The 57,671-nt window shown below is 37.3% G+C and carries 53 protein-coding genes (1 of these 53 cut by a window edge); 28 read left to right on the top strand and 25 right to left on the bottom strand.

Annotation, left to right across the window (positions count from 1 at the left end):
* Positions 1-229, top strand: the 3' portion of a protein-coding gene (locus ACZZZW_RS05560) for a hypothetical protein (protein WP_463492522.1). Its footprint begins 221 nt before the window's first position; 229 of the gene's 450 nt are visible here — the last part of the coding sequence; its start codon lies beyond the left edge, outside the window; it ends in the stop codon at positions 227-229.
* Between the two features lie 280 nt (positions 230-509).
* The gene (locus ACZZZW_RS05555) at positions 510-938 is read left to right on the top strand and encodes a CBS domain-containing protein (RefSeq protein WP_463492521.1); all 429 of its coding nucleotides are present in this window, start codon (positions 510-512) and stop codon (positions 936-938) included.
* A 259-nt stretch (positions 939-1,197) separates the two neighbouring features.
* Here the strand turns inward: ACZZZW_RS05555 and ACZZZW_RS05550 are convergent, their stop codons facing one another.
* From ACZZZW_RS05550 to ACZZZW_RS05540, 3 genes are all read right to left on the bottom strand, one after another.
* Entirely contained in the window at positions 1,198-2,646 is a 1,449-nt protein-coding gene (locus tag ACZZZW_RS05550) for a M20/M25/M40 family metallo-hydrolase (RefSeq protein WP_463492520.1), read from the bottom strand.
* Between the two features lie 204 nt (positions 2,647-2,850).
* On the bottom strand, positions 2,851-3,906 hold the full coding sequence (locus ACZZZW_RS05545) for a TerC family protein (RefSeq protein WP_055908074.1): 1,056 nt from the start codon (positions 3,904-3,906) through the stop codon (positions 2,851-2,853).
* Positions 3,906-4,877 (bottom strand): polyprenyl synthetase family protein, encoded by a 972-nt coding sequence (locus tag ACZZZW_RS05540; RefSeq protein ID WP_463492519.1) that lies wholly within the window; start codon positions 4,875-4,877, stop codon positions 3,906-3,908. The genes ACZZZW_RS05545 and ACZZZW_RS05540 overlap by 1 nt, the downstream gene beginning before the upstream one ends.
* A gap of 293 nt (positions 4,878-5,170) precedes the next feature.
* Between ACZZZW_RS05540 and ACZZZW_RS05535 the strand changes: the two genes are divergently transcribed.
* The 3 genes from ACZZZW_RS05535 to ACZZZW_RS05525 all read left to right on the top strand — a co-directional run bounded on the left by ACZZZW_RS05535 (position 5,171) and on the right by ACZZZW_RS05525 (position 7,603).
* A complete protein-coding gene (locus ACZZZW_RS05535) occupies positions 5,171-6,163 on the top strand; it encodes an alpha/beta hydrolase (RefSeq protein ID WP_463492518.1) in 993 nt (330 codons plus the stop codon).
* A gap of 130 nt (positions 6,164-6,293) precedes the next feature.
* Entirely contained in the window at positions 6,294-6,788 is a 495-nt protein-coding gene (locus ACZZZW_RS05530) for a hypothetical protein (protein ID WP_463492517.1), read from the top strand.
* Complete coding sequence (locus ACZZZW_RS05525; protein WP_463492516.1) at positions 6,785-7,603, top strand: alpha/beta hydrolase; 819 nt, start codon at positions 6,785-6,787, stop codon at positions 7,601-7,603. The genes ACZZZW_RS05530 and ACZZZW_RS05525 overlap by 4 nt, the downstream gene beginning before the upstream one ends.
* 42 nt (positions 7,604-7,645) lie before the next feature.
* Here ACZZZW_RS05525 and ACZZZW_RS05520 read toward each other — a convergent pair whose 3' ends face one another.
* Both ACZZZW_RS05520 and ACZZZW_RS05515 read right to left on the bottom strand, forming a co-directional pair.
* Complete coding sequence (locus ACZZZW_RS05520) at positions 7,646-8,611, bottom strand: YpdA family putative bacillithiol disulfide reductase (protein WP_463492515.1); 966 nt, start codon at positions 8,609-8,611, stop codon at positions 7,646-7,648.
* Between the two features lie 86 nt (positions 8,612-8,697).
* The gene (locus ACZZZW_RS05515) at positions 8,698-10,110 is read right to left on the bottom strand and encodes an MBL fold metallo-hydrolase (protein WP_463492514.1); all 1,413 of its coding nucleotides are present in this window, start codon (positions 10,108-10,110) and stop codon (positions 8,698-8,700) included.
* A gap of 568 nt (positions 10,111-10,678) precedes the next feature.
* Between ACZZZW_RS05515 and ACZZZW_RS05510 the strand changes: the two genes are divergently transcribed.
* Complete coding sequence (locus ACZZZW_RS05510; protein ID WP_463492513.1) at positions 10,679-10,825, top strand: hypothetical protein; 147 nt, start codon at positions 10,679-10,681, stop codon at positions 10,823-10,825.
* Between the two features lie 280 nt (positions 10,826-11,105).
* Here the strand turns inward: ACZZZW_RS05510 and ACZZZW_RS05505 are convergent, their stop codons facing one another.
* The 6 genes from ACZZZW_RS05505 to ACZZZW_RS05480 all read right to left on the bottom strand — a co-directional run bounded on the left by ACZZZW_RS05505 (position 11,106) and on the right by ACZZZW_RS05480 (position 19,631).
* A complete protein-coding gene (locus tag ACZZZW_RS05505) occupies positions 11,106-12,125 on the bottom strand; it encodes an asparaginase (RefSeq protein ID WP_463492512.1) in 1,020 nt (339 codons plus the stop codon).
* Between the two features lie 246 nt (positions 12,126-12,371).
* Entirely contained in the window at positions 12,372-13,139 is a 768-nt protein-coding gene (locus tag ACZZZW_RS05500; protein WP_463492511.1) for a TatD family hydrolase, read from the bottom strand.
* A gap of 103 nt (positions 13,140-13,242) precedes the next feature.
* On the bottom strand, positions 13,243-16,170 hold the full coding sequence (uvrA, locus tag ACZZZW_RS05495) for an excinuclease ABC subunit UvrA (protein WP_463492510.1): 2,928 nt from the start codon (positions 16,168-16,170) through the stop codon (positions 13,243-13,245).
* A 111-nt stretch (positions 16,171-16,281) separates the two neighbouring features.
* Positions 16,282-17,241, bottom strand: a complete 960-nt coding sequence (locus ACZZZW_RS05490; RefSeq protein ID WP_463492509.1) for a hypothetical protein — start codon at positions 17,239-17,241, stop codon at positions 16,282-16,284.
* A 146-nt stretch (positions 17,242-17,387) separates the two neighbouring features.
* Entirely contained in the window at positions 17,388-18,431 is a 1,044-nt protein-coding gene (locus ACZZZW_RS05485) for a 2Fe-2S iron-sulfur cluster-binding protein (RefSeq protein ID WP_463492508.1), read from the bottom strand.
* A gap of 417 nt (positions 18,432-18,848) precedes the next feature.
* Positions 18,849-19,631 (bottom strand): lytic transglycosylase domain-containing protein, encoded by a 783-nt coding sequence (locus ACZZZW_RS05480; protein WP_055908105.1) that lies wholly within the window; start codon positions 19,629-19,631, stop codon positions 18,849-18,851.
* Positions 19,632-19,894: 263 nt separating this feature from the next.
* Here ACZZZW_RS05480 and ACZZZW_RS05475 point away from each other — a divergent pair, with 263 nt between their 5' ends.
* The 3 genes from ACZZZW_RS05475 to ACZZZW_RS05465 all read left to right on the top strand — a co-directional run bounded on the left by ACZZZW_RS05475 (position 19,895) and on the right by ACZZZW_RS05465 (position 23,349).
* Positions 19,895-21,430: a pseudouridine synthase gene (locus ACZZZW_RS05475; RefSeq protein ID WP_463492507.1), complete on the top strand. Its 1,536-nt coding sequence runs from the start codon at positions 19,895-19,897 to the stop codon at positions 21,428-21,430.
* A 297-nt stretch (positions 21,431-21,727) separates the two neighbouring features.
* Positions 21,728-22,837: a lactonase family protein gene (locus ACZZZW_RS05470; protein ID WP_463492506.1), complete on the top strand. Its 1,110-nt coding sequence runs from the start codon at positions 21,728-21,730 to the stop codon at positions 22,835-22,837.
* A gap of 17 nt (positions 22,838-22,854) precedes the next feature.
* Entirely contained in the window at positions 22,855-23,349 is a 495-nt protein-coding gene (locus ACZZZW_RS05465) for an SRPBCC family protein (protein ID WP_463492505.1), read from the top strand.
* 344 nt (positions 23,350-23,693) lie between these two features.
* Here the strand turns inward: ACZZZW_RS05465 and ACZZZW_RS05460 are convergent, their stop codons facing one another.
* The 4 genes from ACZZZW_RS05460 to tilS form a co-directional block, all read right to left on the bottom strand.
* Positions 23,694-24,140: a KTSC domain-containing protein gene (locus tag ACZZZW_RS05460; protein WP_029279950.1), complete on the bottom strand. Its 447-nt coding sequence runs from the start codon at positions 24,138-24,140 to the stop codon at positions 23,694-23,696.
* A 244-nt stretch (positions 24,141-24,384) separates the two neighbouring features.
* Positions 24,385-25,527, bottom strand: a complete 1,143-nt coding sequence (gene bshA, locus ACZZZW_RS05455) for an N-acetyl-alpha-D-glucosaminyl L-malate synthase BshA (protein WP_055908118.1) — start codon at positions 25,525-25,527, stop codon at positions 24,385-24,387.
* A 128-nt stretch (positions 25,528-25,655) separates the two neighbouring features.
* Entirely contained in the window at positions 25,656-26,147 is a 492-nt protein-coding gene (locus tag ACZZZW_RS05450; RefSeq protein WP_463492504.1) for a hypothetical protein, read from the bottom strand.
* The gene (gene tilS, locus ACZZZW_RS05445) at positions 26,148-27,479 is read right to left on the bottom strand and encodes a tRNA lysidine(34) synthetase TilS (RefSeq protein ID WP_463492503.1); all 1,332 of its coding nucleotides are present in this window, start codon (positions 27,477-27,479) and stop codon (positions 26,148-26,150) included.
* 65 nt (positions 27,480-27,544) lie between these two features.
* Between tilS and ACZZZW_RS05440 the strand changes: the two genes are divergently transcribed.
* The 3 genes from ACZZZW_RS05440 to ACZZZW_RS05430 are packed head-to-tail and all read left to right on the top strand — an operon-like array spanning position 27,545 to position 30,527.
* Entirely contained in the window at positions 27,545-29,965 is a 2,421-nt protein-coding gene (locus ACZZZW_RS05440; protein WP_463492502.1) for an OstA-like protein, read from the top strand.
* Between the two features lie 38 nt (positions 29,966-30,003).
* Positions 30,004-30,225: a hypothetical protein gene (locus ACZZZW_RS05435; RefSeq protein ID WP_463492501.1), complete on the top strand. Its 222-nt coding sequence runs from the start codon at positions 30,004-30,006 to the stop codon at positions 30,223-30,225.
* Positions 30,225-30,527: a type II toxin-antitoxin system RelE/ParE family toxin gene (locus tag ACZZZW_RS05430; protein ID WP_463492500.1), complete on the top strand. Its 303-nt coding sequence runs from the start codon at positions 30,225-30,227 to the stop codon at positions 30,525-30,527. The genes ACZZZW_RS05435 and ACZZZW_RS05430 overlap by 1 nt, the downstream gene beginning before the upstream one ends.
* Here ACZZZW_RS05430 and rdgB read toward each other — a convergent pair.
* Together rdgB and ACZZZW_RS05420 are read right to left on the bottom strand one after the other, a co-directional pair.
* The gene (rdgB, locus tag ACZZZW_RS05425) at positions 30,522-31,100 is read right to left on the bottom strand and encodes an RdgB/HAM1 family non-canonical purine NTP pyrophosphatase (RefSeq protein ID WP_463492499.1); all 579 of its coding nucleotides are present in this window, start codon (positions 31,098-31,100) and stop codon (positions 30,522-30,524) included. The genes ACZZZW_RS05430 and rdgB overlap by 6 nt on opposite strands.
* Before the next feature lie 96 nt (positions 31,101-31,196).
* Positions 31,197-31,850, bottom strand: coding sequence for a hypothetical protein (locus tag ACZZZW_RS05420; protein WP_463492498.1), 654 nt, complete (start codon positions 31,848-31,850; stop codon positions 31,197-31,199).
* A gap of 104 nt (positions 31,851-31,954) precedes the next feature.
* On the opposite strand from ACZZZW_RS05420, the gene ACZZZW_RS05415 reads away from it, so the two are divergent.
* From ACZZZW_RS05415 to ACZZZW_RS05395, 5 genes are all read left to right on the top strand, one after another.
* Entirely contained in the window at positions 31,955-32,542 is a 588-nt protein-coding gene (locus ACZZZW_RS05415; protein ID WP_463492497.1) for a hypothetical protein, read from the top strand.
* 53 nt (positions 32,543-32,595) lie between these two features.
* Positions 32,596-33,954, top strand: a complete 1,359-nt coding sequence (locus ACZZZW_RS05410; protein ID WP_055908141.1) for a peptidylprolyl isomerase — start codon at positions 32,596-32,598, stop codon at positions 33,952-33,954.
* Between the two features lie 5 nt (positions 33,955-33,959).
* Positions 33,960-34,922 (top strand): AAA family ATPase, encoded by a 963-nt coding sequence (locus tag ACZZZW_RS05405; RefSeq protein ID WP_463492496.1) that lies wholly within the window; start codon positions 33,960-33,962, stop codon positions 34,920-34,922.
* A gap of 101 nt (positions 34,923-35,023) precedes the next feature.
* Positions 35,024-35,509 carry a DinB family protein gene (locus ACZZZW_RS05400; protein WP_463492495.1) on the top strand — a complete coding sequence of 162 codons (486 nt, stop codon included), beginning with the start codon at positions 35,024-35,026 and terminating at the stop codon, positions 35,507-35,509.
* Between the two features lie 160 nt (positions 35,510-35,669).
* Entirely contained in the window at positions 35,670-35,861 is a 192-nt protein-coding gene (locus ACZZZW_RS05395) for a hypothetical protein (protein WP_463492493.1), read from the top strand.
* 145 nt (positions 35,862-36,006) lie between these two features.
* Here ACZZZW_RS05395 and ACZZZW_RS05390 read toward each other — a convergent pair whose 3' ends face one another.
* The 5 genes from ACZZZW_RS05390 to cysS form a co-directional block, all read right to left on the bottom strand.
* Complete coding sequence (locus ACZZZW_RS05390) at positions 36,007-36,891, bottom strand: glycerophosphodiester phosphodiesterase family protein (RefSeq protein ID WP_463492492.1); 885 nt, start codon at positions 36,889-36,891, stop codon at positions 36,007-36,009.
* A gap of 222 nt (positions 36,892-37,113) precedes the next feature.
* Positions 37,114-37,971, bottom strand: a complete 858-nt coding sequence (locus tag ACZZZW_RS05385) for a nuclear transport factor 2 family protein (protein WP_055908153.1) — start codon at positions 37,969-37,971, stop codon at positions 37,114-37,116.
* 86 nt (positions 37,972-38,057) lie between these two features.
* Positions 38,058-39,041 (bottom strand): M28 family peptidase, encoded by a 984-nt coding sequence (locus tag ACZZZW_RS05380; RefSeq protein ID WP_463492491.1) that lies wholly within the window; start codon positions 39,039-39,041, stop codon positions 38,058-38,060.
* 83 nt (positions 39,042-39,124) lie between these two features.
* Positions 39,125-39,805 carry an aspartate/glutamate racemase family protein gene (locus ACZZZW_RS05375; RefSeq protein WP_463492490.1) on the bottom strand — a complete coding sequence of 227 codons (681 nt, stop codon included), beginning with the start codon at positions 39,803-39,805 and terminating at the stop codon, positions 39,125-39,127.
* A gap of 48 nt (positions 39,806-39,853) precedes the next feature.
* The gene (gene cysS / locus ACZZZW_RS05370; protein ID WP_463492489.1) at positions 39,854-41,314 is read right to left on the bottom strand and encodes a cysteine--tRNA ligase; all 1,461 of its coding nucleotides are present in this window, start codon (positions 41,312-41,314) and stop codon (positions 39,854-39,856) included.
* A 308-nt stretch (positions 41,315-41,622) separates the two neighbouring features.
* Between cysS and ACZZZW_RS05365 the strand changes: the two genes are divergently transcribed.
* The 4 genes from ACZZZW_RS05365 to ACZZZW_RS05350 all read left to right on the top strand — a co-directional run bounded on the left by ACZZZW_RS05365 (position 41,623) and on the right by ACZZZW_RS05350 (position 44,600).
* Positions 41,623-42,054: a GNAT family N-acetyltransferase gene (locus ACZZZW_RS05365; protein ID WP_463492488.1), complete on the top strand. Its 432-nt coding sequence runs from the start codon at positions 41,623-41,625 to the stop codon at positions 42,052-42,054.
* 126 nt (positions 42,055-42,180) lie between these two features.
* Positions 42,181-43,074, top strand: coding sequence for a lipoyl synthase (lipA, locus tag ACZZZW_RS05360; protein ID WP_029278501.1), 894 nt, complete (start codon positions 42,181-42,183; stop codon positions 43,072-43,074).
* A 114-nt stretch (positions 43,075-43,188) separates the two neighbouring features.
* Entirely contained in the window at positions 43,189-43,740 is a 552-nt protein-coding gene (locus ACZZZW_RS05355; RefSeq protein WP_025144171.1) for an RNA polymerase sigma factor, read from the top strand.
* 2 nt (positions 43,741-43,742) lie between these two features.
* Positions 43,743-44,600 carry an anti-sigma factor gene (locus ACZZZW_RS05350; protein ID WP_055908166.1) on the top strand — a complete coding sequence of 286 codons (858 nt, stop codon included), beginning with the start codon at positions 43,743-43,745 and terminating at the stop codon, positions 44,598-44,600.
* A 189-nt stretch (positions 44,601-44,789) separates the two neighbouring features.
* Here ACZZZW_RS05350 and ACZZZW_RS05345 read toward each other — a convergent pair whose 3' ends face one another.
* Positions 44,790-45,491: an AIM24 family protein gene (locus ACZZZW_RS05345; protein WP_055908167.1), complete on the bottom strand. Its 702-nt coding sequence runs from the start codon at positions 45,489-45,491 to the stop codon at positions 44,790-44,792.
* A gap of 118 nt (positions 45,492-45,609) precedes the next feature.
* Complete coding sequence (locus tag ACZZZW_RS05340) at positions 45,610-47,106, bottom strand: bifunctional ADP-dependent NAD(P)H-hydrate dehydratase/NAD(P)H-hydrate epimerase (protein WP_055908170.1); 1,497 nt, start codon at positions 47,104-47,106, stop codon at positions 45,610-45,612.
* A 348-nt stretch (positions 47,107-47,454) separates the two neighbouring features.
* Between ACZZZW_RS05340 and yiaA the strand changes: the two genes are divergently transcribed.
* Entirely contained in the window at positions 47,455-47,862 is a 408-nt protein-coding gene (gene yiaA / locus ACZZZW_RS05335) for an inner membrane protein YiaA (RefSeq protein WP_055908174.1), read from the top strand.
* Positions 47,863-48,019: 157 nt separating this feature from the next.
* Here the strand turns inward: yiaA and ACZZZW_RS05330 are convergent, their stop codons facing one another.
* Positions 48,020-50,116, bottom strand: a complete 2,097-nt coding sequence (locus ACZZZW_RS05330; RefSeq protein ID WP_055908177.1) for a M48 family metalloprotease — start codon at positions 50,114-50,116, stop codon at positions 48,020-48,022.
* A 205-nt stretch (positions 50,117-50,321) separates the two neighbouring features.
* Here ACZZZW_RS05330 and eat point away from each other — a divergent pair, with 205 nt between their 5' ends.
* The 6 genes from eat to ACZZZW_RS05300 all read left to right on the top strand — a co-directional run bounded on the left by eat (position 50,322) and on the right by ACZZZW_RS05300 (position 57,110).
* Positions 50,322-51,635 carry an ethanolamine permease gene (eat, locus tag ACZZZW_RS05325; RefSeq protein WP_082458733.1) on the top strand — a complete coding sequence of 438 codons (1,314 nt, stop codon included), beginning with the start codon at positions 50,322-50,324 and terminating at the stop codon, positions 51,633-51,635.
* Positions 51,635-52,996: a glutamine synthetase family protein gene (locus tag ACZZZW_RS05320; RefSeq protein WP_463492487.1), complete on the top strand. Its 1,362-nt coding sequence runs from the start codon at positions 51,635-51,637 to the stop codon at positions 52,994-52,996. The genes eat and ACZZZW_RS05320 overlap by 1 nt, the downstream gene beginning before the upstream one ends.
* A gap of 288 nt (positions 52,997-53,284) precedes the next feature.
* The gene (locus tag ACZZZW_RS05315) at positions 53,285-54,433 is read left to right on the top strand and encodes an iron-containing alcohol dehydrogenase (protein ID WP_055908182.1); all 1,149 of its coding nucleotides are present in this window, start codon (positions 53,285-53,287) and stop codon (positions 54,431-54,433) included.
* A 122-nt stretch (positions 54,434-54,555) separates the two neighbouring features.
* On the top strand, positions 54,556-55,269 hold the full coding sequence (locus ACZZZW_RS05310) for a gamma-glutamyl-gamma-aminobutyrate hydrolase family protein (protein ID WP_463492486.1): 714 nt from the start codon (positions 54,556-54,558) through the stop codon (positions 55,267-55,269).
* 82 nt (positions 55,270-55,351) lie between these two features.
* Positions 55,352-56,716, top strand: a complete 1,365-nt coding sequence (locus tag ACZZZW_RS05305) for an aldehyde dehydrogenase family protein (RefSeq protein ID WP_463492485.1) — start codon at positions 55,352-55,354, stop codon at positions 56,714-56,716.
* A 4-nt stretch (positions 56,717-56,720) separates the two neighbouring features.
* The gene (locus ACZZZW_RS05300) at positions 56,721-57,110 is read left to right on the top strand and encodes a SpoIIAA family protein (RefSeq protein ID WP_055908188.1); all 390 of its coding nucleotides are present in this window, start codon (positions 56,721-56,723) and stop codon (positions 57,108-57,110) included.
* The last annotated feature ends 561 nt before the right edge of the window (positions 57,111-57,671 follow it).

Genomic DNA, 57,671 nt, shown 5'->3' with positions numbered 1-57,671 from the left:
TAGCGATCTTGGTGTTGGGGAACAATTAGATTTCGACAAAAATGGGTCTGTCAAAGATTTGAAGCTTACTTGGACCTCTAATTTTACAGCTTCAAGATTAAGATTTAATTGTGTTATCAGGAGAGCTTTCTCAGTTGGTAAAATTACAACAGGGCTTCTAGCTTCAGCCAAGAATTCGTCCAACGGTTCTCTGCAAACCACTATAGATGCAAAACCACTTAAAAATTGATAAGTATTTATTATTAGTTGGATAAAATGTAATTTGAAAAGCAAGACCAGCAGCACTGAGAGGGCTGTCCATCCATTATAACTCCGATCAGGAAACGGAAGCTGCCAATTTTGTAGGTTTAGATTAATCCAGTTATACCGTATATGCCCTAAAGAAGTCAAATTGACATGGCGAGGTGTACATCAAAAACTTGACTTCTTTTTAAATCTCCAAAACATCAAAATAAAACTTTGATTTACAGGTAATTATTTCTTAAATTGTTGTAACCAAATTAACTGTTATGAAGAGCGTAAAACATTTATTGGATACCAAACACGTACGGATTATCTCGGTATCAGAAAATATATCCGTTTTGGATGCTTTAAAAGTAATGACTGAAAAGAATATCAGTGCCGTACTGGTAATGGAAAATGACTTGCTTAAGGGCATTTTTACAGAACGCGATTATGCCAGAAAAATCATACTTCAGGGCAAATCATCAAAAGATACATTGATTAAAGAAGCCATGACGGCCAGTCCGATTACCATAAATTTAAGCGATACAATTGATTATTGCATGGAGCTGATGACCGATAAACACATCCGTCATTTACCAGTAGTAGAAAACAACGAGGTAAAAGGAATGGTTTCAATCGGCGATGTGGTTAAATTTATCATCGCCGATCAAAAGCAAACCATTTCGCAATTGGAAAGCTATATTAGCGGATAATACTGGTTGGTGAGATACCTGGTTTACTCAATCTTCTGCTACTACTCTCCGCTACCGATGAAGTGTAATAAGCTTCAGTCGAAACGACGACTACAGAATTATTTCCGTCATTTCGAGTGCAGCGCAGCGAAGTCGAGAAATCTTTTAAGGCAGTTCTCGCAAAGATTTGTCCCCGAAGGAGTTCCTTTGGAACACCAAATTCGAAAGGACGAATTATCTTATACCAATGAAGACTATAATCTGCGCATCTATCCCCAAGCTATTTCCATCTCCACTCACCGGCAATGGTTAAAGGTTCTTTAAGGTTTTGAGATTCTAAAAAAGTCTTCAATTCTTCTTCGCCCTGAACACCAACAGGAATTTTTGGTGTATTGGCTAAAGCATATGTTAACATCGCACTATAACGCACTGTATTTTTAAGTTCCTGCTCATCAACCAGCTTAAAACTATCACCATCTGAATGGTAAAATGGGCCAGAATTGTTTGGCAGTTTACCACCAAAACCACCACCAGTAGGGATGCCCTCCAACATAAATGGTTGATGATCGCTATGTAATCCCGCACCTGCATTAAACATATTTTTAAAACCCGTATCAATTTTTACAATATCATTACCCCAGGCGGTAAACAAATCTTTCATTTCCGCTCTTGAGGTAGAAAAACCCTTCGGGTCGTTAGTCATATCATAATTCAGCATAAATTTTACCTGATTTAAGGTTTTATCCTTTCTAGCCTGATCGATATACGCTTTAGAACCTAATAAACCCTGCTCCTCGCCCATAAAAAGGACAAATTCTACAGTACGTTTTGTTTTTAAATTCAGTTTTTTAAACGTACGTGCCATATCCATAATCGCAAAAGAACCGATTCCATTGTCAATTGCACCAGTTGCTAAGTCCCAGCTATCTAAATGTCCGCCAACTACAATTTTATCTTTGGGCAACTCGGTTCCCTTAAAAGTAGCCACTACGTTTCTCGCTTTAATTAAACCAGAGAAATTAGTCATGGCGATATGCGCAATATGATTTTGTGATTTTATTTTCGTTTTCAACGCCATACCATCTTCCAAACCAATACATATAGCCGGAATAGGAATTAATTTACCCGTTACAGAAGCGGTTCCTGTTAACAGTACTCCATCTTTTACAGTGTTAATTATAATAACTCCTATTGCACCATATTTAGTTGCAATGGCAGTTTTTTCTGAGCGATGCAGTGTTTTTGTTCCTGCCGGAGAGCCTGGCAAAACACCAAGATAAATTAACGCAATTTTACCTTTAAACTTATCTGCATTGGCTTGATAATCTGCTTCTAATCCATTACCAGCATCAACAATTTCGCCTGTAACATCTGCACTCACTGGCGAATGCGCAAGTGTAACGGCTTTAACCTTGGTCAGATTATTTTTATCTGTACCAATTTCTACACTAATGGCTTTTCTAGCCCAGCTTTCTACTTCAAAAGGTTGAAACTTTACTTCACAGCCGTATGATTTTAATAAATCGAAAGCATATTGCTCAGCCTTTGCCCCATTTGTAGAGCCAGTTAAACGGTGGCCGATCGTTTCGGTTTCATATTTAAGCGTTTCGTAGGCTTTTGAATGCTGTTGTACATCTGTATTGATCTTGGCAAAAACATCACCGAATTTATCCTGGGCATTTGCAACAAAAGCGGCACAAAGAAGTGCAGTGGAGAAAAAATATTTCATTAATAATAGTAGTTTAGTTGCTGAAAGTACAAATTTTAGCCAGAGATTGCTAGCTGTAACGTATATTTTGCTTTGGATAAGGTGTTATGCTAATGGTTCGTTGTTTCGAAGTATCAATCCACTATTTTAAAGTATTACAGGTTTTAAAAGACACTGAAATAATTTCAGTTGGACTATAAGTGCGAAATCATCCGATGCAAAAGATTATTTTGCAATATCCGCCTTTTTCTTAGGAAAAACCAATGAAGCCACAATACTGATTACGAGTATGCTTAAAATCACTATAAGTGAGTGTTCGGTAGTAAAACCCCATTTCTCCAAATACACGTGACCCAACATTTTAACGCCGATAAATGCCAGTAGAATAGCCAAACCAGTTTTTAAATAATGAAATTTATGAATAATATTCACCAGCAGGAAGAACATAGACCGCAAACCCATGATGGCGAAAATATTAGAGAAAAATACGATATAGGGATCTTTTGTTACTGCAAAAATAGCCGGGATGGAATCCACAGCGAATAGAAGATCGGTAAACTCGACAATCAACAATACCAAAAACAAGGGGGTTACCAATGTTTTATGGTCAATTTTTACAAAAAACTTCTTTCCTTCGTACTTAGGGTGAATTGAAAATATTTTTGATGCCCATTTTACAACAGGATGATTTTCAGGATCTATTTTATCGTCTTCCTGCTTGCTGAAAAACATTTTAACACCAGTAAATACCAGAAAAGCACCGAAAATATAAAGTATCCAGGCAAATTTTGTAATCAGTGCTGCACCAACAAAAATAAAGATGAAGCGCATCACAATTGCACCCAAAATACCCCAGAATAATACACGGTGATAATATTTTTCTTCTACCGCAAAAGCAGAAAAAACAAGAACGATTACAAAAATATTATCGACCGAGAGCGCATATTCAATTACATAACCGGTTAAAAACTCCAAACCAAGATTTTGTTTGTAAACGGCTAAACTGCCATCAAAATCGCCTGGGATTAATTTAATATGATGCTGATGTTTGGTTACAATTTCCTGAAGGTGTGCAAAATCTTTGATTCCGTGCAGTTGGTGCCCTTCAGTTAAAAGGATAAAGTAAAAGCCAATGGCCAGGGCCACCATAATCAAACTCATTACTCCAGCTTGTTTTAAACTTACTACATGCTCTTTCCTGCTAAAAAGACCAAGGTCTAAAGCAAGAACAAGTACAATAAATAGTAGAAAACCTAAGCTAAAAAGTAATTCGTTACCCATTATTTTTTACGTTCAGTGGTGTACAGTACAAGCTGTTCTAAACCAGTGCGTGCCTCGCCTGCTTCAAAACTGTGCAAAATATCAAATGCATCTTTCTGGTATTCCAGCATTTTTTGATTGGCATAAAATACACCTTCATTTGCATTTACAAAATCAATAATCTGTTGAATTTTAACCGGGTCATCCTGATGATTTTTCACCAGGTTGATGATCCGTTTCCGTTCTGTTTTATCAGATTTGTTTAATGCATATATTAAAGGCAATGTTACTTTTTTTTCTTTAATATCAATCCCCAAAGGCTTACCCACATTATCCGTTCCGAAATCGAAAGTATCATCTTTAATTTGAAAGGCAATTCCTACTTTTTCACCAAAAAGGCGCATTTTCTCAATTGTTTCATCATCAGCACCTGCCGAAGCGGCCCCTGCAGCACAACAGGAAGCAATTAAAGAAGCTGTTTTCTGCCGGATTACATCAAAGTATAAATCCTCCGAAATATCCATCCTTCGCACTTTTTCCACCTGCAACAATTCTCCCTCACTCATTTGTTTAACTGCTTCTGATACAATTTGTAACAATCTGTGCTCGTTATTGTTTACTGAAAGTAATAATCCTTTGGCCAGCAAATAATCGCCTACTAAAACGGCAATCTTATTTTTCCATAAGGCGTTAATGGAGAAAAAGCCACGACGCTCGTACGCATTGTCTACCACATCATCATGCACCAAGGTTGCCGTATGTAAAAGCTCTACCAAGGCTGCCCCACGATGCGTCGATTCTGTTATTCCACCGCATAGTTTAGCCGCAAAAAACACGAACATCGGTCGCATTTGCTTGCCTTTTTGCTTCACTATATAATGGGTAATCCTATCCAGCAACGGTGCGTCGCTATGCATAGACTCTTTAAAGGTTTTTTCAAACGCTTTAATATCAGCAGCAATAGGTGTTTTTATCTGTTCGATTCCCGGCATTAAGTCGAAAAATTTTGATTGCAAACTTAAGCTAATTTCCCATAAAAAGGTAATCTGGAAACTTAATATTAAGGATTTGAAGCGCCGAGACTACAATCTCTATAATCTTTTCGCTTCTGCTATTCCTTATTATATCAAAACTTAAGCTCCGGTTTTAGACGATCTGATGCATAAAGGATTGTCAGGCGAGATAAAAGCGGTTATAAAAATGAGCTTTATCACAATAAATCCATTAAAACATTAGCTTTATTTAATTTCAAATTTTACATTTAAACCAATATTAGCTGTGCTAAATGAAAAAACGCTACAAAGTAATTATCGGTCTTTCGGCATTAATTGTTGCAGGCTATTTGTTGGGGCCTAAGCCTAAAAAGCCCGTTTACAATGAAGAATTAACTGAAATTCCCGAATTGGAAGATTTAGATAATTTTGTGGCGAGTTTGGAATCCATGCATAAAATAAAACCAGGTAATGAGGCAGAAATTATCTGGGCAGATAGCATCCACAAGCAAACCGAATATGCCATTGTTTACCTACATGGCTTTTCAGCATCGAAAACTGAAGGCAATCCGGTTTACCTCAACCTGGCAAAAGAGTTAAATGCCAATTTATATTTAGCTCGTTTGGCTGATCATGGGATCGATACCCTGGCCCCAATGCAATATTTTACCGCCGATCGCCTTTGGGAAACCAGCAAGCAGGCTTATGCCATAGGTAAAAAGTTAGGTAAAAAAGTAATCCTGGTAGGCACTTCTACCGGTGGAACTGTAGCATTAAAATTAGCGGCAACCTACCCAGAAATTAACAGTTTGATTTTATTATCGCCCAATGTGGCCATTAATGATAAAAATGCATGGTTGTTGAATAATCCATGGGGCTTGCAGATTGCCAGAAAAGTGGTTGGGGGCGATGAAAGAAAAGTAGACGACCGCACCGATGAGTATAAAAAATACTGGTATACGAATTATCGTCTAGAATCGCTGGTAGAACTGGAAGAGTTTATAGAAAGCAGTATGGTAAAATCTACTTTCCAAAAAGTAAAGCAGCCTGTTTTAATGCTTTATTATTATAAAAACGAACTGGAGCAAGATCCAGTGGTGCGGGTAGATGCCATGCTGAAAATGTTTGCTGAACTGGGTACACCAATTGACTTAAAAAGAAAGGTAGCAATACCAAATGCAGGCAACCATGTAATGGGATCGTACATTACCTCTAAAGATTTGTCAGGTGTTGAAACAGCTATAGGTAATTTTGTAGAGAGTACGCTTAAGGCTCCTGTTCATTAGTTAACTTTATTAATCACTAGTCGTCACCCTGAATTTATTTCAGGGCCTACCTTGCAAGACAGATGCTGAAATAAATCTGACAGCTATCGGATCAGCATAACGAGTAACACTAATCTAAATCTCTCTCATCATGAAAAACCCTAAACCTATATTGATCGAAATAGCATGGCTTTTGGGCTGTACAATATTATCATATTATATGTTCATTATATTATTGGGAACTTCCGGCTTGGACATAAATCTTCATGATACTTATTTTGTCGTTAAAACAGAACATGCATGGATATCTTTTTTTGTAATTATTTGCTTTTTTGTTTATTATTTTAAAGAATTAAAATATTCATACAACAGAAAAATTCAGCGTTCATTTATTTTCTTATTGGGTTTTATTTTAATCCTTCTTGCATCATTAGCGTTGCAGATTTTACCTTTCTTAAATCCATACCGCAATAACAACGGATGGACAGTTTACCCCACGTTATCCATCCATCCGAAAATCGATCCATTTGAGCAAAACATCACTATATTGGCAATCGTATCTAAAGCTGTTCTCATATTTCAAATTATAGTCGTTTCTATGCTACTAGTTTTAGCCTATAAATGCGGAAAATCAAAAAATAAATGATGAAATTTTACTTCTTAGCGGCCTTTATACTTATTTTAACCACAGAATCTTTTTCTCAGACAAAACACGATTCTAAACCGTTTATTTTAGGGGAAACTTTGGAAATCAATTCCAATGAACTTAAAGAAACCCGGAAATTAAATATCTATCTACCAGAAGGTTATGCTGCAGATTCTGCTACCAAGTATCCGGTAATTTATTTGCTCGATGGATCTGCAAACGAAGATTTTATTCACATTGTAGGCCTGGTTCAATTTTTAACTATGATTGAAAAAATGCCAAAAGCAATAGTTGTTGGCATCGCCAATGTAGACAGGAGACGAGATTTCACCTTCCCCACAACCATTAAACAAGATTTAATTGATTATCCAACAACTGGTAAATCGGAAAAATTTATATCATTTATAGAAAAGGATTTGCAGCCGTTTATTACAAAGAATTTTAAAACAAATGGTTCTAAAACCATAATTGGGCAATCTTTGGGTGGCTTGTTGGCTACCGAAATTTTAATAAAGAAACCTCAATTGTTCGATAATTATATCATAATTAGTCCAAGTTTATGGTGGAACAATGAATCGCTTATAACTGATGCTACCAAATTTATTCCCAACATTAAAACTGAAGCTAAAATCTATATTTCTGTTGGTAAGGAAGGAGAAAAAATGATAGCAGATGCCACAAAACTAGCTGAACTTGCTCAGGCAAATAAAAAATTAAACACAACATTTGTTCCGCTTATGCAGGAGAATCACCTTACTATTTTACACAATAGTGCGTATAAGGGCTTAGAAATTGTGTTTTCCGAAAAAAAATAATTCAATAACTTATTAAGGTTAAGGCACAAACTTTGCCGAAATTTAGCTAAGTATATTTTTAACAATAATTTCAGCGTGTACCCTCGAATTTTCGATAAATAGCTTGTGGGTATCCAATCCGCCACAAACTACACCGGCCAGATATAAACCTTTCACGTTGGTTTCCATGGTTTCTTCGTTGTAGGCCGGGCAAAGTGTTTCTGGTAATTCGATGCCAAATTTTCTTAACATTCCAAAATCAGGCTGATATCCCGTCATTGCAATTACGAAATCGTTCGGTATAGTTTGTATGCCTTCGGGGGTTTTTATATCAACCTCTCCTGCGCGTATTTCGACCAATTCAGAATTAAAATGCGCCTTAATTTCACCTTCTTTAATCCTGTTTTGTATATCTGGCCGCACCCAATATTTCACATGTGGACCAAGATCGCCGCTTCGAACCACCATAGTTACATTTGCGCCCTTTCGGTAGGTTTCTAAGGCCGCATCTACCCCAGAGTTGTTTGCACCAACCACTACTACATTTTGAAAAGCATATAAATGTGGATCTTTGTAATAATGGGTCACTTTTGGCGAATCTTCACCCGGCACATTCATCAATAAAGGAACATCATAAAAACCGGTAGCCACAACTACATTCTTTGCCGTATAATTTGTTTTGGAAGTACTAATTTCAAAAACCTGATCTTCGTTTTTTACAACTTGTTTTACGCTTTCGAAAAGATGAATGTTTAAATCAAATTTTTCTGCTACCCGGCGGTAATATTCAACAGCTTCATTGCGATTAGGTTTTGGACTGATGGTTACAAAAGGCACACCCCCTATTTCTAACTTTTGAGAAGTAGAAAAGAAAGTCATAAATACCGGGTAGTTGAACAAACTGTTCACCAAAGCACCTTTTTCTACAACTAGGTAGCTTAAGTTTGCTTTTTTTGCTTCAATTGCGCAAGCCATCCCTATTGGTCCGGCACCGATAATTAATATGTCGTAATGATTTTGATTTGCCAAATGCTTTATATCTTATGTTGTCATTCTGAGCCTGTCGAAGAACCTCCAATGCATTTCGACAAGCTCAATGTGACATTTGCGCTTAATTATACTTTCATTGCTTTACTTGGGCATGCAAAATCGGTTCTTTTTAAACCGGTATTTTTAATTGCAGCGTAGCCCCCGGCAACATCGATTACATTTTCTACTCCACGCGATTTTAAAATTGAAGCGGCTATCATTGAGCGGTAACCACCAGCACAGTGGATGTAATATGTAGATTTTGGATCGATCTCACCCGTCCATTCGTTAATAAAATCCAATGGGCGGCTAAGTGTAAATTCCAGATGCTCTGATTCATATTCACCAGGTTTACGCACATCAAGCGCTGTAATTTCACCATTGGTATTTGCTTCTTCAAATGCTTCAGCTGAGATCGAATCGATAGTATCGATTTCCTTACCGGCATCCGTCCATCTTTCGAAACCACCATCTAAATAGCCAATCGTACTATCGTATCCCACCCGGGTTAGGCGCGTAATGGTTTCTTCCTCTTTGCCCTCATCTGTGATCAATAAAATCGGTTGCTGTAAATCGCTAATCAAAGCTCCGACCCAAGGTGCAAACTGCCCGTTTAGGCCAATATTGATCGAATTGGGGATAAAACCCTTGGCAAAAACCTGAGGATCGCGGGTATCAAGCATAATGGCACCCGTTTGGTTAGCGGTATCTTCAAATTGCTGAGGCGTTAAGGCATTTAATCCTTTTTCATAAACCTCGTCAATACTTTCTACGCCACCTTTATTAATGGCTGCATTTTTAGCAAAATATTGTGGTGGTGGCATAATGCCATCTGTTACTTCGGTTATAAACTGTTCTTTAGTTTGCGCTTTTAAGGCATAATTAACCTCTTTCTGGTGGCCTAAAGTATCAAATGTTTCTTTGCTCATGCTTTTACCACAGGCCGAACCAGCACCATGTGCAGGATAAACAATTACATCATCAGCTAACGGCTTAATTTTCTCATTTAACGAATCGTAAAGCATACCTGCCAGGTCTTCCATCGTTAAATGCCCTTTTTGCGCTAAATCCGGGCGACCTACATCACCAATAAACAAGGTATCGCCACTAAAAATGCAGTGATCTTTCCCGTTTTCATCAGTTAACAAATAAGTGGTAGATTCTAACGTATGGCCAGGTGTATGTAACGCAGTTATGGTTACTCTGCCTACTTCAAACTGCTCACCATCTTTAGCAATATGTGCTTTAAATTCAGTTTTAGCAGTTGGTCCGTAAATAATTTCTGCACCAGATTTTTCAGCCAAATCTACATGTCCGGAAACAAAATCAGCATGAAAATGCGTTTCGAAAATATATTTGATGGTTGCTCCTGCTTTTTCAGCTTTCTTTAAGTATGTTCCAACCTCTCTCAGTGGATCAATAATAGCAGCTTCACCATCACTTTCTATGTAATAGGCGGCTTCAGCCAGGCATCCTGTATATATCTGTTCTATTTTCATGTTTTTTTTACTACGTCAAACTGAATTTATTTCAGCTGCTTACTAAAAGATGCTGATCACAAAGATTCGGGACAGCATGACGGATCTATAAAAGCAAAAATAGGGCTAAATACTTATAATCGAAATGTTGTGGGTCATAATTGCAGAAGTTTTACTTAGCGGGGGCATAAAAACTGCAAACTGTGAACCAATTAGCTGCCAACTATAAACTGTAAACTATTAACTGCCAACTGATCTGGGCGTTACCTTTTCCGATGAAAAAATCGGGAAAGGGGCGGGCTTTGCAGGGCTGCGCTGCGCTCCGGTACCGATGAAGGATCGTTACTGAACCCTTACAATCCCTAACGCGGTATTTATCACAATATCTTTCCCGGGGTTAAAATTTGTAGCCATAAGCACCGAAATTGTTAAATAAACCTGATAAAACGGAAAGCCCGAAGCGAAGAGTGAGTGAGGACTTGGAGTGATAGCAGGGCTTTCGTAACCTAAAAGCACCGAACCCCGCTTTTCAAAATAATTTGTATATGTTTTTTTAGAAGGTTTTACTGCAAATTAAAAACTGCAAACTGTGAACCAATTAGCTGTAAAACTGCCAACAATAAACTGTAAACTGCCAACTGATCAGGGCGTTTCCCATCCCGATGAAAAAATCGGGAAAGGGGTGAGCTTTGCAGGGCTGCGCTGCGCTCCGGTACCGATGAAGGATCGTTACTGAACTTACAATCCCTAACGCAGTATTTATCACAATATCTATCCCAAGGTTAAAATTTGTAGCCATAAGCACCAGAATTGTTAAATAAACCTGATAAAAACGAAAAGCCCGGAGCGAAGAATGAGTGAGGACTTGGAGAGATAGCAGGGCTTTCGTAACCTAAAAGCACCGAACCCCGCTTTTCAAAATAATTTGTATATGTTTTTTTAGAAGGTTTTACTGCAAGTTAAAAACTGCAAACTAATTAGCTGTTGTTAATGGCATTACAAATTAAAGCTGGCAATTAATCTTTGCTCAACTCCCCTCTTAACGGTTCTTCCATCAACTTACGGCTTTCTTCAACTGATAAACCAAGGCCCATTACAAACATGAGTTTTGTAACAGTTGCCTCAAAAGTTAAATCGTAACCACTTAAAACACCCATTTTTAGCAATTCTCTACTGGTTTCGTATCTGCCTAGCTGAACCGAACCTTTTTTACATTGAGAAATGTCGATAATGATTTTTCCGTTCAAAATGGCCTGTCGTAAACTGTCTAAAAACCATTGGGCAGTTGTGGTATTGCCCGAGCCAAATGCTTCAAGTATTATGGCATCTACTTTTGAGTCTGTTATTGCCTGAACTGCTTGTGGCGTAATGCCCGGATACAATTTAAGTACCCCAATGTTCGCATTAAAATTGGTATGTAATTCCAGTTTGCCTTCTGGTGCTTTTAGAATATAATTCCGGTAAAATTGCAGGTGTACCCCTGCTTCGGCAAGTGTAGGATAATTTGGCGAGCGGAAAGCCTCAAACTTTTCGCTATTGTATTTTATAGAGCGGTTACCCCTGAATAATTGCGCATCAAAATAAATGCAAACTTCAGGGAACAGTGCTTTTCCATCTTCTTTCGTAGCTGCAATCTCTAAAGCTGTAATTAAATTTTCTTTGGCATCCGTTCTAATTTCGCCAATAGGCAGCTGCGATCCGGTCAAAACTACTGGTTTATCCAGGTTTTCGAGCATAAAGCTCAATGCCGATGCCGTAAAAGCCATGGTATCCGATCCGTGGAGGATCACAAAACCATCATACTGATCATATTTATGGTAAACGAGTTCGGCTAATGTTTTCCATATCTCAGGATCCATGTTTGACGAATCCAATACCGGATTAAAGGAGTGTACATCCAAATCATAATCTAAACGACTTAATTCTGGAACGTTTTCTTTTATTTGCTCGAAATTAAATGGAACTAACATCCCATTTATAGGATCGTTAACCATACCAATGGTACCACCGGTATAAATTATTAATATTTTGGTCATTTGGTTTAGTGAAGGTTGCTCAACGCAAAGAAACTAAAAAATTACAAATGATGGAGTGATATTTTCAAATTAGCAATAAAAAGAGATATTTCAACTCTAATATTACCGATTTAATAATTTAAACAACAAATAATTATTAATTATTAATCCTACAAAACAAATTTTACTATTATGTTCCACTTCAGTAGAAATGACAAATGATTCAACCGGGTTAATAACTTCAGACGGAGGACTTCGAACTCAATCCTAAACACCGAAAATTTTCTTGGAATTCTCTGTGGTAACATCTGCAATTTCTTCAATAGAAACACCATAAATCTCAGCCAGTTTCTGAGCGATATAAATCAGATAACTACTCTCATTGGGTTTACCACGAAAAGGAACTGGTGCTAAATATGGCGAATCGGTTTCCAAAACAAGGTTTTGTAGAGCGATTTCAGATAATACCAAATCCAAACCTGCTTTTTTATAGGTAACCACACCACCAATACCCAAATAAAAATTTAAATCGATAGCTTGTTTTGCCTGCGCTACATTGCCCGTAAAACAATGGAAAATACCGCGCAACTTTTCATCACGTTCGCTTTCTAAAACTTCGAAAACTTCATCGAAAGCTTCGCGACAATGAATTACAATTGGCAAACCCAAATCTTTTGCCCAGCCAATTTGTTTGCGGAAGGCATCTTGCTGAATGGCCAAAGTTGTTTTATCCCAATAAAGATCGATGCCAATTTCACCGATGGCATAAATTTTCCGCCCAGAAATACTCTTGTAAATTTCGTCGAGCTGAGCAAGATAATCGTCCTTAACATCACAAGGATGTAAACCCGCCATAGCAAAACAATTTGCAGGGTATTTTGCCACCAAATCATTAATCATCGCTATTGACTTAACATCAACATTTGGCAAAAATAATCGGTTAACGTCGTTTTCAAAGCAACGATCAATCAACTGCGCCTGTTTCTCGGCATCTTGCTCGTAATATAAATGGGTATGGGTATCGGTGAAAATCATGTTTATAGGTGAAATGAATGATGAGTTAGGTTTTGAGTTAATAATTATGTCATGTTGACAATCTATTTTTCAACTTTTGTCTTTCTGACCCCCCGAGCTGTGACTATTTTTTATTTCCAGTTTTGCTTTTCTTCAATGCTTTGACTTTAGGCTCTGGACTTTCGACTTCAGACTTTCCGTTCTGCGGATTCCATTCCATTTCCTTTTTCAAAAATTTCCCTGTCAAACTAATCGGATTCTGGATTAAACCTTCTGGCGTACCTTCAAATAAAATTCTTCCGCCGCCAGCGCCTCCTTCTTCTCCAAGATCGATCACCCAATCGGCCACTTTAACCACATCCAAATTATGTTCAATTACCAAAATGGTATTTCCTTTATCAACCAACTCTTGCAAAACGCCTAAAAGCACATTAATATCTTCAAAATGGAGTCCGGTTGTAGGTTCATCTAAAATGTAAAAGGTTTTTCCGGTATCCTTTTTAGAAAGTTCTGTTGCCAGTTTAACCCGTTGCGCTTCTCCTCCGGATAAAGTTACGGATGATTGCCCTAAGGTGATATAACCCAACCCTACATCTTTCAGGGTTTTGATTTTTCTATAAATGATCGGAATATTTTCGAAGAAATTGCACGCATCCTCAATACTCATATCCAATACATCACTGATCGATTTTCCACGGAAACGCACTTCCAAAGTTTCCCGGTTATATCTTCTTCCGCCACACTCCTCACAAGGCACCTGAACATCCGGAAGGAAATTCATTTCAATTACTTTTAAACCTGCACCCTGACAGGTTTCGCAACGGCCACCTTTAACATTAAAAGAAAAGCGGCCTGGTTTATACCCACGGATTTTGGCTTCTGGCAGCTGAACGAAAAGATTTCTGATATCAGAAAAAACCCCGGTATAAGTTGAAGGATTTGAACGTGGCGTTCTGCCAATAGGTGCCTGATCGATTTCAATTACCTTATCAATTTCCTTTAATCCGTTAATTTTTTCGTAAGGAAGCGGTGTTTTTTTCGCCCTAAAGAAATGATGGTTTAAAATCGGGTATAAAGTTTCGGTAATCAAGCTGGATTTACCGCTACCAGAAACGCCGGTTACGGCAATAAATTTACCCAAAGGAAAATCTACCGATACCTCTTTTAGGTTGTGCCCGGTTGCTTTTATGATTGATAATTTATGGCCATTTCCCTTCCTGCGGATTTTTGGCGTTTCAATCTGCTTTTTACCATTCAGGTAATCTGCAGTTAAGGTTTTCGATTTAAGAATTTGTGCCGCTGTTCCTTCAGCAACCACAGTACCGCCATGAATCCCTGCACCCGGGCCAACGTCGATTACCCAATCGGCCTCAAGTATCATATCCTTATCATGCTCTACCACCAAAACGGTATTGCCAAGATCACGGAGATTTTTAAGCGCATTGATTAAACGCTCATTATCGCGCTGATGCAAACCAATACTTGGTTCATCGAGAATATACATTACGTTCATTAACTGCGAACCAATCTGCGTAGCCAAACGGATCCGTTGCGCCTCGCCACCAGAAAGTGTACGGGCTGTACGATCTAAAGTTAAATACGTTAAACCAACATCTGTTAAAAATCCAATCCTGGCTTTAATTTCCTTTAAAATTTCTTTTGCTATAATATTCTGACGGTCGGTAAGGCGTTCATCAACTTTTTCGAACCATTGATGAAGGTTGTTAATGTCCATCGAAGAAAGTTCGAAAATATTTTTACCATCAACTTTAAAGTGCAGGCTCTCTTTTTTCAAACGGGCACCATGGCACTCCGGACAGGTTTTCAGTTTCCTGAATTCATCCATATCATCTGATGCAGATTCACTTCTTTTTTCGTTCTGCTCTTCGAGCATCTTAATAATACCGTCGAAAGTAATATTGTAATTCTGAACGTTCCACTTATTATATTCTACCTCAACTTTAATCAGATCAGGAGAGCCGTTTAAAATGATGTTGATAATTTCGTCACTTAACTTTTCAACAGGTGTAGAAAGGGAAAAGCTGTATTTTTTTGCCAGGGCTTTAAGCACCTGAAACATCCAGATATCCCTGTATTCTCCGAGCGGAGCCAGCGCACCGTTTAAAATACTCAGTTTTGGGTTTGGAATCACTGATTCTTTATCCACCACAAAGATATACCCCAAACCATCGCAACGCTCGCAGGCACCATAAGGCGAATTGAACGAAAAACTGTTGGGTTGTGGTTCATCATAAGAAATACCGGTGGTTGGGCACATTAAAAACTTACTAAAATGCGCAACATTGTTGTCTTTATCGCTTATCTTTATTACCCCTTTACCCATTTTCATTGCAATCTGCAATGAATCAAGCAGGCGTTTTTTATCTTTCACATCAATAATCAAGCGATCGATCACTACTTCAATATCATGGATTTTATATCGATCAACCTGCATTTTTGCAGAAATATCTTTTATTTCGCCATCCACACGCACTTTTACATAGCCCTGCTTACGGATTTGCTCAAAAAGTTCTCTATAATGTCCTTTTCTACCTTTAACAACGGGTGCAAGAATATTTACTGCAACGCCATCAAATTTATTGAAGATATTCTGCAAGATCTGATCTTCGCTCATGCGCTCCATCTTTTCGCCTGTATTGTACGAAAAGGCATCGGCAACACGTGCATAAAGCAAACGCATAAAATCGTAAATTTCGGTAATGGTACCAACTGTAGAGCGTGGGTTTTTGCTTGTGGTTTTTTGCTCAATGGCAATAACAGGACTTAACCCCGAAACTTTATCAACATCAGGCCGCTCCATCCCACCCATAAACTGGCGGCTGTAGGCACTAAATGTTTCCATATAGCGGCGCTGCCCTTCGGCATAAATGGTATCAAAAGCCAGCGATGATTTACCGCTTCCACTTAAACCTGTTATTACAACAAGTTGGTTGCGCGGAAAACTAACATCTATATTCTTTAAATTATGTACCCTCGCACCATATACTTCTACATCTTTTTGCTCGCCGAGGTCGATAGATTTATTGCTCATATTTTATTTAAAGTTGGGGGAAAATCAAGCCATAAAAAAGACTGAATTTCAATCCGCAAAAATGCTAAAAATTTTATCAAAAAGAAAGTCGAAACCAATCTGTATTACCGATTAATTGTCATAATGTCGACTTCTATTTCGTAGGAAACCAGATGATAAGCCCAAGCGCACATAACCATAATGATCCTGAAAATAAATGTTGTAATTATCTTCTCCATAGTAACCTACTGCAGCCATCAAAAACACGTTATGCATAAAAGGAAAGCTATAATTAAAATTAATTTCAGCATTTAGCCTTTTCTGAATATCCATCAGATTTTTTGAAGGAATTTTATTCACCGCATAAGATAACTCGGTATTTAAACGCCAGGTTTCTTTTTCAGTTTTTGTTTTCGACTTGTTTTTTGCATTTTTTTCAATTTCATCATATTTGCGCCACGAGAAACCATATAATATGCGCGTAAAGCCGAAGCCTTCATTCAAAGCCGGTTCGTACCTAAAAAACTTGTACCATTGTAAGCCTACCCGATGATTTAACGAATAATAACTTTCGTTAACGTTGGTTGGTGTAAGCTGCCCGAATCGGTAAGAAAGTGTTAAATAATTGGCATTAAAATTTCCTGTGCGTGTGTTTATGGTGCCATCTGGATTAAGCGCATCCTGATCTTGCCCGTTCGAATGGTGGGTAAAAGCCAGTTCACCATATTTATAATTATCAGGAGTGGTATTTAACCTTGCATAGGCAGCAAAACCTAAACGGTAGCTGGGGGTACGCACCGCTGCCGAAAATTCGTTGCGCACTCTGACAGTAAAATCGGGAATAATGGCAAATGCAACGGGCGATTTGTAACTACCTAAAAGCATGTATGTAGTGGTAAGCCGCCCATTAATTACATATTTTGCAGGTGCGCCCAGTTCTCCACCTGGTGCAGTATAGGCTAAATCAGCATTTTCTTTGTAGAGATGAATGTATTCCCTATTGGCAAATTCTCTTTTTACAGCAATAGAATCTTGAGCGGATGATTGTAAGTAGAAGAGGCAGATTATAATTGTAAAAAAAGATCTGATCATACCAGATAAACGCTGATAATGAAGCAACGGTTTTGTAATTGTAAAGAACTTTTGCGGTTTTTGAATTGTTTCTTCTCAACGCCATACTACGCTCGAGTTCACGTTACAAACAAATCACCAACGAACTATTGAACAAATGAACTAACTCACCACTCTATCGTAGTTCCGTTTTCAGTTGGATGCCCGGTACAAACCAAAACCCTGCCCCTTTCAATTTCATCATCCGTAAGCACTTCATTGTAATCCATCCGCACCCCGCCTTTAGTACAATTTGCTACGCAGGTACTACATACACCTCCGCGGCAACTATAAGGCAGCTTGATCTTATTTTCGAGTGCAACATCTAAAATCCGCTTTGGCCAGGGCACTTCGAGATTGTACAGTATGCCTTGAAAATTTAAAATCACAGAATAGGTATTCTTGTCGACTACTTTTTCGGAGCTATCATCTTCATCCACCTCATCTTCAGGCAGCACAAAGGTTTCTCTCTTGATCTGTTTAATATCGAAACCCATGCCCAACAAGGTTATCCGGCATAAATCCATGTAAATTATCGGTCCGCAGCTATAAAACAGTGCATTATTACGGTCGAAATGTAAATGCTCTTTGAGCAATCTTTCAATATAAAATTTGTTTAACCTGGCCGTCATCAGGTTTTTGCTATTGCTAAAAATCCAAATAATTTTTAACCTATCGGGATATTTCTGTTGCCATTCATTAAGTTCATTGTAAAAGAGCGCGTCTTCTTGTGACTTGTTGCTATATACCAATGTAATCAACGATTTTTTTTCACGCACCAAGGCTGTTTTCATAATCGAATACAAAGGTGTAATGCCAACCCCTGCCGCAAAAAGAAAAAGATCGCGTTCCAGGTTTTCTTCTGGCAGATAACTGAACAATCCTTGCGGCTCTTGGGCGAACAAAATATCATTTACAGCTGTTTTATGGTGAAGAAACCTTGAAATCTCTCCATTTTCTACCCTTTTCACCGTAATTGCCAAAGGCTCATCTACATCAGGCGAACTATTAAATGAATACGACCTTCTTACTTCTTTATGCTTCCCCTGAAAAACCAGCGACAAAAACTGCCCAGCCAGGTATTTTGGATAGTGTTCATCCACTTCTTCAAATTGAAATGTAATGTTATCCCCCGGTTGATTGATTATTTTATTTATGCGCAGCTTAAACATAATGCAAAGTAAGGGTTTTGAGCGTAAAGCAAAAAGCGTTTGGCGTAAATTCAACGATCCTTTGTCGGTTAATCGGTTACTGTCCTAATTGGTTAATTGATCACTACTTTTAGTCAGTAATTCGCTATCCACATTCCATCGTCAACCTTATCCGATAGCTATTGGATCACGATGAAGGAACGGACGAAGATTCTCTGTGACCAAAAGCTCAATAGTCTGCTAGTTATTGGTTCATTGTATGTTTGAGGTATAAATTTTTCCCTGTAAATCCGTGTCTCCGTGGCTAACAACTTCCTTTCATTGATTAGCAGGGTGCAAAAGAATGTCAGTTTTTATCTGTGTAATCACCTCCAAAAAAAAACGTCCTGATTTAAAATCAGGACGCCTTACCAAATGCTTGTCTTTATCTTAATTATACTATTCGGCGTTATAAGCCAATAATACCCTCGGTTTTTCGTAACCGTAACGTTTTGGATGTTCCATAATCTGTTTCATAGAAATCACCTTATAAACATAGCCTCCGGTTTCGCGGTTGAGCTTCATTTTGTAGTAATTGTCTTGATTTTGATTATCGATCTGCTTGCGTAAGCGTCCATCGCCAACATTGTAAGCCGCAGCTACCAATGTCCAACTTTCTAAACCCTTATACATTTCCTTAATGTATTTGCAGGCCGCAATGGTAGATTTACGCAAATTGTAGCGCTCATCAACATTTCCGTTTACTCTTAATCCGTAGGTACGTGCTGTGCCGGGCATAAACTGCCAGATACCGGCTGCACCTTTTGGAGAAACTCCTTCAGCCATTCCAGATTCGACCAGGGCCAAATACTTAAAATCATTAGGGATTTTGTACGCGGCAAGAATAGGCTCAATTACAGGAAACCATTTTGCTGCTTTTGCATGCAGGCGGTTCGTTTGTGTGTTGCCATAACGATGTGCTGCAAGAATTTTTTTCATTTTGCGTTCTACTTTTTTATCGCCCAAAGGCAAAGTTTCTTTTGCAAAATTTAACTGTGCCATTAAAGATAGAGGGCTTTCCTCTTTTTCCACTTTAAGGCTATCAGATTTTGGTATTGTAGTGTTTAATTTTTCTTCTTTTAAAAGACTTTTTTGTGCTAAGGGCATTTGGTAAGCGAACACTTTTGCCAAGATAAATAGTGTTGCCACTACCGCAAATGGTACGATGTGTTTCTTTAACATTTTCCTCCTTTTTTTGGTGAACTTATATAAAAACGTTGGCAAAGCTAAAAAATAATAAGCACATTATCAAATAGTTACGAAATTAAGCCCCAAAATTAGCCCTTAAAGTGCTTTAAACGTGGATTTTAAATTTTGATTTTCGCCCGATTTTTCCTATTTTAGAGGCTATTTTTTTAGCTAATTTTTCCGCTCTTAAAATTGTTATGTTCATCATTTTTTCATAAATTTGCAACCCGCATTTTTAATGTGGTTAAAAGCGTATCATGATAAATAAAAACAACAGGAACAGTCGGGATGACAAGTCCAAACCAGGCAGTCGGAAAACAGAAGGCAGGAGCAGTTCGGCCGGGTCTGACAGAAGAAGATCAGACGACAAAGACAGCAAATTCAAAAAATCATCCGATTCAAAAGACGGCTTCAAACCCAGAAGCTCAGACGGTAAAGATTTCAAATCAAAATCTTTCGGAGACAAAAAAGACTTCAGACCAAGAACAGGAGACCGCGATTTTAAATCAAAAGAGGGAGAATCAAAGGGATTTAAATTTGGCGACCGTGAATTTAAATCAAAAGATAGCAATTCAAAATCAGAAGACCGTAGTTTTAAACCTAGAGAAGGCGGATCGAGAGATTATAAGCCAAGAACAGGCGATCGTGATTTCAAATCGAGAGAGGGCGGATCAAGAGATTACAAACCAAGAACAGGAGACAGGGATTTTAAACCAAGAGAAGGTGGTGCAAGAGATTATAAGCCAAGAACAGGAGAACGTGATTTCAAATCTAAGGATGGAGATTCGAGAGATTTTAAACCGAGAACTGGCGACCGCGACTTCAAACCTAGAGAAGGCGGATCAAGAGATTACAAACCAAGAGAAGGTGGCTACAAAGATTTTAAATCAAGAGGCAAATCAGACGATTTTAAACCAAGTGCTGGAAGTTCAAGAGATGTAAAACCGAGGGAACCAAAAGAAGGTGATACCCGTCCGTTTAGAAAACGCGAGGATGCGCAGCCTAGAGATACAGAATTTAACCGCCCGGAGCGTACTGTGATTGCTCAGGGCCGCAGAACTACGAATGAAGATAAAGGCTTAATCCGCCTGAACAGATATATTTCAAATGCAGGCATCTGCTCTCGTCGTAAAGCTGATGAGTTAATTGCTGCCGGCATTATTACCGTAAACGGTGAAGCCATTACCGAATTAGGGCATAAAGTTGATCCGGCTAAAGATTTGGTACGCTATAACGGCGAACTTTTAAAACGTGAGAAAAAAGTTTACGTGTTATTGAACAAACCAAAAGATTACATCACCACAACTGACGATCCGCAGGAACGCCGTACAGTGATGCAACTGGTTGATAAAGCAAGCCGCGAGCGTATTTACCCGGTTGGCCGTTTAGATCGTAATACTACCGGTTTATTATTAATGACAAATGATGGTGATTTAGCGGATAAATTATCTCATCCTAAAAACGGAATTACCAAAATTTACAATGTTGAACTGGATAAATCTTTATCACAAGGCGATTTAAACAAAATTGCTTTTGGTTTAGAATTAGAAGATGGATTGATAAAGCCGGATAACATTTCTTATGTTGCAGGTGGAACCAAAAAAGAAATCGGCATTCAGATTCACAGCGGTAAAAACAGAATTGTTCGTCGTATTTTCGAGCACCTGGGTTACAGCGTAGAAAAATTAGATCGTGTGGTTTATGGCAATTTAACCAAAAAAGATCTGCCCCGCGGTAGATGGCGTTATCTAGAAGATCATGAATTGATTCAGATTAAGCATTTAATTAAATAATATACAAAAGGCAGCCAATGGTTGCCCTTTTTTTTATACTGCTATTTTTTACCACAAAGCACACAGAGAAAGCACAGCATTCACAGAGTTGGAGTCTATATCCAATCGCCCTCGTTAGTAAGAGGATGCAAAAGAAAAACGATTATATCGTTAAATAGCAATAGTAACGTGCATTACAAATGCAGCAGTCAATCAGCGTCATTACAAACACAGACGAAAATGAGGAAACATCTTCCGTGTTTCCTGTGCCTCCGTGGCCAACTTTATTTATATTTGTTAAAATCAAGATCATTCTACATGAAAAAATTCAGTTCATTATTTATACTTACCATATTGACTACACTAGCCTTTGCCCAAAAAAGCAGTTACAATCTTATCGTTGGAACCTATACCGCACCGGGAAAGAGTGAAGGAATTTACACTTACGATTTTAATGCTTTAACTGCTGTTACCAAAATAAAAAGCATTATCAAAAATACCGCTAATCCGAGTTACCTCGCCATATCTCCCGACCAAAAATTTATATATGTGGTTAATGAAACCGGCACCACAAGTACTGTAAGTGCTTTTAAATACAATGCAAAAACTGGTGATTTAACGTTTTTAAACAAAGTTGATAGTCATGGTGCCGATCCTTGTTTTATTACCGTTGATACAAAAAATGTAATAGTTGCAAATTATAGCGGCGGCAGTTTAGCCGTATTTGCAAGAAAGGCCAATGGAGCTTTAACCGAAGCTTTGCAGATTATTAAGCATACGGGAAAGAGCATCGACCCAAAAGGCAGACAGGAAAGTGCCCATGTGCACATGACGGTATTCACGCCAGACCACAAATACTTAATAGTGAACGACTTAGGCGAAGATCAAACCTATATTTATACATATAAGCCTATAGCAAAAGAAAGCATATTAACGGTTAAATCTGTAATTAAAACCAATGCAGGTACCGGCCCCCGACATATAACTTTTAGTCCGAATGGAAAGTTTGCCTACCTGGCGCACGAATTTAATGGCACCATTACAGCTTTTGCTTATTCTGATGGAAGATTAACTAAAATACAGGAGATTGGCACTGCGCCAAAAGATTTTGCAGGCAAAGTTGATGGTGCAGATATTCACGTCTCACCAGACGGAAAATTTCTTTATGAAACGAACCGTGGCGATGCCAATAGCATTTCTACTTTCTCAATCCTTTCAACGGGAAAACTTAAATTTATCGAAACCGTAAGCACCCTGGGTAAAGGCCCAAGGAATTTTGCCATCGATCCAACTGGAAAATTTTTACTTGTTGGACACCAGTATACCAACAACATCGTGATTTTTAACCGCAACAAAACAACCGGCAAATTGACCGATAGCGGGAAAAGAATTGATGTTGGTGCTCCTGTATGTTTGGTACTTAATTAAGATCTAAAACCAAACCAATGGAAAATTTCGATTGGACAAAATTTACCATCAGGATAGCGATTAAGGCAAATATTGAAGACCTATACAACGCGTGGACAAAACCAAGTGAAATTGAAAAGTGGTTTTTAAGCGAAGCAACGTTTTATGATGAGAATGATGTATTACTAAGCAAAACGCAAAATGCGCTAAAAGGCGATCGCTACAAATGGATCTGGTATTTGTATGATGATATCGAAAATGGAACCATAACCGAAGCGAACGGTAAAGATTATTTCCAGTTTACTTTTGCCGGCAATTGCTTGGTAGATATCAAACTCAGCGAAGAATTCGAATACACTGCTGTAGAACTTACGCAAAAGAATATTCCACTTGATGATAACTCCAAAAGGAATATCCGTTTAGGCTGCCACAACGGCTGGAGTTTTTATCTTTTAAATTTAAAATCAGTTTATGAAGGTGGTTTGGATTTAAGAAATAAGGATAACCGTTTCAAACCCATGTTAAATAATTAAAGCTGGTATAATAGATGCTGAAATAAATTCAGCAGGAAGCAAGTTTTTTAGATGCTTGCGTAAATTGAATTTATAGTACGATCATTAATTTATAATACGATCGTCACCCTGAATTTATTTCAGGGCCTATCTTATAAACAATAGATGCTGAAATAAATTCAGCAGGACGCAAGTTTTTTAGATGCTTGCGTAAATTGAATTTATAGTACGATCGTTCACCATGGATTTATAATACGCTTATAACAGTCGACGCTAGTTTTAACCACCTCAACTCGAAGGATCAACGCAAAAAAAATGGCCCCGATTTTCATCGCGACCATTCTTAACTATTTTAATTTTAGTAATTATGCTGGTTCTGCAACCCTTGCAACGTTACGGTATGGAAATTCATTAAAAATATGCCTGCGGGCGAAACGACCAGGAGAATCCGCATTCACCAATTTCACATAAATTGCTTTAGGCACATCGAAATATTCGTAAGCACTCCCATCAAAAAACTGGATGTTTAAAACCTGTTGTTTGTATTCGAAATCCTGAATATTTGATAATGTTGTGGTTTGTGTATACGTTTCAATATTCTGCTCGCGTGTTTCTGGCGCAATACTTACCAGGAAATGGTAAGCTTCGATAATTTCTTTACTTCTTGCTTCTGCATCTAATTTCTCTTCTTCCTGCTGAAATTTATCAGGGTGACAATCTTTCATCAATGTACGGTACACCGATTTAAGCTCTTTTAACTCAGCATTTTTGTCTACGCTCAAAAGCTTTCTGTAATCAACTATTTTCTTCATGGGAACTAACCTCTTTTATAATTTTGTTGAAACGTTTTTCAATCACTAAAGCGTTTCAAGCCGCAAAGATACGATTTATAATCATTTGATTTTGAGAAAGTTTACTTTTTTCAAATATTGCCGATAGTAATGGTAAATTGTGCATTTAGAAGTATTTTAATACCCATTCAATACCCCAAAACTAAAAAAGTTTTGCTGCGTAAAAACGGCAAAACTTTGAATGAGTTAAATAAATAACTTGTAGTTAATATTTGGGCTGTAACGAATTCTCAATCACTTCCTTGTAATAATCTATATATATAGGCAAGATCTTTTTCAGATCGAAATCCTGAGCCCTTTTAAAAGCATTTTCTTTAAAACGGTTTAATGTTTCATCATCTTTCAAAATTTCGATTGCATGAGCTGCCATTGCATCAACATCGCCAACATTGCTCATATAACCACAAAATCCATCAACATTAAGCTCTGGCAAGCCACCAGCATTTGTAGTAATTGCAGGTACTTTACAAGCCATTGCTTCTAAAGCAGCCAAACCAAAACTTTCAGATTCTGAAGGCATCAGAAAAAGATCCGAAACCGATAAAATTTCTTCTACCGCATCTTGTTTCCCTAAAAACCTTACACTTTCGCAAATATTTAACGATCTGCAAAGTTGTTCATCATAAGCACGCTCAGGTCCATCGCCAACCATTAACAGCTTCGAAGGAATAACCGCCTGCACCTTTTCGAAAATCCGGATAACGTCTGAAGTGCGTTTCACTTTCCTGAAGTTGCTGGTATGAATTAAAATCCGTTCGTTATTTGGGGCAATTGCTTTTTTGAAATGGTCTTTAGCCTGTAAACTGAATCGCGAAAAATCGATAAAATTCGGAATTACCTTAATTTCTTTAGTTATTTCAAAGTGGTTGTAGGTATCTTCTTTTAAATCTTCCGAAACTGTAGTTACACCATCACTCTGGTTGATTGAAAAAGTAACCACCGGTTTATATGTTGGATCTTTACCTACCAAAGTAATATCTGTACCGTGCAAAGTAGTTACCACTGGTATATGAATACCATAACTCGCTAAAATCTGTTTCGCCATGAAAGCAGCAGAAGCATGTGGAATAGCATAATGAACATGCAATACATCCAATTGTTCGAAACGGACAACATCTACCAGTTTACTCGCCAATGCGGATTCGTATGGCGCATAATCAAAAAGTGGATAGTCCCTAACCGATACCTCATGATAAAACAGATTGGCAGAGAAGAAATCGAGCCTGGCCGGCTGACTATATGTGATAAAGTGAACTTGATGACCCTCGTTAGCAAGCGCCTTACCAAGTTCTGTTGCAACTACTCCACTACCGCCAAAAGTGGGGTAGCAAACAATTCCTATCTTCATTGTATGTGTATTGTTGTTACCGCAAATGTACCCGATTTTAATGTATAATGCGTGTCGGTCTATTGCAATAAAAAAGACGAGAAATTGAGTAGAGATTTTCTCAAGAAAAAAGAAAAAAACTTAGAAGATTAGGATTTCAGATTTCTCATTTCCTCCTTAATTACCAAGAAGAGTTCATTTGGGCGCTGCGTGCCGATAAAATATTCTAATCCATCACGATCGGTTAGCACAACCGCATCTTTACCTGATGAATAAAAACGGATTGTTCCTTTTGTGTGGAGGTTATATACCGGATTATTGAAAAAATAACGGCTGTAAGTAGCTTTACGCACATCAACAATGCTATTTAAATCTATTTTAACCCGTTTTGTTGTCCAAAGGCCATCCAAAATCATACTGCCATTATCTACCACAATTTTGTATTGGATCAAAAACAGCAAAAGCATGGAAACACCTATAATTCCAAATCCTACAACAAGGAACAAATCTTGGGTATTGTCGCGATCGCGCTCATAAACATATGCTGCAAAACAGAATGCAGCCATAATAAGCCTAATGAAAATGCGAACATAATCACGGCCGATGTACTGTTTTTCGATATAGGCGTATCTGCTTTCCACTTATTTAATTTTGAGTTCGAATATAGCAACTTTTTTTGTTGTGCCCGTTAATTTATATCGGTTATCCTGTCGCATGCCAGCAATCCAAACAATTTCACCATTTCCGTTCACCAATATTGGAGTAGTGTTTTTTAAATGAATGGGAACCTTTTCATCGATAAAGTAATCACTTACTTTTTTAGGGCTGCGCATGCCCAACGGAATAAATTTATCTCCATTTTGCCAATTTCTCAGCACCAACGGAAAAATCAGTTTATCTGCATTTACAAAAGCGTTATTTTCATTAATTTCAAATTTAATGTCATCGGTAAATTTCAATGAGATTTCCTCACTGGCAAAAGCAATACTTTTGGTTGTTGGGTGAATAAATTGATTGGATACCACAACAGTATCTTTTTCAACAATTACCAAATCACCCCTATTGATAATGGCCTGATGAGTTGCGCTATAAAAATGTGTTCCGCTCAGTGCCTTTAAACTATCTAAAATTTCCTGAACTAAATTTTCGCCAAAACCAAAAGGTTTAAGCAATTCATATAGCAGTAATTTTTGTGGGTTTAGTTTAGCAATCTCATCCAAAGGAATATAAATTCCATCATTTTTCTTATTTAAAATCTTATTTTCAAGTTTGTTGACCTGTAGATTTAAAAAAGTTTCTAATTCTGCAAATCTTGCTATATTCTCGGCAAAGGTTTTTTCCAGGTTTGGATTAATCTCTTGCAGGTGAGGAACAACTTGTAACCTGATTTTATTCCGGGTATAATTTGTACTTGCGTTCGAGCTGTCTTCTACGAAATTAATATTGTTAGCAATTACAATATCGTCAATTTGCTGGCGGTTTAAGAAGAGTATCGGCCTGATTAGCCTTTCGCGTTTGGGCAAAATACCATGTAAACCACTTATTCCGGTGCCGCGGGTTAAATTAATAAGCACGGTTTCAACAGCATCGTTCTGGTGTTGGGCCAATGCAATGTAATCGTATCTTTCTTTAATCCGTATTTCTTCAAACCAGTTGTAACGGAGATCGCGGGCTGCCATCTGAGTAGAAATTTTATTTTCTGTGGCATATTTTTTGGTATCAAAATGCGTTACATAAAAAGGTAACTCTAAATTTTTAGCCAGAAGCGCAACAAAACTTTCATCACGTTGTGCCTCATCGGCTCTTAAATTAAAATTACAATGTGCAACACCAACATCAACGCCTATTGCTTTAAACAAGTGCAACATTAATACCGAATCTTTGCCTCCGCTTAAGGCCAAAAGAATCCTGTTACCCCGAACAAATAGCTGTTGCTGTTCAATAAAATCCTGAAATTGCTTAAGAGGTAACATCAATCAAAAATATTTAATTTTAACTGGTATTCCGAACGTTCGGAACAAAAAACTAACTTTGTAGTGTGCAAAAACTATTTGTCTTTTTATTTCTTCTAATCAGTCCAGTATTTTTATTCGGTCAGCAACCTGCTTCGAAGATTAAAATCGTTTCATTTGCAAAGATAACCGGAGATACCAAGAAAAAAATAAGTTACCTCCGTAATCCTGTTTTCCAGCAGGATAATGCAACATTAACCTGTGATAGTGCCGTTTTTTACAGCGAGCGAAATTATTTTGAGGCTTTTAAAAATGTGCACATCAACCAGCTTACTACCGATATTTATTCTGATCAATTGGAATACGATGGAAATAAAAAACATGCCCATTTGACCGGTAATGTAAAAATGATCGATCCCACATCGATCTTAACCACCAATATTTTAGATTATAATACACTCAGTAAAATTGGCACATATACCAGTGGCGGTAAAATTGTTAATAAGGAAGTAACACTCACCAGTAAAAACGGCTATTATTTTAGCAATTCGAACGATGCCTATTTTAGATATGATGTAGTGGTAGTTACGCCGCAATCGGTTATCAAATCGGATACGATGAGTTATAATACGCAAAGCAAGTGGACCTTTTTCTATGGCCCGACCAACATCAAAGGAAAAGACGATAACCTGTATACTGAAAACGGCCAATATAATACACTGAGCGAGGATGCCTTTTTCGGAAAAAAAAATTTATACACACAGGGTACCAGATCGTTAAAAGGAGATAGTTTATATTATTACGGCAAAAAGGGAATTGGCAAAGCTGTAAAGAATATTGTTTTTTCTGATACAAAAGATAAAATGAAAATGTTTGGCGATTTGGGTTATTATTATAAACTGGATCAGCGGACATTGGTTACCCGAAATGCCTACTTGGGGATAGGTACCGAAGATTCTATCATGGTGAAGAACAAAAAAAGGCCTGATAGTTTATGGATGGGTGCGGATACCTTGGAAACTCAAATGGTATTGCAAAAGACGTTAAAACTGATTCCTAAAATTTCGATTAAAGCCGACAATCAGGTTGGTGAAGATGATGAAGACACTGGAGAAAAGAAAGCAAAAGGTGAGGCAAAATATAAACCTGAGGCTGAATCTAGTCAAAAAGAAGATAAAAATAAGCGTAAAAACAGTAGAGCAGATAAAAAGAAAAAGAATAAAGACGACGAAAAAGATGATCCGCTTAACCTGAAAGATAAAAATATCGACAGTTTAAAATCAAAAATAGATTCGCTCGGAAAAGGATTGCCGAAAATTGCGCTGGATAGCCTACAAAAAAACAATGTTTTAAAAAACAAGGCAGATTCTATTGTTAAAAACTTACCGAAACTAAAAACAGATAGCCTGCAGAAAAAATTAACGGATAAAATTGGTCCGGCTATAAAAGATATTTCAAAAGCAAAGGTAGATAGTTTACAGAAGAAACTGACTGATAAAGCTACACCAATCGTTAAAGATTTATCGAAAACAAAAATTGATAGTCTGCAGAAAAAGGCAATTAAAACTGGTGTTAAAGATAGTTTGACAAAAGTTATAGCGAATTTGAAAACAGGCAAGCCAAACGATACTGCAAAATTTAATCCGGCAGATACTGTTCAAACCCGTATTATTAAGGCTTATCATGGTGTTAAAATTTTTAAAACTAACATACAAGCTAAAACTGATAGCCTTTTTTATACCAGTGCCGATTCTACTTTGCGCTGCTATAGTAACCCAATTATATGGTCGGAAGGCTCGCAACAGGTGGGTGATACCATTTTTGTTCAGTTTAAGAACAAAAAGCTGAATAATTTACAAGCATTCAGAAATGCATTTTTAGTGAATACGCCAAAAGATTCATTAAGGTTTAACCAGATAAAAGGCAGGTTAATGACTGGTTTCTTTTATAATGGAAAACTTAAAAATCTATATGTTGATGGCAATGCTGAAAGTATATACTATACACAGGATGATAGCACGAAAGTGTATAAAGAGATGAACCAAACGCTGAGCAGCAGGATAAAATTCATTTTCAAGGACAAAGAAAATGCAATTGAAGACATTGTTTACATAAAAGGTGTAGAGGGAGCTTTAAATCCAGAAAATACCATTGCAAAAGACCATGTTTTAAAAGGATTTTCATGGAAACCAACAGAGCGGCCAAAATCCAAAAAGGACGCGGTTGGCTCATCAGGAAAGGCTAAGCCCAAAGGAAAGACTAAAACCGTTGCAGGTAAGTCTCCAGTAGCTACAAAGGCGACAAAGCCAGCCAAAACTGTACCAACTACGATTGTTAAACCAAAAATTACCACAGGAAAAGACAGTTTAAATCTGGATAAAAAACTGCCTCAAACCAAACCGGCAGACACCAGTAATTTTGGTATCAAACCTATTTTGCCAAAAAGGGATTCTACGCTAACAAAAAAAGATTCAATACAGTTAAAAAAGGTAGCGGGCAAGATGTAGTTTTTTGCTATTCATTAAATTAATGGTTAAATTTATTTATGGATTTACAATCAGAAAAACTAAGTGTACTTCAACAGATTATTAATTCTGATGATGAAAGTTTAATCAGGGATATTAAATCATTAATTACTGCAAGGGATATTGATTGGTTTGATGAACTGAACGATAGTCAGAAAAATGATATTTTTGAAGGAATAAGCCAATTAGATCGTGGCGAAAGTTTTAGCCATGAAGAGGCGAAAAAAAGGTTTAGTATTTAATGACTATTATTTGGTCTGAAAAAGCAGGCGAAACCTTTCAAAAAAATATTGATTATTTAAAGGAAAACTGGACTGAAGTTGAAGTAAAAAAATTCATCATCAGGGTATTTACATATCTTGAAACGCTATCTGAAGAACCACTAATTTCTAGAAAAACCTATAAGACAAAAAATACGCACATAGGTTTTATCATCCCTCACATATCAGTTGTTTACCGAATTAAACCCAAAAAAGATATCTTAGAGATTGTAACCTTTATAGACAATCGACAAAGTGGCAAAAGGAAGAAAAGATTCTTATAACTCCCCCTTCAAAAACTCCATCATCTTTCCAAGTGCAATCGCCCTATGGCTGATTTTATTTTTTTCCGCCAGATCCATTTCGGCAAAAGTTAATTCATAACCATCTGGCTGGAAAATCGGATCATATCCAAAGCCGTTAAAACCAGATAGCGTTGTCCGGATTGTGCCTTCAATTGTGCCTTCAAAAATATGATTTTCACCATTTTGCATTAAAGAAATTACGGTTTTAAACCGTGCTCTTCTATTTGCAATGCCTTCAAGTTTTTTTAAAACCAGCTGAATATTTTCCATATTATCACGGCTTCCTGAATACCTGGCAGAGTAAACCCCGGGCTCATTATTTAATGCCTCAATTTCTAAACCACTATCATCAGCAAAACAATCCAGGTTAAAATGCGCTACTACATAACTGCTTTTTAGGCTTGCGTTTCCTTCAAAAGTATCAGCCGTTTCAGGAATATCAACTAGGCACCCAATATCTTCTAAATTCAGAATTTCATACTTACCTTCAAGTGCAGCACGTATTTCTTCAGTTTTATGTTGGTTATTTGTAGCAAAAACAAGTTTTTTCATTGAAAATATTGGGCGTTTTTAAATTGGAATGTTTAGAAATTTTTAAGGTTGCTACAAAAGTATTAATGTTCCCCCATTATTTACCATTATACAGGCTTATCTGATTTTCTGAAGATGCCCCCACAGCAATTTTTTTGCGGTTATATCACTTTCAAGATGATGAAGATTAGGGGCGAAAATTATTCTGGTGCTTTCGTGAACGATAATTTCATTTTGCCAGCTAAGGTTTAATTTAAGTTCGGCAACTTCCACACCAAAAGATAACATAATAAGGGGTTTAAAAAACTTGTGCAACGTTTGATAATCAGTTCCGGTGTAATTTGCATAGTTTAAAATGGCAAAGTCTGGCGTACCCAAATCTACTGCTTTGACTATTTTCCTCAGCAGTTCCCTCCCCTGTTCGCTACTAACATCGTTCTGATTGTCGTTCACTAAAATCAATACCGATTTTTTATTTCCGCCTAAAAATTTAAACGTTTTTTCGGTAAGCGGTTCTGCCACAATCTGCGGAATTTCAAGTTCTTGCATATTAACTTTCGGTATATTTGTAGCATTAATCTGAGGAATTTGCGCTATTTCCGGTTTTAAAACAGATTCTTTTACTTCGGTAACTGAAACATTTTCGGCAGCAAAAACTGGCTCAGGATTACCTAAAGGCAGAATTTCTACGCTTTCATCCTTAACTAAAAAAACCTCTTCAGTAAAAAATAAGCGTAAAGCATTCGCATTGTTGGTAACCTGGTTTTCCATTCGTATTTTTGTTGAATAATAATATCTGTTAAAATTAGTTAAATATCTTATAATAGCGCCGCTAATTGTTACTTTTATCCCTTAAAATTTATAGAGTGCTCTGCGTGAGGAAAGCTTATTGCCTATTTATTTTCAGCTTTATTTATAGCATTTCGTTTGCACAAAACGTTGCTGTGGTAAACGGTAAATCGATAAGTGCCAAGGAGTTTATGTGGGCCTACAAAAAAAGCCATAATGGCAACATTAGTGCGGCTTATGATACCTTACAAACGTATTTAAACTTGTATATAAATTTTAAACTTAAAGTTTTGGATGCCCGTGATATGGGTTTGGATAAAAATGCCAGTTATCAGGAAGAAATTAAGACTTATGAGGACGCATTAACCACGCATAAGAAAGTTGGGGTAAGTAATAAAGACCGCGATTTTTTATTAAGCGAATATCGCGAGGGCGTTTTAATGTTCAATGTTTCGGAACAAAAAATTTGGAATAAGGCTCAGGAAGATGAACAGGCGATACTTGATTTTTACACTAAAAACCAACAAAATTACAATAAACCTTTAAGTGAAGTTAGAGGAGAGGTGATTGCCGATTACCAGCTAAGCTTAGAAGATAAATGGCTTAAAAGCCTTAAACAAAAATATCAGGTCAAGATTAACGAAAATGAGCTTAAAAAGCTCGCCAAATTATAACCGATCTGATTTTAAAACGATTAGTATTAAATTTGCAAAATATAATAAATAGAATGAAGAAAGTTTTTTTAGTAGCAACCGCTTTAATTTGCCTGTTCTTAAACAGTTTCGCGCAAAAGCATACCGTTGATAAAGTTGCTGCTGTTGTAGGAAACAATATTATCCTGCTATCAGATTTAAACCAACAATACACACAATATCTTTACCAGGGAAACCAACCAAATAATGATATTAAATGCAAAATTTTACAACAAACCTTAACCCAAAAACTACTTAAACAACAAGCTGAAATCGATTCGGTAATGGTTGAAGATGGTGCAGTTGATGATGAGGTTAACAAACGCATGCGTTACAGTATGCAACGTGCCGGTGGACAGGAGCGTTTAGAGCAATTTTTAAACAAATCGGTTCTTCAGTATAAAGATGAGATCAGACCATCCGTAAAAGATGAGTTGATTGCGCAGAAAATGCAGCAAAAAATCACAGAAAACATCAATGTTACCCCAATGGAGGTTGAAAAATATTTCAAAACGCTGGGAGATAGCATTCCTGAATTTAATACAGAGGTAGAAGTTGGTGAGGTGGTTTTGAATCCTCAGTTAACAAGAGCAGAAAAACAAAAATTCCGCGATAAAATTGAAGCCCTTCGCTTAAGGGTTAAAAGTGGCGAAGATATGGGTGTTCTGGCTAAAACCTATTCTGAAGATCCAGGTTCTGCCGCCGATGGTGGTGATTATGGTTTTATCGACAGAAATACCATGGTTAAAGAATTTACAGCATGGGCTTTTAAATTAAAGGCCGGAGAAATTTCACCAGTGTTTGAAACTGATTATGGCTTCCACTTTTTGCAGGTGTTAGAGCGTAGAGGTGAACAAGTACACGTTAGGCATATTTTAATCATGCCTAAAACCACGCCAGAAAGTTTAACCCGTTTAAAACTGCATGCAGATAGTATTTACAACAATATTATTGGCAAGAAATTGAGCTTTGCAGCAGCAGCAAATCTTTATTCTGACAATAAAGAAAGTAAATATAATGGCGGTATGATGCTTAATGCGGAAAATGTACAGGCTAGAAGTACTTTTATCCCGGTTGATAAATTAGATCCAACAATATTTTTGGTAATTGACACAATGAAAATCGGTGGCATTTCTAAGCCAGATTTATTTACCGCAGCAGATGGAAAACAAGGCTACCGTATTTTATACTTAAAATCTAAAATACCTCCTCACAAAGCAAATCTTGCGCAAGATTTTCCAAAAATCAGAGATGCCGCACAAAGTGATAAAATTAATCGTACTTTAAGCGAATGGTTTGAAAAACGTCGCGAAAGTACTTACATTAAAATTGACGACGAATTTAATACCTGTGATGAATTAAAAATTTGGACTAAAACCACAGCCGCAAAATAACACCAATGCAGTATAAGAACGAAGTAGAAGCTGTTGATGCACTTCATCAATCTTTCAACAATATTAAAGCCGAAATAAGCAAGGTAGTAGTTGGACAGGATGACATCATAAAATCTGTTTTAATCGCCATTTTTAGCAACGGACACTGTTTGTTAGTTGGCGTACCGGGATTAGCCAAAACTTTACTTGTACAAACTGTAGCTTCTGTTTTAGATCTTGATTTCAATCGAATTCAGTTTACACCGGATTTAATGCCAAGCGACATTATTGGCGCAGAGATTTTAGGAGAAGACAGGCACTTTAAGTTTATAAAAGGGCCTGTTTTTTCTAATATTATCCTCGCTGATGAGATAAACCGTACCCCTCCAAAAACACAGGCCGCCTTGTTAGAAGCCATGCAGGAGAAATCGGTTACCGCAGCTGGGCAAACACATATTTTACCGAAACCTTTTTTCGTTTTGGCCACACAAAACCCAATTGAGCAGGAAGGAACTTATCCCCTACCCGAAGCGCAACTAGATCGTTTCATGTTCAATATTCATTTAAACTATCCTGCTTTTGCTGATGAATTGAATATTGTTAAAAACACCACCAGTAATAAAACCATCCAACTGCAAAAAATTATTCATGCAGACGATATTCAATATTTTCAGAAACTAATCCGCGATATTCCCATTACAGATAATGTTTTGGAATATGCTGTAAAATTAGCTTCCAAAACCCGCCCGAACAGCGAATTTGCTACAGATGCGGTTAATAAATATATCAGCTGGGGTGCTGGCCCTCGTGCCTCTCAGTTTTTAGTGCTGGGTGCAAAATGCCATGCCGCAGTAACTGGAAAATATTCTCCCGACATCGAAGATGTTAAAGCCGTTGCTGAACCTATTTTGCGCCACCGTATTGTGCGCAATTATCGCGCTGAAGCCGAAGGTTTGTCAATCGAAAAAATAATTAAAGACTTGTTGTAATCAGCGAAATTTATAATTCTTGCACTAAAGGATTATAAATCAACATTACAGTAGTTAGCGGTTCCAAATGGTGACCAACTAAATTATTATATTTGTTTAAGATGGATACCAACAACCTCACCGGTGCAATAGCCGCACTAATGGACGAATATAAAAAGGCAGTTGATGAATTGATAATAGTTATCAGACCAATCAACCCGCAGCAACTGCTTAAAATCATTGAGCCAGTTAGTTCAAATACAGATTGTATTTCCATCCAAACCATTTTAACGCATGTAGCGGCTTCAATGTTCAGTTACGCAATATATATCGAAAACTCAGTCGGATTGCAGACCATTAGAACAGAACGGCAAGAATTTGATGAGGTACTACCCTATATTTCCCTTATCCAGGAAGCACTTAACTATAATGAGGACTTTTTCAACCGAAATCCTAATATTATAATGGAAGAGCTAAATCCAGCCAGGAAAATAAATACACGATGGGGACAGCAGTATGACGTAGAACAAATGCTTGAGCATGCCATTGTTCATATTTTACGGCACAGGCGGCAAATTAGGAATGCTTTAGCTCAATTTAATTCATAAAACGAATTATTAACAGCACAAGTATTAAAATTACATCTCTTGTCTTTTAATTACTTGCGCTACCTAAAATACAATTGGTCAAATTACGCTTATTTTAATTTTGTTAGTATCTTTACGACTTAATTACAAAGCATAAATCTTTAAATCAAAAATATTCGATATGTCAGCTCACGATTCACACGCACCGGTTCATCAAACTAAAGGCATTTGGGCATTACCATTAACGGCTTGGATTATTGTTTTAATCCTTCTTGTAGCTTTTACAAGACCAATTTTCCACCATGAAGAAGAAACTTCTTCTCACGAGAAAACTGAGTTAAACCATACAGAAGCTCCTGAATCACACCACTAGGCATAGCTCAAGAGAAAAATAAAAAAAGCGCTGAAACCAGCGCTTTTTTTATTCTTATATCCTTTGTTTACTCGTTATTACCTAACAACAGTTTATGCTCCATTGAAAACATTATCATGAGCTTATAAACTACGATTTACTTCAGCTACTTAATTTGCCCCTTAATATTAGGAAAATCAGTAATTACCCCATCTACACCTAAATCCATAAAATATTTAAGCTCCTTAACAGTATTTACCGTCCACGGAATAATTTTAATACCCATATCGTGGCACCGATCTACCAAACCTTTACCAACCAGTACTGAATATGGACTATAAATGGTTGGTTTAAATCCCAATTTCTCTATATAATCTTCAAAAGGCTCTTTTTCATCAATCAACAACGAAGTTTGTATTTTAGGATATTTTTCGTGCAGGTATTGTAGGGTACGCATATCAAACGATTCGATAATTACCCTTTTGGCAAGCTTTTTTTCATTGATCACTCCCATAATTAGCTCTACAAATTCTGCAGGCTCCGGATGAAATTCGTTATCACCGTTTTTAATGGTTTTTGTTTCAATACTGTAAACTGGTTTAGCCAATTTGTGTGCTTTAACATAATCCTCAACCGCATCTATTGTTTCAGAAAGTAAGGGTTTATATGCTTTAAATTTCATTTGACCAGGAAAACGACTATGAACTTTACTCCCTACATCAAACTTCTTTACCTCTTCATAATCCATCTTATAAATGTTGTATTTCTTCTGATCTTTCAAAGAAATCGCTTTTCCGTTAGGCTGAAGTGAGATTTCATTGTTAAAATAAGGCTCTTGAGAAAGTACAACCTGTTTATCTTTAGAAATCACGGCATCCATTTCTAACGTGTTAACACCCAAATCCAAAGCTTTTAACATTCCTTCAATGGTATTTTCTGGCATAATGCCTCTTGCGCCCGCTTTACCCTGCAGATCGAATTTTCTTTTTTGTGCCGATACGTTTAAAAAAAGTAATAAGAGCGTGGAGAGTAGAAGTAATTTTTTATTCATGAATTTTAAACGTAAAATGAACATTTTTATTTGTGATAATCTTCCTTAAAGCGTAAAAATGCTTCATTTAGTTATATTATCGCGTTGCTGGATGGATATCGCTTCATCAAATTGTAATCCAACTGTGGCTAAACTTTAGCAAAGTTGCAGGAAGCAATAATTTAAGAAATAAAAAAAGGGCTTCTTTTTATGGATAGCCCTCTTTTAATTCACATTGTTATTTTATCTTTCTGCAGGTACGAATGCCTGTACAATTAAGTTCCAGCTTGCATCTGCTGCTTTTTCATAAACGAAAACATAATTAAAGCTTTCACGCAGGTCGGCTTTATAATCGATGGTAGCAACACCGTAAGTGTAAGCCAAATCGCTGCCTATTGCTTTATCTACACCTGTAGTTTTTAAATTGATCTTGCTGATCATGCTATTATAAAAAGCAACAATTTTTCCTTTTCCATCAATGGCCTCATTACCAGGGAAAAGTAAACGTGCATCATTGGTTAAAAAACCTCCAAATGCAGCAATTCCATGCGTTTTTAATAAAGTATTAAGGGTTTTCTCAGTGGTTAAAATGATTTCTTTTCCGGCTTTAATTTCTCTTTCATTCAAAAATTTGGGTGCAACGTGGTCTTTAGGTTCAACAAACGAAGGTGTAAATTTAGTTAGCGGTTTGTTGCTTTCTGTCCCTAAATCAATCGCTAATTTCCATTTGCCATTTTCCGGTTTCCAGATAGAAAGGTACTGACCGTATTTTTTTTCTGAAGTTCCGATTTCATAAGGACCGGTAGTAAAACCTAAATCACCACTACGCGATACTTTAGCCAAATTTGGTGTCCATGTTACATCATTTTCAGCATTAGCTTTACCAGCATAAAAAGTTTTAGCATTAACAGGGTTTGGTCTGAATACCAAAGTACTGGTCGATGAATAATCTATGTAAGCTTCTTTATCTCCATTTTTGGCAATCGACTTAGCGAAATCCTTTTCAGCATTTACTAAAGATTTGGTTGTTCCGTCGCTTTTTTGTGCAAAAGCACTAAGGGCTAAAAGCGAAGCTATTGCGGTTGAAAATAATTGTTTCATTATTAATTAAGATAATATGTTTGGCGAATATAAAATTTTCTTTGATGGATGATTTCAAAAGTAATTAACAATTACACATTAAAGGGTTATTTTTCGCGATAAATAGTTTCCAAAACCGTTTGGCCGGTTGCTTTTAACGTATTCTTATCTATATTACTCAAATTATCCAACTGGGTATGCCAATTGATATAAAAGCCACTGTTATCGCTGTAATGGATAATATCTATTGATGGAATTCCTGCTTGGTTCATCCAAAAATGATCGTCTACCAGTTTTCCACTTGGTATACTTGTAAAATACGATGCGTAACCGATTTCACTACCAATTTCCCAAACTTTTTTTACCAAATCAGGAGCGGCCTGTCGTGAAATTTCATCTTGTGTAAACTGAGCGTTGCCCCCGCCTACCATATCAAGATTGATACCATATAATGCCTTGTAACCTGTAACAACTGCATGTTTTGCCCAATATTGAGAACCCAAGCACCATGAAACATCATCAAGTGTTTCATCATCAGCCTTTCCATAATCCTCCAAATCCCATAAAATAAAATCGACTCCAACATTTGGCTCTTTTTGTTGAATCTGACGTGCCATTTCTAAAATTACTGCCACACCACTTGCGCCATCATTAGCTGCATCAAAAGATTTACTACGGTTTGCAGGATCTGTATCCTGATCAGAAAATGGACGTGCATCCCAATGTGCAGTAATTAAAACTCTATTCTTTTGATCAGGATTAAGAGCAGCAACGATGTTTTTCATTTGAAAACTTTTACCATCATAAGTCTGTGTTTTCTGCCCCATTATACTTACATCTGCGCCGAAAGATTTTAATTTTGTTACTAAATAATCAGCACATTTTTGATGAGCCACAGTACCGGGAATGCGTGGACCTAATTCTACCTGAACCTTGGTATAAGCATAGGCACTATCTGCATTAAAATCAGGCGACGAAAGTTTTAATGAAGTTTCTTCCCCATTTCCATCAGTACCCTGCTTTGTTTTATTCTGGCATGCCTCAAATCCGATTAATGCTAATAAAGGCAGTACTAAAAGTTTTTTATTCATTTTTCAAACTAACGGAAAATTGTTTAATTAGTGTAAAGCACACTAATTTACTGTGCCTACCCTTTGAGGCGATTATTAAAAATTTACGAAAGGATATAGTTTACAATGGCCTGGCAATGAATTTTAGTGGTATCGAATACCGGAATATCGAAATCATCCTGACTGATCAGCATGGGGATTTCTGTACATCCAAGGATTATTCCTTCGGCTCCATCCGCGATCAGATCATTAATTATTTTGATATACTGCGCCCTGGTTTCTTCTAAAATCTGTCCTCTGCCTAATTCTTCTTTAAGCGTAAACTGGATGTAATCGCGGGTTGCTTTTTTTGCTGGCACCAATATGCTTAATCCATGGCCTTGGAGCTTTTTGATATAAAAGTCTTTTTCCATGGTAAACACTGTACCCAATAAAGCTACTTTTTTAATTCCTGTAGCATTTATGGCCTTAGCAGTTTCGGTGCCGATATGGATAATCGGTAATGCAATTTTTTCCTGAAGCTGATCGGCAAAAAGATGGGCAGTATTTGCACATAACACAATGGCTTCTACACCACTACGCTTTAAACGCTCACAAGCAGCCAGTAAAAGGTCAAATGATCCTTCCCAGGTTCTATCCTGAACATCACCAAAATTAAGGGAGTAAATTAAACACTCAGCAAAATTTAATCCGCCCAAGCGCTCATTTACGCCCTCATTTATAAAACGATAATAATCTATTGTTGATACCCAGCTAACGCCCCCTACTAAACCAATTTTTCTCATCGTTTAAAACTATCGGCTCTTTACTCCAAACGCCCGACTCTAAACTCGTTAAGCTTTGCTCCAGGTTGTTCCTTCTTTGCCATCTTTAAGCTGAATACCTAATTCCTGCAGTCCGATGCGGATACGATCAGAAGTTGCGTAATCTTTATTTGCTTTAGCCTCGGTTCTTAAATCAATTACCATATCCAAAACGCCGTTTAAGTCATTTCCTCCCGCATCCTCATCTTTAAGGCCTAAAATATCGAATACAAAATCGTTAATCAGTTGCTTTAATTTTTCTAACGCTTCGACAGAGATTTTCCCTTTACCATCATAAACGGTATTGATAATTCTTACTGCTTCAAAAAGTTCTGCAATTAAAATCGGACTGTTAAAATCGTCATTCATTGCATGGATACATTTTTCTTTTAAGGCATCAATGTCAAAATCATTCTGTTCTGCAACCTGAAGTTTATCCAACAAACCAACCGCCGACATTAAACGGCGAAAGCCTTTTTCTGAAGCATCCAGGGCATCATTAGAAAAATCCAAAGTACTACGGTAATGTGCCTGCAACATAAAAAACTTAACCGTCATCGGGCTATAGCCTTTCTTCAGTAAGGGATGATCGCCCGTAAACAACTCTAACGGAAGGAAACCGTTCCCCGCCGATTTAGACATCCGCGTACCGTTTACCGTAAGCATATTGGTGTGCATCCAATAACGGGCAGGTTGTTTATGGCTGCAAGCCTCAGATTGTGCAATTTCGTTGGTATGGTGCGTGGCTGCTAAATCCATTCCACCTCCGTGAATATCAAATTCGGCCCCCAAATATTTAGCACTCATTGCTGAACATTCGATATGCCAGCCCGGAAAACCCATGCCCCAGGGCGATTGCCATTGCATTAACGTTTCTGGCTTTGCTTTAATCCAAAGGGCAAAATCCAACCTCCCGTGTTTCTCATCCTGACCACCCAATTCGCGGGTATTGTTCAGCATATCTTCCAGGTTACGATTGGTTAAAATCGTGTAATTGTATTCTTTACTATATTTTTCTACATCAAAATACACATTGCCATCCACTTCGTAACCATAACCATTGGCTATAATTACTTTAATCATTTCAATTTGCTCAATAATGTGTCCGGTAGCAGTAGGCTCGATACTTGGCGGCAGTGTATTAAACATCCGCAATACATCGTGGAAACCTAAAGTATACTTCTGTACAATTTCCATTGGCTCAAGCTGTTCTAATTTTGCACGTTTTGCAAATTTATCATCACCTTCATCCCTATCGCCCTCTAAATGGCCAGCATCGGTAATATTACGTACATAACGCACTTTATAACCTGCATATTTAAGGTACCTAAAAATTAAATCGAATGATATAAATGTGCGGCAATTGCCCAGGTGCACATCACTATAAACGGTAGGACCGCAAACATACACCCCAACATTAGGTGCATTTAAGGGTTGAAAAAGTTCTTTTTTGCGCGAAAGCGTATTATAAAGCTGTAAGCCAGTATTCATACTGCAAATGTAAGATTTAGTTAGAAAGTAAAAACGTTTAAAGTTGCAATGTTTAGGTTATGATTTTAAGCTAACATTTGAAAAGGCAGTTACGATACAATAGATGGTCATCCTGAACTGCTCGACTCACCTTTAAAAGCTGTTATCACGTAATGCCCGTCTTGTTTATTGCTGCTTATTTATTTAAGATTCGAAAAGGCTATGGCTGCCCATCGGCAATTGCAGTCCTCCTTTACGCTGTAGCTACGCCGATCTTTTAAAACAAAATTTTATTCCTTAGTTTAGATTTTACCTATCAACATCAATAAATGGTTCAAATAAGAGAAGTTTTAGAAAGTGATGCAGATACTGTAGCCAAACTTTCTACACAATTGGGTTACAAAAGTGATGTAAAACAAACAACAGCCCGGATTAAACTCATCAATAACAGTATTGAAAATTGCGCATTTGTCGCCTTAATTAATGGCAAAATAGTAGGCTGGATTCATGCATTTTACACTTTAAGAATAGAATCTGATGCATTTGTAGAAATTGGAGGTTTGATTGTTGACGAAACTTACCGGAATCATCAAATTGGGAAACAATTGATTGAAAATATAACACTGTGGGCAAAAACGCAAGAGCTAAAAAAATTAAAGGTTAGGTGCAATATAGTACGTATTGAAAGTCATAAATTTTATAAGCGAATTGGCTTCAAAGAGAATAAAACACAAATTGCATTTGAAAAGGATATAATTTAACCATTGCTATTCTTGCGAAGTCGATGGGCACCCGCTCAGCAGATTTTGCAAGTTGCCCTTACATTATTACAACCCACAAACATTTCATTATTGTAACATTTCAATCCTATTCGTTAACTTTGTAGCATGATTGATTTACCGGTAGTACCTGCTGTGACTGAAGTTAAACGTAAACCCGATTGGTTACGTGTAAAATTACCTGTTGGTAAGGAATATGCCCAAGTTCGCAGTTTAGTAGATACGCACAAGCTCCACACCATCTGCGAAAGTGGTAATTGCCCTAATATGGGCGAATGCTGGGGTGCAGGCACGGCAACTTTCATGATTTTAGGTAACATTTGTACCCGTAGCTGCTCTTTTTGTGCCGTTGCAACAGGCCGTCCTTTGGCTGTTGATGTAGATGAACCTAACCGCATAGCCGATTCTGTAAGGTTAATGGGCGTTAAACATTGCGTAATTACTTCGGTAGATCGTGATGACTTAAAGGATGGTGGTTCAATCATCTGGGCAGAAACATTACAAGCCATCCGCCGAGAAAGCCCTATTACCACTTTAGAAACATTAATTCCTGATTTTAAAGGACAGTGGGATAATTTATACCGCGTTTTAGAAGAAAGACCAGAAGTGGTTTCGCACAATATGGAAACAGTTAAGCGTTTAACCAAACAAGTGCGTATCCAGGCAAAATACGATAGAAGTTTAGAGGCCTTAAAAAGGATTTCGGAATTTGGTTTAAGAACTAAAACGGGCATTATGCTTGGTTTAGGTGAAACTGAAGAAGATATTTTTGAGGCAATGGACGATTTAGTTGCCAATGGTGTTCATATATTAACTTTAGGCCAATATTTACAACCTACACGTAATCACCATCCTGTGGTTGATTGGATCCATCCAGATACATTTGCTATGTATAAAGAGGCTGGTTTAGCAAAAGGTTTAAAGTATGTAGAAAGCGGTCCTTTGGTTCGTTCATCTTACCATGCCGAAAAACACCTTTTTCCGATTGAAGGAATTGCCTAAATCTATTATTATAAGCGATTTAACCTCTTTTATTAAATCGCACTCCTTAAAGGAATGAATTTATAAAACATTTTTTTGGTTTTAATGTTCTGTATTGTATCTTAGTGACCGATAGTGACTGCATTAAAAAAATTAACTCTAACCGAGCCTGAACTTGTTCAAGCACTGCAATCGAAAGATCCAGCGGTACTAAAAACACTGTACAGCATGTATTCCTCAGCGCTTTACGGCGTTATTTCACGCATTATTACCCATACTGAACTTGCAGAAGATGTTTTACAAGAAACTTTCGTAAAAATCTGGCAGTCTGCTACACACTATGATCATACTAAAGGACGTTTGTTTACGTGGATGATGAATATTGCCCGCAATTTATCGATCGACAAACTTCGTTCTAAAGATTTTAAGAATTCACTCAAAAACCAAGATATAGAAAATAACGTAAGTTTCGTTGATGAACAAAACAAGGTTACGTTTAATCCGGATGTTCTTGGAGTTAAGCAACTTGTAGAAAACCTTAAACCGGATTTACAAGCAGTTCTTGATTTAGTTTATTACAAGGGTTTCACACATGTGGAAGCCGCAGAAAAGTTAGATCTGCCATTAGGTACGGTGAAAACCCGGATCCGGTTGGCTATTATTGAATTGAGAAGGAATTTTAATTGAGCGTGGAAAATTTAAAAGCATATATCGAATCTGGAGTACTTGAGCTGTACGTTTTAGGTGATTTATCACCTGAAGAAGCGTTGCAGGTTGAGGAAATGGCATCTCAAAACCTAGAGGTTAGAGATGAAATAGCTGCCATTGAGCAAGCTATGGAGCAATATGCTATGCAAAATGCTGTAGAGCCATCTGCAGATGTAGAAACAAGATTATTCGAGAAGTTGGGGTTAAGTGAAGTTGAAGAGAATGTGAATGTTCAACCCGAACCAGTTTATACAGAAGAACCAAGAATTATACGTTTGGATGGAAGTAGTGCAAAAGTGAGAACTTTGCGTTATGCCTTAGTTGCTTGTATAGCTTTATTGGTAGTAAGTACTGCAGCACTATTTATTACTTATAATAAACTTAATGCTGCGCACGACCAAATTGCAAGTTTAAACCTCGACAAACAGAAATTTGCCGGAGTAGTTAGTAAGCTTGAATTTGAAAACCAAGGTTTAGATAACATGGCTACTATGGCCGATAGTAAAGAATGGGCAACCATTCGTATGGCAGGACAGGCTTTTAGTCCATCTTCTAAAATGAAGGTTTATTGGAACAAAAAAGATAAAAGCGTGCTGATTAACTATGTGGCAATGGATTTACCTAAAACAGATGCCGAACATGAATATCAATTATGGGCACTTGTAAATGGAAAACCAGTAAGTTTAGGTGTATTCGGAAAAACCGATTCTACCAGTAACGAAGCCTTAGTAAAAATGCAGACTATCCAGGAAGCACAAGCTTTTGCCGTTACATTAGAGCCAACTGGTGGCAGTGTTAATCCAACAATGGATAAACTTACCGTTATGGGTGGTGTTTAAATAGAAATTATTTAATTAATATATTAAATCCCGACATTAAAAAGTGTCGGGATTTTTGTTTTATAACATTTTGATCGATGTTTCTTACCATTAATCGACATTGGGGGCAGGAAACTTACTTGATCAAATAAGAAAGGCAGGGAGGCATCTTTTTTGAAATAGATCTCTCCGCTGCGACCTGGTTGACGATTAAGATTTCGCCGCGTACTTCACTTCTTCATATGGTTGTACCAATACCCATCCTTCACCAAAAAACTCCAATTGGAATGATTCGCCACTTCCTCTTCCAATAAATGAGCCGAAAGTTAGATTTGTTTTAATGTTGGGTGTTAAATTTTCAGACCACGCCACTGTAGCATTTGGATCGGTATAAACTGGTTGGTTGCCTGTAACCCTTAACAAAATTGGTTCTCCATGTGTGGTAATGGCAATGTATCCGCTTCCCGAAAGTTTAACCTGAAATAAGCCTCCACTCATCATCCCGGCAATGCTTTTAAGCATTTTTATCTCATTTTTAATATTTTCTTCCAGCGCAAGTACGTCGTTGCCATTTACAAAAACTGATTCGTTTTGAAGTTTGATGATCTTTACTTTCTTGCCTTCATCTGCCAGATATAATTTACCTGTGCCAGTGGCATGCATTAGCGAAGTACCTTCACCTGATATCGCTTTTTTTAACAAACCACCTAAACCTTTACTCAATAAACCTTCTCTTTTAAAATCGATATTACCGATGTAAGCCACCATAGAACCTGCTTTAGCCAAAATCTTTTGATTTTTAAGGTTTACTTCCAGCATGGCTGGTTTTTCCAATTCAAAAAAGTCGTTCTCATTTGGGTTTTCAGCTGATTCCTGAATTAATTCATTCAGCGTGTATTCTTTTTGTGCCATAATAATTTGTTTTCCGTTTTTAGGTTTCTGATTTCTAAATATTCCCTTAAGCTATAGATTTTTAAACTAGAACCATAGTAGATTCAATTCATTTTTTTTCCACATAAGATTCTATTAACTAATTGGCCATGCAGATTTTAATTTCTTTAGAAATTCTGGCAGCGACCTGAGATGCGGTAACCACAAAACTTTCGCTTGCTAAATGATCTCCAGCTTTGCCATGTAAGTAACAGGCTAAAACAGCGGCATCACTGGCTGAATATTGCTGTGCAACTAAACCAGCAATAATACCTGTAAGAACATCGCCCATTCCTCCTTGTGCCATAGCTGGATTACCGGTTGAATTAATTAAAACGCGACCTGTTGGCAAGCAGATAAAAGTATATTGATTTTTAAGCACGATTACGATTTTGAGCTTTTCTGCTAGTTTTTTTGCAGTTCCTACCCGCTCCCACCAACTATCATGGTCGCCAAATAACCGATCAAACTCTTTCATATGGGGAGTAATGATGGTGTTAGGCGCCAGTTTTTTGATCAGATCTGGTCTTTTTCCAAGAATATTTAAAGCATCGGCATCGATAATTAAAGCCTGATTATTCAAAATTAAGTCTTCGAGCAGTTTTTCGTTGTTTTCATCAGTACCCAAGCCTGGGCCTATAGCTATCGCCTGGTACCTTTTCGGATCTTTAATCGTAACATCATCCGCTCTTGGCAGAGCCATAACTTCTGGCAAAGCAGTATTTAGTGCATTTAAACCGCTTGTTGGAATACATGCCGTTGTTAATCCCGCTCCGGCATGCAAACAGGCCATAGATGATAGTAATGCTGCTCCCATTGTATTTGCATCACCGGCAATAACAAGGGCATGACCATAAGTACCTTTATGACTAAATAATTTTCGCGGCTTTAGGATTTTATCTATATCACTTTTTTCTACAAGACAGAAATCAGCCTGTTGTTTTTGGATGAAGGCTTCATCCAGGCCAATATCAACCACCTCATACTTTTCAGTAGCCAGAACAGATTCCGGAAAGAAAAAATTGATTTTAGGTCTTTGAAAACAGATCGTTTTATATGCTTTTATACCATTATAATCTCTAGGCAATCTACCTTCCGCAAAAAAACCTGTGGGAACATCAACTGCATACACTTTTTTATTTAGCTTGTTAATTCCATAAGCGAGTTCCTCAAATGGTCCGCTTAAGGGTTTGTTTAATCCAGATCCTAAGATGGCGTCGATAATCAGGTCTGCTTTGATATTTTTTAAATCGGCAAGTTGATTAATGATGATTTTTTTACACCGCGTTTCTTCAATCCGTTGCAAATTGATTGCAAAATCGCCGCTTTGTTTATCGCTAAAATTTATGATGTAAACTTTTATATTTTCGTAACCATTCGCAATAAGCAAATGGGCTATTGCCAGTCCATCGCCGCCGTTGTTCCCCTTTCCACAAAATATGGCCACACTTTTATTGGTGTCAAATTCAGTTCTTAAAAAACTTTGAACGAAAGCGCGCGCAGCTTTTTCCATCAGATCGATCGATGCTATCGGTTTATTGGCAATGGTAAACTGATCGGCACTGCGCATTTGGGCAGAAGTAAGCAATATTTGCATATAACTAAGGTAATATTATACAGCTATAATGCAAAAGATAGGATTTTGTTTGATTTTTCCTTTATCAATGCAATTGAATAAGTTGATGAGTTTTAACCTCCAATGTAAAAAGATAAATACGGATTTTACTTCTATAAGCTTGTTTATCAAAATTGCTTGGTAAACTTATTATTTTCCAAAAATCTTATCAGGTTGTGCTGATATGAGTTTACTCATGCATAATGGCTTAAATCATCACCTTCCCTTAGTAGCTCAGATTCCTTAAATAATTTAAAATACTATCTTTTAATTTTATACCTTTTGCGAATCTTTAGCGTTGACTATTGAATTAAATTAAATCTCAAAACAATGAATCAAAAACCATCAAATGCATTCGTGGCAGCTGCCTGGATGGCATTAGGTATCGGAATGATCGGCTTTATTGTAGGGCTATGGCGTTCTGATATGCTTCTTAATGAAAAAGGATATTATTTTACCGTATTGATGTTTGGCCTTTTCGCCGTAATCTCTTTACAAAAGGCTGTTCGCGATAAGCTGGAGGGTATTCCGGTTACTGAAATTTATTATGGCATCAGTTGGTTTTCTACGCTTTTAACCATCACCTTATTGGTAATCGGTTTGTGGAATGCAACTTTACTGCCCAGTGAAAAAGGATTTTATGCCTTTGCATTTTTACTCTCGCTTTTTGGTGCCATTACGGTGCAGAAAAACACTAGGGACAGTCAGATTGTAAATAAAAACCGTGATTTGGAATAGATTATTGGGTGCAGCAAGGATATACTGAATAATTGCATTGCCTTACTCATTAGTTTAGCCAATATTTCATAACGAGCAATCTAAATTAAATTATCTGCAGGTTTTACGAATTAATTTCATAAAACCTGCAGATTTTTTTTTGCAGCAAACCTTTTAATCAACCTGTTACCAAGCCATTTACTTTGCCTACATCGGCAACTTCTAAATCTGCCTGAAAATCCAGTAACTTTTTTTTCGCTTTAAAACCCGCACCATTAGTAATTTTACTAAACAAATTAATACATTCAAAAAGATCATCCACCTGATCATCGAAATAACTACCGCCAGCAAAATATTTATAATTGGCTGCTATAAATTTTTCTATTTTATCTCTATCCTCAACTGATACTTCATCAGTATAAATAGGATCGGTAAGCAAAAATTTAAGCTGCTCTTTAAAAATCACTTCTTCATCTTTTACTAAAAACATTTTTTGCGATATTGTTTCAAAAGCAGTGCTGACGCGCATAAATGAAGTAATCTCTATAATTTTATTTAGTAAGGCCTGCTGGTTTTGCAGCAGAACGTTGATCTCTTTATTGCTATCATAAAGACATTTAAGATCGTTAACCATATTCTGCTTAAAAGCGACTGACAAAAAATATTCAAAGATCTGTTTATCCAATTGCTTTAATTTGCTTTCCAGTTCTTCATATTCAGCATTCAGCCGCACAATAAGCTCGGTACAATCTGTTTTAATATGGCGCTGTCCATCGTAATCAAAAGTATCAACGCTAAAAACTTCATCCTCAATTTGCTTTAGTGTATTTAAATCAGTCTTAATACCATCTTGCAGATAGATTAAACTTAAATTTTCATCATTAAACAAGTCGCCTATCTGGCCTTGTATAATTGGCAATCGCTTTTCGAAAGCATCTTCATTAAAGTCAATTAATGGATCTCTAAAATCAAAATATCCATTATACATATTATTAAGAGAATACTGTTTTTGATTTTCCCAAAAATCAAGTTCAAATTTGCCGGGATCTGATATAATTGGAGAATTGCCATAATCAATTGCATCAAAGAGCTTTTTAGTAATCTCCTCCAAAACCAGGTGTTTGTTTGTCAGTAAATCTGTTGCAATTCCTACACCATAACTTTTAAGTGGATAATCTAATTTTCTTAAATGCGCTACCCTATCTTTAGTGCTTGGGTGCGATGACCATTGATCTTTAAGCACAAGTTTACTTTTATTAAATTTATTATAGTGTTCTTCAGATACAATAGGTAAGTTATTTTCAACGGTGATATCTTGTAGATTAGCATAAAAATCCAAGACGAATTTTTGCTGAGGGAAAATATTAATGGTTTTCTCCTTCTCAATAATTTTAGCGTTATAATAATTAAACACGTTATTTAATGAATAATCAGCCAGTTGCAGGCGATGAAGTGCGGTAATTAATGCATCAGAACCCGCAACACTAGCAGCAACTGCATCGGCATGAAACTCCATTTCTCTTGATAAGGCCAAATGATTCAAATTAACTGAATCATAATTTTTCTTTAAAATAAATTGTATACCTGCAATGATTTTATTTGCCAAAACCACAAAAATCGCTAAATAATTACTGATACCAGCTAATTTTTGAGTGAAATTTCCATACCCATCATTATCATATAGGGTATTATAAATTACTTGGTTAACGTTATAAACATAACTCCCTGTACGCATACTTTTTTGGGAAAAATGGCCAAATTCGTGTGCGAGAATAGCTTTTAGTTCATTAATGGATATTGTATTCATTAGGCCCAAACCAATATGCAGATTCTTCTTTACTGGAAAAAACATACTCCAAAAACTAGAATCATAGAATACAGAAGCGTTAACCTCGGAGGATAAGTATACTTTTTTAGGTAAATCTGTCCCTACCTCTTCAACAATTTCATCAATCATTTTAAAAAGATCAGGGTGTTCGGCTTTTGTTATCCTGGTTAAATGAGAGCGGTCAACTTTATTAACCTTAAATATAAATTTCACTAAAAAAACCAATATTAAAACACCAAAACAGACCAACCCACCACCCAACATGAAGGTAAAAAACATCGGTTTAAGAGCAATTAGCATCAAACCTGCATATGCACAAAGGACAGTTAAGCATACAGCACCGAGAATTAATATAAGGTAGGTTACTATGAATAATAAAATTGCTTGAATAGATTTTCGTGCCATCTTCTTAAAATTTTCAGATGGCTGGAGAGCATTTTTGTTCATAAAATAATGTTTGGTAATGCAAGATAATAAAACACACAGGCAGGTTAAAGAACTTTTAAAAAAAACAGTAAATTATTATAACAAAACTTTTTATTAGTTAAATCACTGAAAAATAATTACTACTTTAACCATCAGATACCGAAGCCAATAGTGATCATTTTCGAGCAGATTATATAAACTTATTTCAATCTTATACATCCTATCCATGGAACAAAAAGATGGCTTAAAAAAAACGCTTACTCCTTTTATGCTTTGGGGGCTCGGTGTTGGGTATGTAATTTCCGGAATGTATTTCGGCTGGAATTTAGGCCTGGAGAAGGGCGGTACGCTAGGTATGGCCATTGCCACAGTTGCCATTATGGTAATGTATGTTACCTTTAGTTTCAGCTATGCCGAACTGGCCTGCGCAATACCAAAGGCTGGTGGTGTTTTTGATTATGCAAATACCGCACTGGGCAAAAACATAGGTTTTATAGCAGGCATTGCACAAATGGTCGAATTTATATTTGCACCTCCAGCAATTGCGTTTGCCATAGGTGCTTATTTTAATGCTTTTTTTCCGCAGGTACCCGTTCTTACCAGTGCAATTGCAGTGTACTTTATATTTACAGCACTTAACGTTTATGGCGTAAAAGCGGCGGCATCATTCGAGGTAATAATTACCGTTTTAGCCGTTGGTGAGCTGTTGTTATTCTCTGGAATCACATTGCCTAAATTCCGATCCGAAAATCTGATTCAAAATAATTTTCCGAACGGCTGGAGTGGTGTTTTTGCCGCCATACCCTTTGCCATCTGGTTTTTCCTGGGTATAGAGGGTGTTGCCAATGTAGCAGAAGAAACTAAAAACCCACAGCGTGATATCAGCAAAGGTTTTGGATGGGGTATTTTTACGTTGGTTGTTTTATGTGTACTTGTTTTTATCGCTACCATTGGCATTGGCGGCTGGGAAGCCATTGTATACAAAAACGGAAAATCAGGAGAAACTTCTGATTCGCCATTACCGCTTGCCTTATCGATGATTACCGGCGATAACCACCTGATGTATCATGTACTCATCACCGTGGGGTTGTTTGGATTAATCGCCTCTTTCCATGGTTTGGTTTTGGCTGCTGGTCGCTCCACTTACGAAATGGGGCGTGTAAAAAGTATTCCGGCTATCCTTGGGGAAATTTCACCCAAATTTCAAACACCAGCAAATGCGCTAATTGGCAATATGGTAATCGGCATCATTGCGCTGTTATCGGGTAAAACCGCTGAAATTATTATTATTTCAGTATTCGGGGCCTTAACGTTATATATTATTTCAATGATTTCGGTAATGGTGCTGCGGAAAAGTCGGCCTGAGATGGCTAGGCCTTTCAAAACTCCGGTTTACCCACTGTTTCCCATCATTGCTTTAATTATTTCGTGCGTTTCTTTCATCGCAATGCTGATTTATAATCTTAAATTGGGTTTAATTTATTCGGGTATCGTTTTAGGCATATTTCTTTTATATAAAATATTCAAAAAGGCAGATTGATGAGTACAAGCAAAGAAATTCTGGATTACGTTAAAAATCATCCTTCTGGTAAAGTCAAATTGGCTGTTGCTGATATTGATGGTATTTTAAGGGGAAAATATGTTGCAGCCGAAAAGTTTGCTTCGCTGGTTGAAGGTCGTTTAGGCTTTTGTGATGTTACCTTTGGTTGGGATGCAGCTGATCTGGCTTACGAAAACGGAAAATACACTGGCTGGCATACCGGTTATCCGGATGCGCAGGTTAAAATTGATATTGATACTTTCCGGAAAATCCCATGGGAAAATGAAGTTCCTTTCTTTTTAGGCGATTTCATTGATGATCAGGACCGTGCAAATTTTGTTTGTCCAAGGCAGCTCTTAAAAAAAATAATTACCGAATGTGAGCATGAAGGTTTTTCGCCCCTTTTTGCACAAGAATTTGAGTGGTTTAATTTTTCGGAAACACCAGAAAGCATTCATGAGAAAGGTTTTGCAAACTTAAAACCCTTAAGTCCGGGTATGTTTGGTTATTCCATTTTAAGGAGTACCTATAGGAATGAATTTATGAGCGACCTGTTCGAACTGCTCAATAAATTTGATATTACCATTGAGGGTTTGCATACCGAAACAGGCCCTGGGGTATACGAAGCGGCCATTAAATATGCACCAGCCTTAAAAGCGGCCGACCAAGCCATTTTATTTAAAACCGCTGTTAAAGAAATTGCCTACAAACACGGTATAATGGCCACATTTATGGCAAAAGTAAGTGAAAACCTGCCAGGATGCAGCGGCCATGTGCATCAAAGTTTGTGGGATACCGATAAAAAAACAAATCTTTTTTACGATGAAAAGGATCCGGCTAAAATGAGTGAAATAATGAAAAGTTATATCGCTGGTCAACTATACTGCCTGCCAGAGCTATTGCCGATGGTTGCTCCAACTATAAACAGTTACAAACGTTTGGTAGAAGGTGCATGGGCACCAACCACGGTAACCTGGGGAATTGATAACCGCACAACCGCATTACGTGCATTGCCAGGAAGCAAAAAAGCATCGCGTTTGGAAACCCGGATTGTTGGCGCTGATACTAACCCATACCTGGCACTTTCGGCTTGTTTAGCTGCAGGAATGTATGGTGTTAAAAATAAATTAAAGCTCAATCAACCGGCTACAAAAGGGAATGGCTATACCGATTTATCAAATGGTATACTATCCCGTAATTTATTTGAAGCTACACAAAAGATGAAAAATTCTGATTTGGCCAAAACACTATTGGGCGAAGATTTCGTTGATCATTTTACCATGACCCGCGAGTGGGAATGTAAGCAATATGCCAAAGTGGTAACCGATTGGGAGCTAAAAAGGTATTTAGAAATTATTTAATCTAAAGTCTCCGTGCTGAAAAATCAAATTTTTAGAAAAAAATGGATTAAAGATGAGAGAATACGGGTTATCGTCATTCCCAACCCGATAGCTATCGGGTTAATTGGGAATTTTAATACTAGGGCAGGGTTTGTGAGCTGCATTAAGATTAGCGCCAGCGCGAAAATGACGACAATTTTTTAGAATCTGTGATTCGTAACTTGATTCAGAATCTTTTATAGATTAAATGCTGAAAAATTCAGCATAACACAAACTTAAGAAACACAAAAGGAACAAAAAACAATTGCCATGATATTTGATAAGATCCATCAGTTTAATTTCCCTACAACCATCCGTTTTGGTGCTGGTGCAGTAAAAGAATTACCCTTCTATTTAACCAAGCACAATTTAAAAGCACCATTAATTGTTACCGATGCCACAATTGCGCAACTTCCATTTTTTAAAAACATTGTAGAAGATTTGAGGGCAAAAAGTATTTCTGTCGAAGTTTTTAGCGATATCCATAAAAACCCGGTTAAAAGTGATGTTTACAAAGGTACTGACGTTTGGGATGCCACTAATCGTGATAGCATTATTGGTATTGGTGGTGGTGCGGCTCTTGATGTTGCCAGAGCAATTGTGCTCAGGGTGAATCACCGGGAAGACTTATTTAAATACGACGATTTAATTGGTGGTGATATTTATGTCACCAATGATGTTCCTCATTTTATTACCATTCCAACCACATCAGGTACCGGAAGTGAGGTTGGCCGTAGCGCAATTATTGCGGATGATGAAACCCACCAGAAAAAAATTCTGTTCTCCCCCAAATTAATGGCGCAGATAGTATTTGCAGATCCTCAGCTTACTATGGATTTACCACCATTTATTACTGCTGCAACAGGTATGGATGCACTTACACACAATATGGAAGCCTACCTGGCCAAAAATTTCCACCCGATGTGTGATGGTATTGCGCTTGAAGGCATTTCTTTGATAAAAGATTCGCTGGAAAGGGCAACCAACAATCCGGATTTAGAAAGCCGCAGTAAGATGTTAATGGCATCAATGATGGGTGCAATCGCCTTTCAAAAAGGTTTAGGTGTTGTACATTCGTTGGCGCATCCGCTATCTTCATTATTGGATACCCACCATGGTTTGGCCAACGCCGTTAATATTCCTTACGGTATGCAGTTCAATATTGCAGGTTTTGAAGATCGTTTTAAAAAAATTGCCCGTACTTTAGCACTTAAAGATGAAAATGGTGAGGCTGTTGTAAAATACCTGTTTGATTTAAACACAAAAGTGAATATTCCGCATAAATTGAGTGATATTGGTGTTAAAAATGAACATATCGAAACCCTTGCCGATTTAGCTTTTGCCGATTTTGCACATCCAAACAATCCAAAACCGGTAAGCAGAGCAGATTTTAAACAGCTATATTTAAATGCACTTTAAAGCAGTTATTAACCACAAATAAAGAGGATGAACACAGATAAAAGGCTGTATAAATTAAATAAAAAATTGCAGTCCAAATCTGTGTTCATCTGTAAAAATCTGTGCCAAAAACATAAAGGACTATGTCTGATAAAATAATTATTGGCGTTACCGATTGCAGCAAATACGCCATTTACCGGGATTGGGTATTATCTTACAATAAAAGTGTTGAGGTTATCCAGCTTGGCTATAAACTAAACAACTTTGATGAAATAAATAAATGCGACGGTATTGTTTTAACCGGTGGTGAAGATGTTCATCCCCGTTTTTATAACCAGCCCGAATACTATCATTATTGCTATGATGATGACATTGATGAAGAACGGGATAACTTTGAGTTTAAGGTTTTAACCTATACAGAAGCAAACTCAATTCCGGTTTTGGGTATTTGTCGTGGCATGCAAGTGGGCAATGTATTTTTTGGCGGTACTTTAATTCCTGATATTCCAACCTGGGGAAAGTTCGATCACGGTAAAATGCCGGATAAATCAGACCGTTACCACGAAATCATTGTAAACCCATCTTCATGGCTCAACCAGATTGTAAACACAGATAAAGGCTTGGTTAACAGCAATCACCACCAAAGTACCGATAAAACCGGAAAAGGCCTTGTGGTAAGTGCAGTATCTCCTGATGGCGTTACTGAGGCAATGGAGCGGATGAAACCTGAAGGAAAACCTTTTTTGCTATTTGTACAATGGCATCCTGAACGGTTAAAAGATCAGCAGGGTCCTTTTAGCAAAAATATACACGAGGCTTTTATTCATGCGATAAACTTAAATATTAACCACAGATAAAAAGGATAAACACAGATCCTAATGATTATTACATTTTAAAATCTGTATTCATCTGTGAAAATCTGTGGTAAAAACAAAGAACATGCAAATCATCAACCCAGCAACAGAAGAAGTTATTGCGAATTTAGCGGAGGATACTCCATCTACGCTTCAAGCTAAATTTGAGACTTTAAAAGAGGCTCAGCCACTATGGGCAGGTAAAACACTTGGCGAAAGGATTAAGGTTATTACCCAGTTCAGTGATTTACTGGAAGCTAATATAGAAGAATTGGCTGCAGTGCTAACATCAGAAGTAGGCAAACCGCTTCAGCAATCGCGTAATGAAATTAACGGCGCAAGGGCACGCATTAAATGGATGCTCAATAATGCTGAAAAATATTTAAGTGATGAGGTAATGGTTGAGGAACCAGGTTTGAAAGAGGTTATTAAATATGAACCGTTGGGTGTGGTCTGCAACATTTCGGCATGGAACTATCCTTACCTGGTTGGCGTAAATGTTTTTATTCCTGCACTTTTAAGTGGCAATGCGGTAATGTACAAACCATCAGAGTATGCAACTTTAACAGGAATTGAAATTGCAAAACTGTTAAAAAAAGCAGGGGTGCCTGATGAGGTGTTCCATATTGCTATAGGAGCAAAAGAAACAGGAAGTGCACTATTAGAAATAGGCTTTGATGGTTATTTCTTCACAGGGTCATACAAAACAGGAAAATTTATTTACGAAAAAGTAGCCCCTAAAATGGTTCCTTGTCAATTAGAATTAGGTGGAAAAGATCCTTTGTACATCGCCGATGACGTTACAGATGTAACGGCAGCTGCAATTGGTACAGCTGATGGTGCTTTTTACAATAACGGACAAAGCTGCTGTTCTGTAGAGCGCATTTATGTGCACGAAAAAAATTATGATGAATACTTAAATGCTTTTATTACTGAGGTTCGAAGCTGGAAAACAGGTCTTCCTACTGTTGATGGTATTTACATTAGTGCATTAACGCGGAAAGAACAGATTGCCGTGCTTGAAAACCAGGTAAATGATGCTTTAAGTAAAGGTGCAAAATTATTGACTGGCGGCAAGGCTGTTGATGGAAAAGGTTATTACTTTGAACCTACAGTGCTAACTGATGTAAGCAACGATATGCTAGTGATGCAGGAAGAAAGTTTCGGACCAATTATCGGCATTATGAAAGTAAAAGATGATATTGAAGCCGTTAATATGATGCAAGATACCGATTACGGGTTAACCGCTTCTGTTTATACAGCAGATCAGGCAAGGGCTGAAAAAATATTGTCTCAGCTTGATTCCGGCTCCGGCTACTGGAACTGTTGCGACAGGGTGAGTGCAGCCCTGCCCTGGAGCGGTAGAAAATATTCTGGCATCGGTGCTACTCTATCACACCAGGGCTTAAGGGCGTTTACCAAACCGAAGGGCTATCATTTAAGAGGATAATAAAATGGAAAACGACAGAGATAATCACATGATTGAAGGCGAAATTGCCGATTATTTATTAACCGACGATGGGATATTAATTTCTTATAGTAAAAGTATTTTACGTACGGTAGAAAATATTTCGGCTAATGTTAAATTGGTTAAGGAAATTACAAATCACAAGAAAGTTCCGTTGTTAATCTATTTAAAAAATTCTCCGGTTCCGGATAAAGAAACCCGCAAGTTTTCGACTGAGCAGTTGCCCCAAATTTATACGGCCATGGCGATGGTTTCGAAACCGGGTTTGGCGCAATTGATTATGAAAATTCTTTTTAAGTTTCAAATTCCTCCAATTCCCATGAAATCATTTACGGATGATGAAAAGGCGAGAGAATGGTTGACGAAGTTTTTGTAGTTTACGAGAAATCATCATTGCTGAGAAGGCTTTTTTTAAGCCGAAGAAGCAATCTTACAACGATCGCTACCAGCTTTAAGATTATTCATTTTTGCGTATGTTTTTAAAGGCATTCATGAACTCGCTTGGTTCGGTTATCTTCGTGTCTCAGCAATGACGAGCGTTTTTTTTATCCGTCATTGGTAATGAAATGAAGTATCCGGAGTAGACGGATTTAGCAATTAAGTTTTTGACTACGCTCAGACTGACAAATCTTTAATAATAAAATAGATTAACTTTAACGTGAGTTTTGGGTCTTAATTTCGTCATAGCAAACCGAAGAAGGCGTTTTGCGTAGGCGTAAAGCAATCTTTTTAATAATAAATTAGATGATAGATTGCTTCGGCTCGCTCATATCCAGCCTCGCAATGACGAAATATTTTATAAAAAAATGATAATCAGACAAATAAACCAAATAATTCACGTCAACTTTATAAGTTTTTTTCAGCTCCAAACGCTATACGCTCAACGTTTTGCTCATTTCTCACTGCTCAAATTAAATCTTTTTTAATAAATTGCGAA

This window comes from Pedobacter sp. AC379 (assembly GCF_979258145.1).
The sequence above is the reverse complement of the archived record's forward strand: the minus strand, read 5'-3'. Positions and strand labels throughout refer to the sequence as shown.

Excerpts from the sequence above, each read along its gene's own strand:
- ACZZZW_RS05555 (WP_463492521.1), top strand. The coding sequence starts at position 510 with ATGAAGAGCGTAAAACATTTATTGGATACCAAACACGTACGGATTATC.
- ACZZZW_RS05550 (WP_463492520.1), bottom strand. The coding sequence starts at position 2,646 with ATGAAATATTTTTTCTCCACTGCACTTCTTTGTGCCGCTTTTGTTGCA.
- ACZZZW_RS05545 (WP_055908074.1), bottom strand. The coding sequence starts at position 3,906 with ATGGGTAACGAATTACTTTTTAGCTTAGGTTTTCTACTATTTATTGTA.
- ACZZZW_RS05540 (WP_463492519.1), bottom strand. The coding sequence starts at position 4,877 with ATGCCGGGAATCGAACAGATAAAAACACCTATTGCTGCTGATATTAAA.
- ACZZZW_RS05535 (WP_463492518.1), top strand. The coding sequence starts at position 5,171 with ATGAAAAAACGCTACAAAGTAATTATCGGTCTTTCGGCATTAATTGTT.
- ACZZZW_RS05530 (WP_463492517.1), top strand. The coding sequence starts at position 6,294 with ATGAAAAACCCTAAACCTATATTGATCGAAATAGCATGGCTTTTGGGC.
- ACZZZW_RS05525 (WP_463492516.1), top strand. The coding sequence starts at position 6,785 with ATGATGAAATTTTACTTCTTAGCGGCCTTTATACTTATTTTAACCACA.
- ACZZZW_RS05515 (WP_463492514.1), bottom strand. The coding sequence starts at position 10,110 with ATGAAAATAGAACAGATATATACAGGATGCCTGGCTGAAGCCGCCTAT.
- ACZZZW_RS05505 (WP_463492512.1), bottom strand. The coding sequence starts at position 12,125 with ATGACCAAAATATTAATAATTTATACCGGTGGTACCATTGGTATGGTT.
- ACZZZW_RS05500 (WP_463492511.1), bottom strand. The coding sequence starts at position 13,139 with ATGATTTTCACCGATACCCATACCCATTTATATTACGAGCAAGATGCC.
- uvrA (WP_463492510.1), bottom strand. The coding sequence starts at position 16,170 with ATGAGCAATAAATCTATCGACCTCGGCGAGCAAAAAGATGTAGAAGTA.
- ACZZZW_RS05490 (WP_463492509.1), bottom strand. The coding sequence starts at position 17,241 with ATGATCAGATCTTTTTTTACAATTATAATCTGCCTCTTCTACTTACAA.
- ACZZZW_RS05485 (WP_463492508.1), bottom strand. The coding sequence starts at position 18,431 with ATGTTTAAGCTGCGCATAAATAAAATAATCAATCAACCGGGGGATAAC.
- ACZZZW_RS05480 (WP_055908105.1), bottom strand. The coding sequence starts at position 19,631 with ATGTTAAAGAAACACATCGTACCATTTGCGGTAGTGGCAACACTATTT.
- ACZZZW_RS05475 (WP_463492507.1), top strand. The coding sequence starts at position 19,895 with ATGATAAATAAAAACAACAGGAACAGTCGGGATGACAAGTCCAAACCA.
- ACZZZW_RS05470 (WP_463492506.1), top strand. The coding sequence starts at position 21,728 with ATGAAAAAATTCAGTTCATTATTTATACTTACCATATTGACTACACTA.
- ACZZZW_RS05465 (WP_463492505.1), top strand. The coding sequence starts at position 22,855 with ATGGAAAATTTCGATTGGACAAAATTTACCATCAGGATAGCGATTAAG.
- ACZZZW_RS05460 (WP_029279950.1), bottom strand. The coding sequence starts at position 24,140 with ATGAAGAAAATAGTTGATTACAGAAAGCTTTTGAGCGTAGACAAAAAT.
- bshA (WP_055908118.1), bottom strand. The coding sequence starts at position 25,527 with ATGAAGATAGGAATTGTTTGCTACCCCACTTTTGGCGGTAGTGGAGTA.
- tilS (WP_463492503.1), bottom strand. The coding sequence starts at position 27,479 with ATGTTACCTCTTAAGCAATTTCAGGATTTTATTGAACAGCAACAGCTA.
- ACZZZW_RS05435 (WP_463492501.1), top strand. The coding sequence starts at position 30,004 with ATGGATTTACAATCAGAAAAACTAAGTGTACTTCAACAGATTATTAAT.
- ACZZZW_RS05430 (WP_463492500.1), top strand. The coding sequence starts at position 30,225 with ATGACTATTATTTGGTCTGAAAAAGCAGGCGAAACCTTTCAAAAAAAT.
- rdgB (WP_463492499.1), bottom strand. The coding sequence starts at position 31,100 with ATGAAAAAACTTGTTTTTGCTACAAATAACCAACATAAAACTGAAGAA.
- ACZZZW_RS05420 (WP_463492498.1), bottom strand. The coding sequence starts at position 31,850 with ATGGAAAACCAGGTTACCAACAATGCGAATGCTTTACGCTTATTTTTT.
- ACZZZW_RS05410 (WP_055908141.1), top strand. The coding sequence starts at position 32,596 with ATGAAGAAAGTTTTTTTAGTAGCAACCGCTTTAATTTGCCTGTTCTTA.
- ACZZZW_RS05405 (WP_463492496.1), top strand. The coding sequence starts at position 33,960 with ATGCAGTATAAGAACGAAGTAGAAGCTGTTGATGCACTTCATCAATCT.
- ACZZZW_RS05400 (WP_463492495.1), top strand. The coding sequence starts at position 35,024 with ATGGATACCAACAACCTCACCGGTGCAATAGCCGCACTAATGGACGAA.
- ACZZZW_RS05395 (WP_463492493.1), top strand. The coding sequence starts at position 35,670 with ATGTCAGCTCACGATTCACACGCACCGGTTCATCAAACTAAAGGCATT.
- ACZZZW_RS05390 (WP_463492492.1), bottom strand. The coding sequence starts at position 36,891 with ATGAATAAAAAATTACTTCTACTCTCCACGCTCTTATTACTTTTTTTA.
- ACZZZW_RS05385 (WP_055908153.1), bottom strand. The coding sequence starts at position 37,971 with ATGAAACAATTATTTTCAACCGCAATAGCTTCGCTTTTAGCCCTTAGT.
- ACZZZW_RS05380 (WP_463492491.1), bottom strand. The coding sequence starts at position 39,041 with ATGAATAAAAAACTTTTAGTACTGCCTTTATTAGCATTAATCGGATTT.
- ACZZZW_RS05375 (WP_463492490.1), bottom strand. The coding sequence starts at position 39,805 with ATGAGAAAAATTGGTTTAGTAGGGGGCGTTAGCTGGGTATCAACAATA.
- cysS (WP_463492489.1), bottom strand. The coding sequence starts at position 41,314 with ATGAATACTGGCTTACAGCTTTATAATACGCTTTCGCGCAAAAAAGAA.
- ACZZZW_RS05365 (WP_463492488.1), top strand. The coding sequence starts at position 41,623 with ATGGTTCAAATAAGAGAAGTTTTAGAAAGTGATGCAGATACTGTAGCC.
- lipA (WP_029278501.1), top strand. The coding sequence starts at position 42,181 with ATGATTGATTTACCGGTAGTACCTGCTGTGACTGAAGTTAAACGTAAA.
- ACZZZW_RS05345 (WP_055908167.1), bottom strand. The coding sequence starts at position 45,491 with ATGGCACAAAAAGAATACACGCTGAATGAATTAATTCAGGAATCAGCT.
- ACZZZW_RS05340 (WP_055908170.1), bottom strand. The coding sequence starts at position 47,106 with ATGCAAATATTGCTTACTTCTGCCCAAATGCGCAGTGCCGATCAGTTT.
- yiaA (WP_055908174.1), top strand. The coding sequence starts at position 47,455 with ATGAATCAAAAACCATCAAATGCATTCGTGGCAGCTGCCTGGATGGCA.
- ACZZZW_RS05330 (WP_055908177.1), bottom strand. The coding sequence starts at position 50,116 with ATGAACAAAAATGCTCTCCAGCCATCTGAAAATTTTAAGAAGATGGCA.
- eat (WP_082458733.1), top strand. The coding sequence starts at position 50,322 with ATGGAACAAAAAGATGGCTTAAAAAAAACGCTTACTCCTTTTATGCTT.
- ACZZZW_RS05320 (WP_463492487.1), top strand. The coding sequence starts at position 51,635 with ATGAGTACAAGCAAAGAAATTCTGGATTACGTTAAAAATCATCCTTCT.
- ACZZZW_RS05315 (WP_055908182.1), top strand. The coding sequence starts at position 53,285 with ATGATATTTGATAAGATCCATCAGTTTAATTTCCCTACAACCATCCGT.
- ACZZZW_RS05310 (WP_463492486.1), top strand. The coding sequence starts at position 54,556 with ATGTCTGATAAAATAATTATTGGCGTTACCGATTGCAGCAAATACGCC.
- ACZZZW_RS05305 (WP_463492485.1), top strand. The coding sequence starts at position 55,352 with ATGCAAATCATCAACCCAGCAACAGAAGAAGTTATTGCGAATTTAGCG.
- ACZZZW_RS05300 (WP_055908188.1), top strand. The coding sequence starts at position 56,721 with ATGGAAAACGACAGAGATAATCACATGATTGAAGGCGAAATTGCCGAT.